Source organism: Xanthomonas sp. 3058, assembly GCF_014199765.1.
In the GTDB taxonomy this organism is placed as follows: Bacteria; Pseudomonadota; Gammaproteobacteria; order Xanthomonadales; family Xanthomonadaceae; genus Xanthomonas; species Xanthomonas campestris_B.
Window position 1 is genome coordinate 172646 of sequence record NZ_JACHOF010000001.1, and the last position, 51576, is coordinate 224221.

At 63.8% G+C, this 51576-nt stretch carries 77 protein-coding genes (1 of these 77 running past the window's edge); 27 read left to right on the plus strand and 50 right to left on the minus strand.

What is annotated here, in order from left to right; genetic code table 11:
* Together GGR61_RS00800 and GGR61_RS00805 are read right to left on the minus strand one after the other, a co-directional pair.
* Positions 1-197, minus strand: partial view of an SOS response-associated peptidase family protein gene (locus GGR61_RS00800; protein WP_184620133.1) — the start only. It extends 730 nt beyond the left edge of the window; the window shows 197 of its 927 coding nt (coding positions 1-197); it begins with the start codon at positions 195-197; the stop codon falls past the left edge of the window.
* A 9-nt stretch (positions 198-206) separates the two neighbouring features.
* A complete protein-coding gene (locus GGR61_RS00805) occupies positions 207-431 on the minus strand; it encodes a hypothetical protein (protein ID WP_053051402.1) in 225 nt (74 codons plus the stop codon).
* Positions 432-492: 61 nt separating this feature from the next.
* Here GGR61_RS00805 and GGR61_RS00810 point away from each other — a divergent pair, with 61 nt between their 5' ends.
* Together GGR61_RS00810 and GGR61_RS00815 are read left to right on the plus strand one after the other, a co-directional pair.
* Positions 493-699 (plus strand): hypothetical protein, encoded by a 207-nt coding sequence (locus tag GGR61_RS00810; protein ID WP_184620134.1) that lies wholly within the window; start codon positions 493-495, stop codon positions 697-699.
* A 265-nt stretch (positions 700-964) separates the two neighbouring features.
* Positions 965-1465 (plus strand): hypothetical protein, encoded by a 501-nt coding sequence (locus tag GGR61_RS00815; RefSeq protein WP_184620135.1) that lies wholly within the window; start codon positions 965-967, stop codon positions 1463-1465.
* Here the strand turns inward: GGR61_RS00815 and GGR61_RS00820 are convergent.
* From GGR61_RS00820 to GGR61_RS00930, 23 genes are all read right to left on the minus strand, one after another.
* Positions 1452-2135, minus strand: a complete 684-nt coding sequence (locus GGR61_RS00820) for a hypothetical protein (protein ID WP_184620136.1) — start codon at positions 2133-2135, stop codon at positions 1452-1454. The genes GGR61_RS00815 and GGR61_RS00820 overlap by 14 nt on opposite strands.
* The gene (locus tag GGR61_RS00825) at positions 2135-2416 is read right to left on the minus strand and encodes a hypothetical protein (protein WP_184620138.1); all 282 of its coding nucleotides are present in this window, start codon (positions 2414-2416) and stop codon (positions 2135-2137) included. The genes GGR61_RS00820 and GGR61_RS00825 overlap by 1 nt, the downstream gene beginning before the upstream one ends.
* Positions 2416-5925: a phage tail protein gene (locus GGR61_RS00830; RefSeq protein WP_184620139.1), complete on the minus strand. Its 3510-nt coding sequence runs from the start codon at positions 5923-5925 to the stop codon at positions 2416-2418. The genes GGR61_RS00825 and GGR61_RS00830 overlap by 1 nt, the downstream gene beginning before the upstream one ends.
* On the minus strand, positions 5922-6524 hold the full coding sequence (locus tag GGR61_RS00835; RefSeq protein ID WP_184620140.1) for a tail assembly protein: 603 nt from the start codon (positions 6522-6524) through the stop codon (positions 5922-5924). The genes GGR61_RS00830 and GGR61_RS00835 overlap by 4 nt, the downstream gene beginning before the upstream one ends.
* Entirely contained in the window at positions 6521-7264 is a 744-nt protein-coding gene (locus tag GGR61_RS00840; RefSeq protein ID WP_184620141.1) for a C40 family peptidase, read from the minus strand. The genes GGR61_RS00835 and GGR61_RS00840 overlap by 4 nt, the downstream gene beginning before the upstream one ends.
* Positions 7265-7347: 83 nt before the next feature.
* Positions 7348-7605, minus strand: coding sequence for a hypothetical protein (locus GGR61_RS00845; RefSeq protein WP_184620142.1), 258 nt, complete (start codon positions 7603-7605; stop codon positions 7348-7350).
* Positions 7606-7639: 34 nt separating this feature from the next.
* Positions 7640-8338 carry a phage minor tail protein L gene (locus GGR61_RS00850; RefSeq protein ID WP_184620143.1) on the minus strand — a complete coding sequence of 233 codons (699 nt, stop codon included), beginning with the start codon at positions 8336-8338 and terminating at the stop codon, positions 7640-7642.
* Complete coding sequence (locus tag GGR61_RS00855; RefSeq protein ID WP_184620144.1) at positions 8335-8835, minus strand: DUF4376 domain-containing protein; 501 nt, start codon at positions 8833-8835, stop codon at positions 8335-8337. The genes GGR61_RS00850 and GGR61_RS00855 overlap by 4 nt, the downstream gene beginning before the upstream one ends.
* Entirely contained in the window at positions 8832-9659 is an 828-nt protein-coding gene (locus GGR61_RS00860; RefSeq protein WP_184620145.1) for a hypothetical protein, read from the minus strand. The genes GGR61_RS00855 and GGR61_RS00860 overlap by 4 nt, the downstream gene beginning before the upstream one ends.
* A 9-nt stretch (positions 9660-9668) precedes the next feature.
* A complete protein-coding gene (locus GGR61_RS00865; RefSeq protein ID WP_184620146.1) occupies positions 9669-10001 on the minus strand; it encodes a phage tail protein in 333 nt (110 codons plus the stop codon).
* Positions 10001-13444 (minus strand): phage tail tape measure protein, encoded by a 3444-nt coding sequence (locus GGR61_RS00870; RefSeq protein ID WP_184620147.1) that lies wholly within the window; start codon positions 13442-13444, stop codon positions 10001-10003. Before GGR61_RS00870 ends, GGR61_RS00865 begins: the two co-directional genes overlap by 1 nt.
* 3 nt (positions 13445-13447) lie before the next feature.
* Positions 13448-13762: a hypothetical protein gene (locus GGR61_RS00875; protein WP_184620148.1), complete on the minus strand. Its 315-nt coding sequence runs from the start codon at positions 13760-13762 to the stop codon at positions 13448-13450.
* Between the two features lie 28 nt (positions 13763-13790).
* Positions 13791-14183: a hypothetical protein gene (locus GGR61_RS00880; RefSeq protein ID WP_184620149.1), complete on the minus strand. Its 393-nt coding sequence runs from the start codon at positions 14181-14183 to the stop codon at positions 13791-13793.
* A 97-nt stretch (positions 14184-14280) separates the two neighbouring features.
* A complete protein-coding gene (locus GGR61_RS00885; RefSeq protein WP_184620150.1) occupies positions 14281-14748 on the minus strand; it encodes a hypothetical protein in 468 nt (155 codons plus the stop codon).
* A gap of 74 nt (positions 14749-14822) precedes the next feature.
* Entirely contained in the window at positions 14823-15221 is a 399-nt protein-coding gene (locus tag GGR61_RS00890; RefSeq protein ID WP_184620151.1) for a phage tail terminator-like protein, read from the minus strand.
* Positions 15218-15682 (minus strand): hypothetical protein, encoded by a 465-nt coding sequence (locus GGR61_RS00895; protein ID WP_326520602.1) that lies wholly within the window; start codon positions 15680-15682, stop codon positions 15218-15220. The genes GGR61_RS00890 and GGR61_RS00895 overlap by 4 nt, the downstream gene beginning before the upstream one ends.
* Entirely contained in the window at positions 15663-16760 is a 1098-nt protein-coding gene (locus tag GGR61_RS00900; RefSeq protein ID WP_184620152.1) for a phage minor head protein, read from the minus strand. Before GGR61_RS00900 ends, GGR61_RS00895 begins: the two co-directional genes overlap by 20 nt.
* Positions 16760-17116 carry a hypothetical protein gene (locus GGR61_RS00905; protein ID WP_184620153.1) on the minus strand — a complete coding sequence of 119 codons (357 nt, stop codon included), beginning with the start codon at positions 17114-17116 and terminating at the stop codon, positions 16760-16762. Before GGR61_RS00905 ends, GGR61_RS00900 begins: the two co-directional genes overlap by 1 nt.
* Positions 17113-17625, minus strand: a complete 513-nt coding sequence (locus tag GGR61_RS00910; RefSeq protein ID WP_184620154.1) for a DnaT-like ssDNA-binding protein — start codon at positions 17623-17625, stop codon at positions 17113-17115. The genes GGR61_RS00905 and GGR61_RS00910 overlap by 4 nt, the downstream gene beginning before the upstream one ends.
* Before the next feature lie 2 nt (positions 17626-17627).
* The gene (locus GGR61_RS00915; RefSeq protein WP_184620155.1) at positions 17628-18158 is read right to left on the minus strand and encodes a hypothetical protein; all 531 of its coding nucleotides are present in this window, start codon (positions 18156-18158) and stop codon (positions 17628-17630) included.
* A gap of 48 nt (positions 18159-18206) precedes the next feature.
* The gene (locus GGR61_RS00920; protein WP_260286780.1) at positions 18207-19136 is read right to left on the minus strand and encodes a major capsid family protein; all 930 of its coding nucleotides are present in this window, start codon (positions 19134-19136) and stop codon (positions 18207-18209) included.
* Positions 19137-19149: 13 nt separating this feature from the next.
* Positions 19150-19590, minus strand: coding sequence for a DUF2190 family protein (locus GGR61_RS00925; protein WP_184620156.1), 441 nt, complete (start codon positions 19588-19590; stop codon positions 19150-19152).
* A gap of 3 nt (positions 19591-19593) precedes the next feature.
* Positions 19594-20688: a DUF2213 domain-containing protein gene (locus GGR61_RS00930; protein WP_184620157.1), complete on the minus strand. Its 1095-nt coding sequence runs from the start codon at positions 20686-20688 to the stop codon at positions 19594-19596.
* Positions 20689-20764: 76 nt separating this feature from the next.
* Here GGR61_RS00930 and GGR61_RS00935 point away from each other — a divergent pair, with 76 nt between their 5' ends.
* Entirely contained in the window at positions 20765-21115 is a 351-nt protein-coding gene (locus GGR61_RS00935) for a hypothetical protein (RefSeq protein WP_184620158.1), read from the plus strand.
* A 3-nt stretch (positions 21116-21118) separates the two neighbouring features.
* Here GGR61_RS00935 and GGR61_RS00940 read toward each other — a convergent pair whose 3' ends face one another.
* The 16 genes from GGR61_RS00940 to GGR61_RS01015 form a co-directional block, all read right to left on the minus strand.
* Positions 21119-22495 carry a phage portal protein gene (locus GGR61_RS00940; protein ID WP_184620159.1) on the minus strand — a complete coding sequence of 459 codons (1377 nt, stop codon included), beginning with the start codon at positions 22493-22495 and terminating at the stop codon, positions 21119-21121.
* Positions 22495-24063 carry a phage terminase large subunit gene (terL, locus tag GGR61_RS00945; RefSeq protein WP_260286782.1) on the minus strand — a complete coding sequence of 523 codons (1569 nt, stop codon included), beginning with the start codon at positions 24061-24063 and terminating at the stop codon, positions 22495-22497. The genes GGR61_RS00940 and terL overlap by 1 nt, the downstream gene beginning before the upstream one ends.
* Entirely contained in the window at positions 23978-24472 is a 495-nt protein-coding gene (locus tag GGR61_RS00950; RefSeq protein WP_184620160.1) for a terminase small subunit, read from the minus strand. Before GGR61_RS00950 ends, terL begins: the two co-directional genes overlap by 86 nt.
* 228 nt (positions 24473-24700) lie before the next feature.
* Positions 24701-25018, minus strand: a complete 318-nt coding sequence (locus GGR61_RS00955) for a hypothetical protein (protein ID WP_184620161.1) — start codon at positions 25016-25018, stop codon at positions 24701-24703.
* Entirely contained in the window at positions 24994-25428 is a 435-nt protein-coding gene (locus tag GGR61_RS00960) for a hypothetical protein (RefSeq protein WP_184620162.1), read from the minus strand. The genes GGR61_RS00955 and GGR61_RS00960 overlap by 25 nt, the downstream gene beginning before the upstream one ends.
* A complete protein-coding gene (locus tag GGR61_RS00965; protein WP_184620163.1) occupies positions 25415-25735 on the minus strand; it encodes a hypothetical protein in 321 nt (106 codons plus the stop codon). The genes GGR61_RS00960 and GGR61_RS00965 overlap by 14 nt, the downstream gene beginning before the upstream one ends.
* The gene (locus GGR61_RS00970; protein ID WP_234746909.1) at positions 25732-26070 is read right to left on the minus strand and encodes a hypothetical protein; all 339 of its coding nucleotides are present in this window, start codon (positions 26068-26070) and stop codon (positions 25732-25734) included. Before GGR61_RS00970 ends, GGR61_RS00965 begins: the two co-directional genes overlap by 4 nt.
* 2 nt (positions 26071-26072) lie before the next feature.
* Positions 26073-26588 (minus strand): glycoside hydrolase family 104 protein, encoded by a 516-nt coding sequence (locus GGR61_RS00975; RefSeq protein WP_184620164.1) that lies wholly within the window; start codon positions 26586-26588, stop codon positions 26073-26075.
* A gap of 1000 nt (positions 26589-27588) precedes the next feature.
* Positions 27589-28134 carry a hypothetical protein gene (locus GGR61_RS00980; RefSeq protein WP_184620165.1) on the minus strand — a complete coding sequence of 182 codons (546 nt, stop codon included), beginning with the start codon at positions 28132-28134 and terminating at the stop codon, positions 27589-27591.
* Positions 28124-28372: a hypothetical protein gene (locus tag GGR61_RS00985; RefSeq protein WP_046735406.1), complete on the minus strand. Its 249-nt coding sequence runs from the start codon at positions 28370-28372 to the stop codon at positions 28124-28126. The genes GGR61_RS00980 and GGR61_RS00985 overlap by 11 nt, the downstream gene beginning before the upstream one ends.
* Positions 28369-28890 (minus strand): crossover junction endodeoxyribonuclease, encoded by a 522-nt coding sequence (locus GGR61_RS00990; RefSeq protein WP_184620166.1) that lies wholly within the window; start codon positions 28888-28890, stop codon positions 28369-28371. Before GGR61_RS00990 ends, GGR61_RS00985 begins: the two co-directional genes overlap by 4 nt.
* Complete coding sequence (locus GGR61_RS00995; RefSeq protein WP_184620167.1) at positions 28887-29108, minus strand: hypothetical protein; 222 nt, start codon at positions 29106-29108, stop codon at positions 28887-28889. The genes GGR61_RS00990 and GGR61_RS00995 overlap by 4 nt, the downstream gene beginning before the upstream one ends.
* Entirely contained in the window at positions 29105-29350 is a 246-nt protein-coding gene (locus GGR61_RS01000; protein ID WP_184620168.1) for a hypothetical protein, read from the minus strand. The genes GGR61_RS00995 and GGR61_RS01000 overlap by 4 nt, the downstream gene beginning before the upstream one ends.
* On the minus strand, positions 29347-29799 hold the full coding sequence (locus GGR61_RS01005; RefSeq protein WP_184620169.1) for a hypothetical protein: 453 nt from the start codon (positions 29797-29799) through the stop codon (positions 29347-29349). The genes GGR61_RS01000 and GGR61_RS01005 overlap by 4 nt, the downstream gene beginning before the upstream one ends.
* A complete protein-coding gene (locus GGR61_RS01010) occupies positions 29796-29969 on the minus strand; it encodes a hypothetical protein (protein WP_164739496.1) in 174 nt (57 codons plus the stop codon). Before GGR61_RS01010 ends, GGR61_RS01005 begins: the two co-directional genes overlap by 4 nt.
* On the minus strand, positions 29966-30406 hold the full coding sequence (locus GGR61_RS01015) for a hypothetical protein (RefSeq protein WP_184620170.1): 441 nt from the start codon (positions 30404-30406) through the stop codon (positions 29966-29968). The genes GGR61_RS01010 and GGR61_RS01015 overlap by 4 nt, the downstream gene beginning before the upstream one ends.
* Before the next feature lie 29 nt (positions 30407-30435).
* Here GGR61_RS01015 and GGR61_RS01020 point away from each other — a divergent pair, with 29 nt between their 5' ends.
* Positions 30436-30960: a hypothetical protein gene (locus tag GGR61_RS01020; protein WP_184620171.1), complete on the plus strand. Its 525-nt coding sequence runs from the start codon at positions 30436-30438 to the stop codon at positions 30958-30960.
* 2 nt (positions 30961-30962) lie between these two features.
* Here GGR61_RS01020 and GGR61_RS01025 read toward each other — a convergent pair whose 3' ends face one another.
* From GGR61_RS01025 to GGR61_RS01045, 5 genes are read right to left on the minus strand one after another with little or no spacing between them, the layout of a single operon-like run.
* Positions 30963-31601 carry a hypothetical protein gene (locus GGR61_RS01025; RefSeq protein WP_184620172.1) on the minus strand — a complete coding sequence of 213 codons (639 nt, stop codon included), beginning with the start codon at positions 31599-31601 and terminating at the stop codon, positions 30963-30965.
* On the minus strand, positions 31598-33139 hold the full coding sequence (gene dnaB, locus GGR61_RS01030; protein ID WP_184620173.1) for a replicative DNA helicase: 1542 nt from the start codon (positions 33137-33139) through the stop codon (positions 31598-31600). Before dnaB ends, GGR61_RS01025 begins: the two co-directional genes overlap by 4 nt.
* Positions 33140-33141: 2 nt before the next feature.
* Positions 33142-33903: a helix-turn-helix domain-containing protein gene (locus GGR61_RS01035; protein WP_184620174.1), complete on the minus strand. Its 762-nt coding sequence runs from the start codon at positions 33901-33903 to the stop codon at positions 33142-33144.
* Positions 33900-34091, minus strand: coding sequence for a hypothetical protein (locus GGR61_RS01040; RefSeq protein ID WP_184620175.1), 192 nt, complete (start codon positions 34089-34091; stop codon positions 33900-33902). The genes GGR61_RS01035 and GGR61_RS01040 overlap by 4 nt, the downstream gene beginning before the upstream one ends.
* Positions 34088-34567 (minus strand): phage regulatory CII family protein, encoded by a 480-nt coding sequence (locus tag GGR61_RS01045; RefSeq protein WP_184620176.1) that lies wholly within the window; start codon positions 34565-34567, stop codon positions 34088-34090. The genes GGR61_RS01040 and GGR61_RS01045 overlap by 4 nt, the downstream gene beginning before the upstream one ends.
* Positions 34568-34837: 270 nt before the next feature.
* On the opposite strand from GGR61_RS01045, the gene GGR61_RS01050 reads away from it, so the two are divergent.
* Positions 34838-35320 (plus strand): hypothetical protein, encoded by a 483-nt coding sequence (locus tag GGR61_RS01050; RefSeq protein ID WP_184620177.1) that lies wholly within the window; start codon positions 34838-34840, stop codon positions 35318-35320.
* Between the two features lie 131 nt (positions 35321-35451).
* Here the strand turns inward: GGR61_RS01050 and GGR61_RS01055 are convergent, their stop codons facing one another.
* A complete protein-coding gene (locus GGR61_RS01055) occupies positions 35452-35691 on the minus strand; it encodes a hypothetical protein (protein WP_029828551.1) in 240 nt (79 codons plus the stop codon).
* 76 nt (positions 35692-35767) lie between these two features.
* Here GGR61_RS01055 and GGR61_RS01060 point away from each other — a divergent pair, with 76 nt between their 5' ends.
* The 15 genes from GGR61_RS01060 to GGR61_RS01125 all read left to right on the plus strand — a co-directional run bounded on the left by GGR61_RS01060 (position 35768) and on the right by GGR61_RS01125 (position 43954).
* A complete protein-coding gene (locus GGR61_RS01060; RefSeq protein ID WP_184620178.1) occupies positions 35768-36460 on the plus strand; it encodes a helix-turn-helix transcriptional regulator in 693 nt (230 codons plus the stop codon).
* Positions 36461-36555: 95 nt separating this feature from the next.
* A complete protein-coding gene (locus GGR61_RS01065; RefSeq protein WP_260286785.1) occupies positions 36556-37008 on the plus strand; it encodes a hypothetical protein in 453 nt (150 codons plus the stop codon).
* 147 nt (positions 37009-37155) lie between these two features.
* Positions 37156-37815 (plus strand): hypothetical protein, encoded by a 660-nt coding sequence (locus GGR61_RS01070; RefSeq protein WP_047130265.1) that lies wholly within the window; start codon positions 37156-37158, stop codon positions 37813-37815.
* A gap of 3 nt (positions 37816-37818) precedes the next feature.
* Positions 37819-38184, plus strand: a complete 366-nt coding sequence (locus GGR61_RS01075) for a hypothetical protein (RefSeq protein WP_184620179.1) — start codon at positions 37819-37821, stop codon at positions 38182-38184.
* Positions 38181-38402 carry a hypothetical protein gene (locus GGR61_RS01080; protein WP_184620180.1) on the plus strand — a complete coding sequence of 74 codons (222 nt, stop codon included), beginning with the start codon at positions 38181-38183 and terminating at the stop codon, positions 38400-38402. Before GGR61_RS01075 ends, GGR61_RS01080 begins: the two co-directional genes overlap by 4 nt.
* Positions 38399-38614 carry a hypothetical protein gene (locus tag GGR61_RS01085; RefSeq protein ID WP_184620181.1) on the plus strand — a complete coding sequence of 72 codons (216 nt, stop codon included), beginning with the start codon at positions 38399-38401 and terminating at the stop codon, positions 38612-38614. The genes GGR61_RS01080 and GGR61_RS01085 overlap by 4 nt, the downstream gene beginning before the upstream one ends.
* 1 nt (position 38615) lies before the next feature.
* On the plus strand, positions 38616-38738 hold the full coding sequence (locus GGR61_RS21000) for a hypothetical protein (RefSeq protein WP_260286787.1): 123 nt from the start codon (positions 38616-38618) through the stop codon (positions 38736-38738).
* Positions 38735-38989, plus strand: coding sequence for a hypothetical protein (locus GGR61_RS01090; RefSeq protein WP_184620182.1), 255 nt, complete (start codon positions 38735-38737; stop codon positions 38987-38989). Before GGR61_RS21000 ends, GGR61_RS01090 begins: the two co-directional genes overlap by 4 nt.
* A 38-nt stretch (positions 38990-39027) precedes the next feature.
* Complete coding sequence (locus GGR61_RS01095; protein WP_184620183.1) at positions 39028-39636, plus strand: hypothetical protein; 609 nt, start codon at positions 39028-39030, stop codon at positions 39634-39636.
* A complete protein-coding gene (locus GGR61_RS01100; RefSeq protein ID WP_184620184.1) occupies positions 39633-39911 on the plus strand; it encodes a KTSC domain-containing protein in 279 nt (92 codons plus the stop codon). Before GGR61_RS01095 ends, GGR61_RS01100 begins: the two co-directional genes overlap by 4 nt.
* A 508-nt stretch (positions 39912-40419) precedes the next feature.
* On the plus strand, positions 40420-41382 hold the full coding sequence (locus GGR61_RS01105; protein ID WP_184620185.1) for a hypothetical protein: 963 nt from the start codon (positions 40420-40422) through the stop codon (positions 41380-41382).
* Positions 41379-43169 (plus strand): hypothetical protein, encoded by a 1791-nt coding sequence (locus tag GGR61_RS01110; protein ID WP_184620186.1) that lies wholly within the window; start codon positions 41379-41381, stop codon positions 43167-43169. Before GGR61_RS01105 ends, GGR61_RS01110 begins: the two co-directional genes overlap by 4 nt.
* 223 nt (positions 43170-43392) lie before the next feature.
* Positions 43393-43548 carry a hypothetical protein gene (locus GGR61_RS01115; protein ID WP_184620187.1) on the plus strand — a complete coding sequence of 52 codons (156 nt, stop codon included), beginning with the start codon at positions 43393-43395 and terminating at the stop codon, positions 43546-43548.
* On the plus strand, positions 43545-43802 hold the full coding sequence (locus GGR61_RS01120) for a hypothetical protein (RefSeq protein ID WP_184620188.1): 258 nt from the start codon (positions 43545-43547) through the stop codon (positions 43800-43802). Before GGR61_RS01115 ends, GGR61_RS01120 begins: the two co-directional genes overlap by 4 nt.
* Positions 43799-43954, plus strand: coding sequence for a hypothetical protein (locus GGR61_RS01125; RefSeq protein ID WP_158506622.1), 156 nt, complete (start codon positions 43799-43801; stop codon positions 43952-43954). Before GGR61_RS01120 ends, GGR61_RS01125 begins: the two co-directional genes overlap by 4 nt.
* A gap of 34 nt (positions 43955-43988) precedes the next feature.
* On the opposite strand, the gene GGR61_RS01130 is transcribed toward GGR61_RS01125, so the two are convergent.
* Complete coding sequence (locus GGR61_RS01130) at positions 43989-44615, minus strand: hypothetical protein (protein ID WP_184620189.1); 627 nt, start codon at positions 44613-44615, stop codon at positions 43989-43991.
* A 32-nt stretch (positions 44616-44647) separates the two neighbouring features.
* Here GGR61_RS01130 and GGR61_RS01135 point away from each other — a divergent pair, with 32 nt between their 5' ends.
* From GGR61_RS01135 to GGR61_RS01160, 6 genes are read left to right on the plus strand one after another with little or no spacing between them, the layout of a single operon-like run.
* Positions 44648-45739: a site-specific DNA-methyltransferase gene (locus GGR61_RS01135; protein ID WP_184620190.1), complete on the plus strand. Its 1092-nt coding sequence runs from the start codon at positions 44648-44650 to the stop codon at positions 45737-45739.
* Positions 45736-46680 carry a phosphoadenosine phosphosulfate reductase family protein gene (locus tag GGR61_RS01140; protein ID WP_184620191.1) on the plus strand — a complete coding sequence of 315 codons (945 nt, stop codon included), beginning with the start codon at positions 45736-45738 and terminating at the stop codon, positions 46678-46680. Before GGR61_RS01135 ends, GGR61_RS01140 begins: the two co-directional genes overlap by 4 nt.
* Positions 46677-46895 carry a hypothetical protein gene (locus GGR61_RS01145; RefSeq protein ID WP_184620192.1) on the plus strand — a complete coding sequence of 73 codons (219 nt, stop codon included), beginning with the start codon at positions 46677-46679 and terminating at the stop codon, positions 46893-46895. Before GGR61_RS01140 ends, GGR61_RS01145 begins: the two co-directional genes overlap by 4 nt.
* Positions 46888-47928, plus strand: coding sequence for a hypothetical protein (locus GGR61_RS01150; protein WP_184620193.1), 1041 nt, complete (start codon positions 46888-46890; stop codon positions 47926-47928). The genes GGR61_RS01145 and GGR61_RS01150 overlap by 8 nt, the downstream gene beginning before the upstream one ends.
* Positions 47921-48499 (plus strand): J domain-containing protein, encoded by a 579-nt coding sequence (locus GGR61_RS01155; protein ID WP_184620194.1) that lies wholly within the window; start codon positions 47921-47923, stop codon positions 48497-48499. Before GGR61_RS01150 ends, GGR61_RS01155 begins: the two co-directional genes overlap by 8 nt.
* Positions 48496-48705, plus strand: a complete 210-nt coding sequence (locus GGR61_RS01160) for an AlpA family transcriptional regulator (RefSeq protein WP_104605280.1) — start codon at positions 48496-48498, stop codon at positions 48703-48705. The genes GGR61_RS01155 and GGR61_RS01160 overlap by 4 nt, the downstream gene beginning before the upstream one ends.
* A 357-nt stretch (positions 48706-49062) precedes the next feature.
* Here the strand turns inward: GGR61_RS01160 and GGR61_RS01165 are convergent, their stop codons facing one another.
* Together GGR61_RS01165 and GGR61_RS01170 are read right to left on the minus strand one after the other, a co-directional pair.
* The gene (locus tag GGR61_RS01165; protein ID WP_184620195.1) at positions 49063-49236 is read right to left on the minus strand and encodes a hypothetical protein; all 174 of its coding nucleotides are present in this window, start codon (positions 49234-49236) and stop codon (positions 49063-49065) included.
* A gap of 120 nt (positions 49237-49356) precedes the next feature.
* Complete coding sequence (locus GGR61_RS01170; RefSeq protein ID WP_184406066.1) at positions 49357-49605, minus strand: hypothetical protein; 249 nt, start codon at positions 49603-49605, stop codon at positions 49357-49359.
* Between the two features lie 155 nt (positions 49606-49760).
* Between GGR61_RS01170 and GGR61_RS01175 the strand changes: the two genes are divergently transcribed.
* Positions 49761-51461: a GGDEF domain-containing protein gene (locus GGR61_RS01175; RefSeq protein ID WP_326520613.1), complete on the plus strand. Its 1701-nt coding sequence runs from the start codon at positions 49761-49763 to the stop codon at positions 51459-51461.
* The last annotated feature ends 115 nt before the right edge of the window (positions 51462-51576 follow it).

Consider the following 51576-nt stretch of genomic DNA (forward strand, 5'->3'; position numbering starts at 1 on the left):
GCGCGCAGGTTCTCCTGCAGGTCGGGTGGACCAATCTCCAGAAGCTCGCGCACCATCGCGCGTGGCGCCTTGATCCGACGGGCCTGCAGGCCCTCGCCCCACCAGAAAGTCTTCACATAGGTGTCGATGTCCATCACGGCGCCGAACGCCCGCTGGAACTCTTTGAACTCGGCTCGGATCTGCGCGGAGTAACACATGGCCGCCTCTCAACAGTCGCGGTCGGGATCTTGGAGGCCGTGCCAGACCAAGATCTCATCAAGCCGCCGGGAGACGAATTGGGCATCGTCGCCCGTGATGGCGCCGTCCTCAATGACGTCCGCCATGCCAGCGAAGGCCTGCCAGAAGTGGCAACGGTCGGGGCTGCTCTTCAGTAGAGCCGGCACTGCGGCATCGAGGTTGTCGAGATGGGTTCTGAGTGCAGCTCTGTCCATGCCCGCAGTATCGGCAGCACCGTCTCAGGGCGTGAGACAAGTGTTCCTAGAATCTGCCGTTATGGACCCCGCCCCGCCAGCCAACCTTTTCGAACAACTGCGGCAGCGGCTGGCGTGCTCGTCTGAGCCTCTGGAAGTGCTCAACCAGTTCGAAGCGGAGCTGCTATACGCGTTCCCTGCCGAAGCGACCGTCATTATTGAACTGGTCGCGTCCTGGGGTCATCGTCTGGGCGTGCTCACACGCGATGACATTGAGGGTTTCATCTAGGGTGCCGGCTGGGCGCTGCTCAGGCGCCTCGCGGGTTGAGCGGCCATCTTGGCACCGCGACCGGCAGATGTAGATTGGCAGCGATATGGGATTCCGAATATCGGCCTGTTCCGCACTGCGGTGTCGGATTTCTCCGAGAGCGTCGAGTGTGCGGGCATAGCTCAAATGAACGTTTTTTTGGATGTGCGGGCCATGCATCTTGGCCTTGCGCCGAGATGACCTCGGGCCGCCGGCAGTGACCGGCGCAGCAAATTCGGAGAACGTAATGCGCGCACTGTTAATCACAGCAGCGCTGAGCCTTCTTTCCTCGCATCAGCGCGCAATTTCTTGCGACACAACTTTCCCCGCTCAGTCTTCCGGCACAGTAGAGATTGAATACCAGACACCCGCCGCCGGCCAAAGCCTCGACGCGTTCATTGTCCGCATTGCACCAAAATATGCGCGGTGGTCTTTAGTTAACTCCCGCGAGGTTTGTGGAGCCATAGGCCAAGCGGGAGATCGCTATTCTATTGCAATAAACCGTGCTGGCGGCAACGGACATTGCACAATCATTACCACTTGCCTTGCACCTGGCTTCGAGTACACCGGCTATACATTCCATACCCATCCAACCGTGGACGACTTTCGTTTCAGCGATCAGGATTTACTAAACGCTGGATACCTAGTAACCAGCAGCGGAGTCAAATTCCATGATGGCCGAGGGCAGCAACGCGTCGTCATCCGTTTCAGCGGCCGAGTGCGCAGTCAAATCATCAATAGCCGGTAACATCGATAACAAAACCGGTGCAACGCGGGGTTTGTGTAGGTGTGATCTGCGTGGTGCTGGTGCCCGTCTGGAAAGTGCCGATCGTGGCAAACCCAGTGGTGGTGATCGCGGCGCCACGCCCAAAGTAGACGAAGTTGCTGCCGCTGACCCCTTGCGAGTAGTAGGCCCCGGTGCAGATGATGGCATACGCACGTCCAGCCGGTATGGCAATTGCGTCACTTGTCTGGTCACGGATTGCGCTGATCCGCCCAACCACCTTCAACATTTTTCCCAACGCATCGAACTTGACGCGCCCCTGCAGATCCCAAAAGATCAGGCCGTAGTCGCTGATTTCGCTTGGCGCAATGTTGTCAAACAAGTAAACAGTAATTGACGCATTCAGCGGGCCTACCAAGTTGATCGTGTACTGACCGGGTGTGCCGTGGCCGGTGTTGGGTGGAAAGATCGTCAACACCGCGCCTACCGCACCAGGACCGCCAATGGCAACCACGGGGGTGTTCTGGCACTGCAGGCCGATGGCGAACTCACCGCAGCTTTGCGCAGACGTGAACAGGTTCTTTTGCGTCAGCTGCACGTTGTACTTTGCCCGCATGAAATAGTTGCGATAATTCTCGTCAATCTGCAGGGCGCCCGATCCGTCCTGCACCTGGATTCTGGTGCCAACTGTCATCACCACACCCCATAGATGATCGGCGATCCATTCTGGCCACCAGTGCTCCAAGCCAACGTTGTGCCGTTGATGTCCACGCCAGGGAACGCGGCGACGCCCAGCGAAATGATGGACGACGGGAACGTGAAGAACCAGGGCACCCCGCCCAACCCCGACAGATCGATGTTTCCTGACGCTTCTGCGGGCAGTTGCATTTGCCCGACAGTGCGCTGCAGCCTCGTGGTCAAACCCAATTCAAGGAACCCGTTAGCGGGGTTCCAGATCAAAATTCCGTTAGGCATTACCACGAACCCATTCTGACGACTTCCTGACCGTTAGGTGCGAACACCTGCAGCAGGTTGTCTGTGATAGTGAGCCAGCCGCCGTTATTGGGGCCGGTTATCGTCATTGTTCCGTTCTTATCCAGCTTCCAGCGTGGCTGCCCGTTGGCACCCACGTCATTCGACTGGATGGTGTCGCCGATCATTGCGTTTGTGATCCAAGCGTTGCCGATCAGTGCCTGATTGATGAACACCTGCCCGCCCTGAATCACGAACGGCGACGTCACAGCGTTGTTTGCGACGTTGATCACCGCGAACCGATCGGCCTGCATCAGGATCTGGCTCTGGTAGCTGCCGTCCTGCTGCTGCTCGACGCCCACGCCCATACCGGCCATGTAGATCTGCCCAGCACTGGTGATCTGCGCACGCACCGTGTACGTCGCCGACACTTTGCCATTGAGGTCGACCAGAGCTTGAGATGTCTGCTGCACGCTGGCACTTGCGGACTGTGCAGCCGACTGGGCGCCTTGCACACTTGCCTCGACGGTATCGACTCGCTGTGCCTGCGCGCGGTCCGCCTCCACAATCACAGACTGCCAGGTACGCGTTCCGGCAAACACATTGCGATCGCCTGCATGCCAATCACGGTCACCCGCATGCCGGCTACTGATCTGCGCCACCAATCCGTCAGTGCGGTCGCCAATCGCTGCAAGACCCGTCTCCGGATTGTTGATCTGCAGCTTCAGCGCATTGACCTCACCCACCACTGCACCGGCTTCCGCGATGGCCGTGCCGACGTTCTGCCAGTTGGTGCCCGGCGGCTCCTCGTTCCCCGGTTCTGCTGCCGTCCAACTCCAGATGATGCCGGCATACACTACCGTCTGGCCGGTGCTGTAAGTCGCGCCTTCGTCCCAGATCAACGGTACAAGGCTGCTGATCGATTCGATCGGGGTGCGCAGTTCTTGCGACAGCTCGCTCAGGCTGATTTTGCCGGCCAGATACTCAAGGATTGCCGTGGCGTCCGTGCTGCTCTCACCCATGACGCCATTGGCCAGCGGATACCACGGCCCGATGTTTCCGCTGCGGTCCACCAGACGGCCCCAGAAGAAGAAGCGCGCGCCGGCGGCCAGGCCGAGCATGGAGTGCCGCGCCTGCGGATAGGCGAAGTCGCCCAGCTTGATCGCGCCCTCCAGATTGTTGGCCGGGCTGTACCAAATTTCGGTGCGCTCGGTGTCGGTAGCCCCTTGCGGGAACGACCACGACAGATCGATGCCGAAAATGATGCCGGCGGCCGTCAGGCTGGCCAGCGATGGCGGCGGCTCAATCTTTCCGGTGATCTGCGTCAGCGGGGATAGCGCCGGCATCGACACCGCATTGAGCGCGTTGACCGCGCGCACGCGCGCCAGGTACTGCCCGGCGTAGATGCCGCGCACCTCGAGGTTGGTAGTGGTGGCGCGGCCGGCCTTGACCCATGACATATCGTCGCGTCGCCACTCGACGTCGTAGGCGATTGCCTTGTCGGCCGGATCCCATGCGATGGTGAGCACGTGCTGCGCAATCCCCTGCTCCACAAAACTGTGCGACGACAGCCGCACATTGGTCGGCGGCGGCTGTACGCTGGGCGGGATGATGCTGATCGGCGGCAGCTCGATGCGCGCGCCGTCGTCGATCGCAGCGAACTTTCCCGGCACGTGCTTCAGCGCAGCCACCTGGTAGGTGATGGCGTTCTCGGCGCCGTCGCCCTCGGTGATGCCCAGCACGCGGAAGGTCTGCAGCGCGAGTTCTGAGGTCGACACCGCCCAAACCGAGCTGGCCACCGGCACCGTGTCCCACGGAACGGATACCGAGACGGTGCTGCCGGCGATGCCGCTGATCGTGCGGCCCTGGCTGCGTCCGTTGCTGCCGAGCACGCGGATGGTGTCGCCGATGCTCAAGCCTTCGGGCATCGCGTCCAGCACCACAGACCGCTCCGCTGCCGATCGGATGCGACCGCCGTTGCGCCGTCCAGCGCGCTTCGGGTCTGCCACCTCGATGATGTCACCTGGCTGCGGCACCACGCCTTCAAGACCGACGCCGAACGTGACGGTCTCCGTCTCTAAGTTCTCGGTGTAGAGGATATGCAGGCCGATGCGCTGAGCCTGCGCACGCGAGGTGCAGCCCATGGCTGCCACTTCGGTCTGCTGGATGCCGTAGCGCGCGATGCCGGGGCGATACTCGACCGTCTCGACCTTGGCGCGGCCGAAGTCCTCCGGGTCGTTCCACGACACCAGCGCGACCGTGTGGCGCACTTTTCGGGCAGAGCCGGAATAGACGAACCGGCCATCGATAACGTTGGCCTGGTTGAATGTGTAGACCGGGTCCTGCGGCATGTCCGCAGAGGCCAGCACCTGCCCGGCAGCGTAGTACGTGATGCCACGGAACACTGCCGCCATGTCCTGCAGCATCTTGTAGGCGTCTTGCCTGATCTGCAGATAGACGTTGCAGGTGAAACGCGGCTCCTGCCCACCCTGCCCGTCGCTGACCATCTGGTCGCAGTACTGCGCGATCTGGTACAGCCGCCAGCGATCGACCCATGCGGCGGGAATTCGGTGGCCAAGGCCGAACCGGTCGTTCGTCACCAGGTCGTAGAACACCCATGCCGGGTTGTTGGTCCACGCAGGCTTCATGGTGCCGTCCCAGATCCCGGCGTATGTCCGGGCCTGAGGGTCGTAGTTGCTCGGCACGGACACGATGCGGCCCAGGACGCGATAGGCGCGCGTGGGGATAGCCTGGAACTGGCTAGCGTCGACTTCCAGAGCAGCGAGCGCGCAGTTGGGATAGCGCAGCTTGGCGTCGATAATCTCGGTCATCGACTGCACCAGCGTAGTGTCTGCGATCGTCGCGCTGTTGGCGTTGGGCGTCAGGCGGCGAACGCGAATTTGCCACTGGCTACCCTCGGGCAGGTCGACGCGGTGGCTGCGCTCGTAGAGTGTGGTGGTTTTGCCAGTGAAGGCGTTGGAAATCACTGTGTTGAAAGCGCCTCCGTCCGTGGCCACGTCGATAGCGTAGCTGACGCTGTGGCCCTCAATGTCACCGTTCTTGGTGTTGGTCTTCTGCAGCGCCTGCACCGCGATGCGTACACGGATCGCGGACAAGTCCGGATTGGTGAAGCTGCGCACGACCGGCTGGTCGCTGCGCAGCTCCACATTCACCGAGTTCTCGTTCTCCACGCTCGGGAAACCGGCCAGGTGCTCCTGATCCTGCGTGCCGGCACGCGTCTCGAACCGGACGTTCTGGAAATTGAAGGTGCCGTCAGCACCCTGCAACGGCGTGCCATCCAGGTATACCGAGCGCAAGCCATCCTTCAGCCCAGAAATTTCTCCCTCACTGATCAGGTCGATGATCTTTGCGAATGCGATCGATTGCAGGCTATCGGGTGTCTCAACTGGCGTCCGGGCGGAGCTACCGCCCTTCTTCGCTCCGTGTAGCTGCAGTGGCGCGCTCGAACAATGCAAAACCGTTGCCACGTTCTGTTGGTAATCACCGCTCATTGTTGATCCTCGGCAAAGATGCCGCCGCTAATGACGGCCGAGCCAGTCCAGGTGTCTCCGTATGCCACTGGCGCCGGATTGCCCTGCGCCTGCGTATTTACCGGCCCGTTGAACGCATAGCTCGGGCGGTTGTCTGGGCTGTCTTGTGTGCCCAAGCCCTTCTGAGTCGGCGACAGCATCTGCACGACGCCGCCGATCACCATTGCAATACCTGCATTGGTCAAAGGGACGCCGATGGCGCCAAAGCCGTAGGCGCTAAGAACTACCCCGGCGACTATCAGCACAGCACCGACGATCGTCTGCAGAACGCCACCGCGCTTTGAGCCCTGCAGCACCGGCGCAATGCGGATTGCGTCATCACCGGGCGGGTCGTGCAGCTGATCCTTGGCAAGGTTGCGCTGGCCGTTGAACACTGCGAACGTCAGGCCGCAGTCCTTGGCGCCCATGAGGAATTCCTGAAAGCCAGGCAGCTGCACCGACAGCGCGCGGATGGCCTCGGCCGGCGATGCCACCGCTAGCCGGAACTCCTTGCCGAACTTGGCGCGCAGCACGCCGTACAGACGCACTACACGCACCTTGGGCACTGCGTGCATGCTCATGCCGCACCGCCGGTGGCGAGTTTGTGGCGCACGACCCGCACGGTTCGGTCAGCCCAATAGCCGCCGTAGGGCACGCGCGTGGACAGCCGGTCTGCCAGGTGATGCAGCATCTGCCCCTCGCCTAGATAGACGCCAGCATGGTTCGGCACCGGCGCACGAATCTGCATCACGATCATGTCCCCGCGCTGCGGGTCGTCCTGGATTTCGGAGAATCCCTCTGACTGCAGCCGCTCCAGCGAATAGAGATCGCCGCCGTTGTGCCACCAGTCGTCGGCACGGTCGTAATGCGACAGCTCGATGCCAAGCTCGCGCGCATAGAAATCGCGCACCAACGTGTAGCAGTCGAGTACGCCATGAGCGAAGTGGCGGCCCACCAGTGGCGCAACGTAGCCGCTGGGCTGGATGCTCTGCACCTCACCGCATTCGGGCAGGCCGTCGACCTGACCAACGCTGACGATGTGCCACTGCAGGCCGCTGGCCTCGCACATGACCCTGTCCGCATCCGACGGCAGCGCCGACGCGTTGGGATGGCTGTGCACCAGCGCCAGTACGGCGCCGGCATCTTCCGCCACGGCATAGTCGGCAGCGGGCAGGATGAAATGCTCGCTCGGCGTGGTCGCCGCGTTCTGGCACGGCACGTAGCGCTCGCCGGTGTCGGCAAGCACCACCAGCCCACAGCACTCGCGCGGGTATTCGGCCATAGCGTGGGCCTGGATGGCCTGCAGGGTTGCGTGTTCCATGTGGTCGCCCATAGAAAAGGCCCGCTTGCGGCGGGCCTGGAATTGGATCTGAGGATGTCTCGCAGCTTAGCTGCGGCTTGCGCCTAGTTCAGGCGCGCCACCGACACGATAGCGTCAGGAGCATGCTCCACGACGAGTTCGCCAGGGGGTAGATTTTGGACCTCAAACACGTAGTTGCCCTCTATGCCCGGCTGCCCGATCTTCCCTCGCAGCCACCGCACATCATGAAGGACCCCATCGGCAGACTTAACCCGAACCATCGCCTCGGCGGCCACCAAGTCAGGCCCGAAACGCCCGCACTGAATCGCCTTGTAAAGGTGCTTCACCATGAAAATGGTCACGTTCTCTTTTCCTGAATATCTGCCACTCATGCTACTACGTGCGCAGCAGGCCGGCTGCGGGGAAGCCGCCGTAAGGCAGCGGGTTGTTCGCGCCATAGCGCAACTTGCAGCTGCGCACCTTGCCGCCGCAGACATCGAGCGCCGGATCGCTGACCGGATTATCGTTGATGTCCGCCACCGGTGGGCCGTTGTAGCCGCAGTAGGGGCCGCGGTAGCCGCCGCGGATGATCCACCCGCAGGTGTTCGCAATGATCTGCCGGCCGGGCAACTGCTCGCCGTTGAGATCGGCGGCAGTGGCCAGCTCGAACTCGACCTGGTTCTTGTCCTCCGACACCTTGCGCTCAATGAACCAGATTTCGTCGGGGAAGTGCTCATCCGGATCGGCAGTTGGATTGCCGCCGGCGAAGTTCACCGGGTCGAGGTACTTGGTCAGCGTCTGCCGGCGAATGACACGCGTGCCCACCAGATCATCGAACAGAAGACACAGCGCCGTGATGGTGCCGTCGATGTTGCCCACACGCAGACGCGGGTTCGGCGGCTGATCACTGGTGCGCTCAAAGCCGGTGGCCTCGACCGGCCAGGGATCGTAGACCTGCTGCTGCCAAACGATCGGGCTGGTCTGCAGGTGCGGATGGAACAGCAGCGAGTCTGCACCCAACGCCGTTGCATCCAGCTCGAACAGCGTCACGCGCGCGCCAGGCTCCAGTGTCTGGATATCGGCGAGGATGCTCATGCCGGCCAGCCGCTGCTCACGTCGTAGGCTTGCAGCTCCTCGATGGAATCGAGCGCATCAATTGCCTCGTGATGCGCGCGCTCAGCAGTGAAGCACGCCTGCACGTGCGAGCTGATCGCTGCCGCGATGCCGCGGATCTCCCCCAGCGTCAGCGTCACCCACCCACTGTTGGCCTTGAAGTCCACCGTCTCCACCGTGCCCAGATCAGCAGCGGCAAGCACTGTGCTGATGCGGTTCTGATCTTCGGTGGACGTTCCCACCTGAACACCACCGATCGCGATGCCTCCCGTCTCAAACTCCCAGCGGCGCTGAGTTGTCAATGCACGCAAGGCAGCACGCATCGTCTCCACCGTTTCCGGTGCGGCGTTGGGAACTGGAATACCACCCGTCGCCCGCCAATTCTCGTACTCATCCCACCAGCGATGTCCCCGGGGGATCGTTGCCCCATCGCCGATGCGAATTACACGATCCGGATCAGCCATCAGTTGGTAGCTCATGACGTGATCTCCGCGTCGAAAAAATATACACCGCCATACGCGTACGCCTGGTTCGCAGTCACGAATATTTCAACGCCGGAGTTGAATGGATTGGCCCCGACACCCGAGCAGCCATACACATAATTCATATTTAAGAAGTTCACAGCAGGCGCGCCCCGCATTGCAGCGGGAACATAGAAGCCCACACCGGTCTGCTGTGGAACGGCACCGCGCATAAAGAAAGTCCCGCCCACTGCGTACCGGTGGCAAGCAGCAAGATTCTCTGCAACTGACCTGTATTGGAACCCTGCCATATCAGCTCCGCGCACGATTGCAGGGTTACGGTAGGTGGCGTTTGCGGCGCTGAACTTCACCAACAGATTGCCGGTATTGCTGCTGGCGGGAGCGAGAAGGTTGACGTATCGGCGCCCTGCGCCTGGTGTGATCGCAGAGACGACACCGCCAACATCTACCGTCAAGTTGCCGCCACTCAGGTCATCGACTGCGATGCACAGGGTCTTTCCGAACGCATCGCGCGGTGCCTCAATTGCTTGGCACCAGGTGCCGCTGGTGTGCGTAATGACGCTGGTTGACTGGTTGACGCTGACATTGCATCCACCAGGAGCAGCGAACATACGGTCGAAACCGAAGGCGCCGGCACCCAGCGCGCCACCGCCGAAACCTCGCTGATTGACTCGGAAATCGCTATTGATCAGCAGGTTCTGCCCGACGGACTGATACAGCTCCGAGAACATCGCATTGCCTTTGGAAAACGCCACATACGCATCGTCGCCGATGCTTCCATCGGGATTGGGCGTGCTTTGATCGATTAGTTGACGTGCCATATCTCGCCTTTAGGGCTGGAATTTCTGTTCGAAGGTTGCGCTGATGGAAAGCATTGCGCCGCCCTCCCCTCGGTCGCTGTATCCGTCGCACTGGTAGTACCCCTGGCCGCCGATCCTTGGCGTCCAGAGGAACGAACGACCGATGTGTGCGTCGATAAACGCGGCGATTTCTTTCATTCGCGATTCGGTACCGGTGAATGTCACCTGGTACGCACGCGAGATGGCATTGATGCCGTCCGCGCTGGCCTGGCTGTACCCGTCGCCGAATGCCGCCCGCCTGACCACACCGGCTGCGGTGCCGCTGCTCTGCGACGTGGGCTTCCATGGAAAGACATCTGCCATCAGCGCGCTCCCGTCAGCAGGCCGCCCGGCCGCATCTGTTGCACCAGCACCCGCTTCACCTCTGGCTCAATCAACTTCGCGAGTGCGCGGCCCATTGCGTTGTCATCGCCGGCGGTAGCCGACGTGCTGCTACTACCGTCGCTCTGGATCACGGTGTTGATGCTCACGTTTACGGTTGGAGTGGCAGAGCCGCCGCCGTTGCCTGATTGCAGCTGGTGCATCGGCACCACCGTGCCGTCGTTGCCGGGAATCAGGTAGCTGCGCCCACGCCGATCGTTGAAGATCTCCGGGCGATCGAACTCGCCCACCTCGTACATCGACGAGTTGGAGACGTTGCCACCGCCGGCGCGACCGCCGCCGTAGCTCGCCCAGCTACTGCCGGTGAAGCTGTCGACGTTGTTGCCGAAGTTGAGGTTGCTGCCCGCCCCGGCGCTGGTGCCAGACCATGCACCACCGGCCGCCGCACCAGCGAACGATCCAACGATGGAACCGATGGCGCCGACGATGGCCTGCCTCGCAGCAATGCGTGCCAGATCCGCCAGGATCGACTTGGTCAGATCAGAGAACGACAGCTTCCCCGTCTGCACGAAGCGGACGAATGCATCTTCCGCCGCGCTGAGGCCGTTGGATAGGGTCGATGCAGCCATCTCCGAGGCATTGGCTGCAGAGAACGCGTAGTCGGCCCAGACGTGTCGTGCACCGGTTCTCCAGTCACCCAGCATCGCCATCCGCTGTTGCTGGTAGTTGCGTTCAATCCCCAACGAATTGTTGAGGCTTGTCGCAAGCCTCAAGGTGTCGTCGTCGTACTGCGTCTTTCGCACCTGCAGCGCTTCATCGGTGAGCGTTTTCCTGTCGCTGTTGTACGCCTTGTCGAGCTTCTCCTGCTCGCGCAGGTACTCCCTTTGGATGTCCAACTGGCGTTGCAGCACTTGCGTCGCATCGGTACCTCGGCCCAATCCCATCAGATCGATGTCAGCCTGTTGCTGCCGCTGATCTTCCAACTGCGCCAGGCGCTCGGTTAGCGCAATGCTCGCCTGCATGCCTCGTTGGCGCTGGACCTCAGCCTGAGCTTGCGCATCAGTCGTTGCCAGCTGCGGGATCATCGCCTGCAGCAGCTGCTTGCTCGCCGCCGTCATCGTGTTGGTCTTGTCGGCAAGTAACTGCCGCGCCTGGATTACCATCCGATCGCTTGCCGACACCTTGTCGCCGCTCTCGGCCAGCTGCTGGTTGGCGGTGATCTGCCGCTGCACGCTGGCGATGAAGCTCTGCGCCGCGTTGTCGTCCGTGTTCGCCTTGCCGACGCCTTCCCGCTGGTTGAACTGCTTGTCGATCTGCGCGTTGGATTGCGCGATGAGGCGTTGCATGGAGCCGTCGGACAACCGCGAATCAGGGTTCCCCTTCGCGTCGCGCGCGCCTTCCAGCTTGTTGTAAAGCTCGATGATCTTGTTGCGCGCGGCGAGCTTTGCGGACTCCCGGTCGAGGCCGGCCAGTCGAGCAGTTAAAGCTTCTGATGCGGCCTTGGCGGCCGCGTCCTGCTCTTCGTACGCCTTCGCCATTTCTGCGATGGCTTGCTTGGAATCTGGCGAGACCTCGAAGACCGGCATAGGTAATCCACTGCTTCCACCAGCCGAACGCAGGAAGTCTTTGGCGAGTGCATTGGTCAGCGTCGCGGCTGAGGAGATCCAGTCCTTGGGGATCAGTGACGCAAGGTTGCCGGTGTTTCCAGCTACCGATCTCATCGCGTCGCCAGGGCTGAAATTGGAGGCCTGCTTCTGCTTCTTGATGACGTCATCAAGCAAGCTGGCGTATGTCTGCACCTCTCCCCATGCACCCGAAACCTCATCCTTGACGTCGCGCCACCACTTCACCAATCCCGGCATTGCGGCATCGGCCTGGTTCGCTACGTTGATCGATCGTTCGTAGTACAGCTGCAGGGCCTCCGCCACTGCCTGTTGCTCCTGCCCCTCGTCACGCAGCGTGATGATCCGCTTCAGCTGCGCGGCGTTGAGGAAGCCCTCTTGATTGTTGAGCGCCACCAGTGCATTCACAGGATCACGCGCGATGCGCTGGAACGCCTCAACCGTCTTGCTGCTGGCCTGCCCAGTGGACGCCTCCATGCGCGCGGCCGCCTCGGCGACCATCAGGAACTGCTTGCCGGCGAACTGGCCGGAAGCTGCCACCGAATTGAGCGCATCCACCGCGCCGCCGCGCGTCACACCTGTCAGCTTGTCCAGATCCGACACCAGGCCGCGGAACTGGCTGCCGCTGATGTCCGCATTGCGCCCGGTGAGGATCAGGTTCTTCTGGAAGTCGAACAGCTCGTCCTGGCTCTGCTTCAGGGCCACCGCTAACGCGAGCGCAGCGGCGGCCGACACGGTCAACGGATTGACCATGCCCAGCACGTAGGACGACACGGCCTTTGCTGCCGGGCCGATGCCGCCGAGCTGGTCCTTCAGCTGGCCACCCTGCTGGATCGCCACCATCCAGATCGGCTGGCCGGCCACCACGCTGGTGACGATGTCCGTCATCTGCGCCGGGATCATGCGCATCGCCGCGGCCGTCTGGCGCGCGGTCATGCCGTATTGCTCGGTGGTGTTCTTGGACTTCAGCAGTGCCTGCCGGCTCGCCTCGATCTGCGCCTGGTATTGCTGCATCACCTGCGGCTTGATCAGCCCCAGGTCGCCGGCACGCTCCAGCCGCTCCTCCATCTCGGCCAGTCGATTCAAGCCGGCAACGGTGGGATCGATCTGCGCCAGTAAGCGCTTCAGGTTGATCTCCTGCGCCTGCGCCGCTGCCGCTGCCTCGCGCGCCTGGTTTGCTGTGCGTGCCTCGGCCTCCTGCAACGCACGCGCACGCGCGACCATGCGCTCCTGCTCCGTGCCTGCGCGCGACAGCGCCGCCGCCTGGTGGTCGATGCCGGCAGCAGAATCACGTGCCGCCTCGGCCAGTGCGCGGTCCGACACGTTGGCGCTGCGCTGCGCTTCTGCATAGGCCATGGCCTGCTGCGCGACGCTGCGGTAACGCGCCTCCTGCTCGGCCAGCTGACGCTCCAGCTTCTCCGATGCGCTGGCGGTGGCCGTGGCACCGGCTGCAGCTTCCTTGCCTGCAGCGCTGTAGGCCTGCAAGCCGGCAGCGGTACCGGTCAGCCTGCTCTCCATCGCCACCAGCGCGCTGACGATCTCCGCCTGTGCGCGGTTCATGCCCTGCAGCTCGGCAATGACCGTGCCAGTACCGGCGCCAATACGATCCAGTGCGCCCCCCAAACGGTCGCCCAGCACCACGGCAGAACGGTCGATCGAGCGCGACATCGACTGGAAGTAGCGCTCGAGCCGATCTGCCGACCCACTGGCCTTGTCGGCTGCGGCTGCGTTCTGATCGAGCGCCTTCGTGCTTTCCACCAGGCCACTCGAATCGACCCGAAAGCCAAGTTCGGCGATATCCATTAATCAGCTCCAGGTGTTGCTCGGTTCGGGCGGCCGCTCGCGCGCCGCTGCTTGTTCTTCGCGCACGGCGCGCAGGTAGGCGTCGTCCATCGCCATGAGCATTGCCACCTCATGCGGCACGAGATCGCGGCAGGTCAGCTCCTGCCACGCGCTCAGCTCGGCGTAGGACAGCGCCTCGGGACCGCTGCGACGGCGGCCGGAGAGCAGCCAGAACCATTCCCAGACGTGCGCGGCTTCTTCCGGCATGTCCACGTCCGGCGTCGGCTCCTCGAAGCGCGTATTGCGCGCGCGTCGTGTCTCGCCCTTGGCGTCCGGCATGTCGTACCGGACGGCCAGATAGGTGGCGTCAGCTATCCGCGTCTTCAGCGCTGCGAAAAAACTCCGCGCGGTTGCCCAGCTCCACCTCCAGCTGGTCGCCGATCCACGGCAGCTCCTTCAGCACCTTGCGCACGGATTCGTCGGTGAGCGGCGGCTTGGCACCGTGGAAGGTCAGGTCGCCCAGCCATTCCCAGGCGCCCACAGAGGCGACCAGCATGTCGGTGCGGCCCTGCTCCATCTTGGCGGCGGTGACCTTGCCCTTGCCCTGCAGGCGGTCGTCCAGGGCCTTGCGGCTGGCCGCGCGCACCTTCGGGTGGCTGTCGGGCAGCAGCGTGATGCGCAGGCCCACAGGAACCTCGGTGGCGGGGTGCTTGATGTCGATGGCACGCTCGGCGGCCACGATGGTAGTCAATTCGGTCATAGGTGATCCTTTGCGATCGATCCGGGAGGTGAAGCAGGGAAAGCCGGCCGGATCAGATCCGGCTTGTCAGGCGGCCGCCCTATCCCCTGCTGTTCGATTACGGGGTAACGGGCGCCGGAACCTCGATCGGTTCCTGGTTCAGGGCCAGCGAGTAGACGTGCAGGACGAAGTCCTCATTGCGGCCGCCGGGCGTGCGCGGACCGGCGACCAGGCCGCGCATGTACTCAGTTTCGCCGCTGGGGCGCTCGACCTTGAATGCGTAGGCGCTGGCGACATTCGGCCGGCCTGCAGCGCGCATGGCGATCTGTCCCGGATCCGCCAGATTGCGGGCCATCTCCACTTCGGGATCGCCGGCGTTCGAGATGCCCTTCCCCTTCAAGGCGACAGTGGTGTCCCAGGTGTCGTAGGTGACGATGTTGGTATTCAGGCCGCGCTCGCCGACGCTGCCGACCTTGGCGACCGGTACGTAGGTCAACGCCTTGAACTGGTCCTCCGTCAGGTCGTTGTCCTGCGGCGTGACGCAGATGTAGAGCTTGGAACCGCTGTTGGTTTGTGCCTCAGCCATTGCTGATATCTCCTCGCTTTGGGCATAAAAAAACCCGCCACGGGGCGGGGTTGGGGAACTGCTATGGATGGCTGCTACAGGAAGCCGCGCCACATGATGGTCACCGGATGCATGTGCCGCTCCGGGTCTTGAATGATGGTTGAGGTCCACGGCTTGCGGTACACGCGCACGCCGGCGAAGGTCGTGCCCTTGCCGAATGCCGCGATGATCTGGTCGGTGAGCTGCGTGCCGACCATGATGCCGGCGCCTGGCCGATAGCACGCCGCCAGCTGGCCGAAGCCCTGCATTAGCGACGGCCCGTCGTCCTCCATGCCGTAATTCTGCGTCTGGTTGGGGAACCACTGCAGCTCGAGCCAGGATCCGCTGGTCGGCGGGGTGAAGCCAATGCCAGGATAGGAGCACGGCAGGCCGATACTCGCGGCGAAGGCGCCAACCAGGCCGGCGAAGGCGTCATAGATCGCGGTGTCGCTCATGGGATGCGTGCCTTCACCTTCGCGGTGACCTCGTTGACGATGAAGTCCCAGTTCTGCGCCGCAGCTCGCATGAAGCCCTTGCCGGCCTGCTCGTACTGCCGGCCCAAGCTGTCCTTGCCGCTGAAGCCGTGTTCCATGCGCATTGCATAGGCCGCTGTCCATCCGGCCCACACCGTCTGCCCTAACTCCAGCTTCGAGAACACAAGCGCAGGATCGCCATTCACCGGAGCGGAGTAAGTCGCGCCCTTCTCCGGCGTGGACTTCCCGCTTGGCATGCCGTCTATCGATGCCGCTCGCGAGTTCACCAGGAAGCCGACATCGCGCGGCATTTTCCCGCCTTCGCCCTCCTGCTTACTGGCGTCATCCATCACCTGCTGCGCCGACTCTCGGAAGATGACCTCTTGTCGCATTTTGGCCTTCTCAGTGAAGGCCCTTACCTGGTCACCGAACTTGTTTGCCACGTAACGCCTCCGCAATCATGTCGATCCGGTATTCCTTGGTACAGCGGCAGCCGATGATCTCGTCCGGGCCGGCGCCGAGACTCGTGTCGCCAGGGTGATTGAGCAGCGCACCGCTCGGAGTCTGGAACGGCTCACCGAATGTACGTTTCTGCCCATTGATGGCTTGGTGGCTATGCCGCGTGCGTCTATCTGCTGTCGCTGACCACGTGCCGGTCACGTTATCCGCCGACAACGCGCCCGACTCGATCTGCTGCCGATACGCCTCTTCTCGCCCAGCGCTCATGCTGCCAATCGACTCGGTGCGCGCGATCATCTCGCCACGCAGCTGCAGCAGCCTGTCTGCATAGCGCCCAGCGATCTTGTCAATGTCCGCCTGCGATACCGGCTTGCCGGCGGCGATGGCCCGCTTGACGATCCCGTCCAGGCGCTTGTCGCGACGTTTACGCCCGAAGTACTTCGCCATTTCCTTGGGTTCACCGCTGGACAGCTCGCCGCGCATGCTCTGCACGAACTGGCCTTGCTGCGCTGTCAGCCCCAGCACGCCACCGGTGCGCCGACCTGTGTCACCGACCCGCCCCACGATGTCCAGCGCGCTCTGGCGCGGATTGCGGCCGGCGACCATGCCGCTCTCCAGCACGTTGCGGATCAGCGTGCGCTGGTCGTTGACGATGCCGGTGATGAGGTTGCTGGACTTCTCGCGCAGCCAGGCCTCAGCGGTAGGGTTGCGCAGGTCGAAGCTCGGGCGAAGCGCGGGCGAACGCACGTCCTGCCGTGGCTTGTAGTTGCCGGTGATGATCGGATCCAGGCTGAGCCGCATCTTCGGCATCTCCGACACGCCCTGCTGCCCACCTGCCGCGTAGGCGCTGCGGAGCGCTTCGCCCAAGTCCGCAAAGCGCGGCTCGTCCAGCCCCATGACGGTGAGCACGTCGTCGATCCGCCCGGCCTGCAGCAGATCCGCGATGAGCTGCACGCCGGCCTGACTGGTGACCTCGGATATCGCCTTGAGAAAGGCTCGCGCGATGGCCGGCTCCAGCTTCGCCGCCAGCTGCTCAAGTTGGCGGGAAGTCGTTGCGGCCATCAGCGTCTCGCGTGGAATTCGTAGTGAAGGATCTGCCCGCCCGGTGAAAGCGGCTGCAGGTCAATGAAGCGATACAGCACGCCGCCGAGCAGGATCCGGTCGTCCTTCGTCGGCTCAATGGCGACATCGGTGGAGATCAGCCCCAGCTTGTCCCCCTGCAGCACCAGCGTGGCGTCGCGGTTGGTAAGGCTGTACTCGGTTTCCACCACCTTGCAGTCGTGCCGCGTTGGCAGCCCCTGCTGCGGGTTGTGCGGCGGCCCGGTGACGGCGCCATCGCGCTCCAGCTGTGTGATGTAGCCGAACTCGTCGATCATCTCGACCGCGACGCCTTGCATTTCGTCGTAGAACGCGCTCATACGACAAACACCGCAGGCAACGTGGCTGGCCGGCGAATCAACGGCGTGAGGATCTCGTCAATCACCGAAATGACCGGGCGATTCGGCACCCCGCCATCGGCCGACTTGTCGCTGTACGCAACTTCGATCGGACCGACCTTCTTGCGGATCGCCAGCGCGCTCGCCACGAAGTCCGGCGACAGGCTGCCGGGCCTGGCCAGCTCTCGCAGCGCTGCTTCGTACGCCGCGTGCTCAACCTCGATCGGCACCACATCGGGAGCGATCGGGTTGCCGTCGTAGTCAACTGCGCCGGTGCGGGGCCATTCGTTCGGCTGGCCCCGGCCGTCCGCACGCACGCCGGGGAACATCGACTGCCACCGGCCCGAAAGCAGCAGCACCCGGTACCGGCCGTCGATGTAGTCGGTACCGCGCACCAGGGACGCCGTGCGGGCTTCCTCGCTGCCTGCTGCCCATGCCGTGTTGCCACGGATCAGGTGATAGTCGTCTGCTCCTTCCAGCGTGCCGTACATGGTCAGCTCCCGGTCTTCGACTTCTCGGCGTCGTCCAGCGCGGCCTGCAGCTTGTCCAAGCCCCAGCGCTTGTCGTGCTTGATGCCGCCGGCTTCCAGCTTGGCGATCAGATCGACCTTCTTCTGGTCGTCGGCGACCTTCGCATCAATCACAGCCTGGGCGGCTGCAGCGGCTTCGGCCTTCAGCGCGTCCAGCGATCCACTGATGCGTGCCTCGCGGTCCACCTCGTCCAGCGAGTTCCAGTCTTCCAGCGACAGCGCCGAGGCCTTGAACGCGTGCTGCACCACGTCGTCGCGCGTGACCCTGTCACCGCCTTCGATCAGCAGGATGCTTTCGGGCAGGTTGAACGTGCCGAGCAGGAACGGCGCGGTGTCGTCCTCCGACTCGCTGAGGATGTTCGCGGCGAGCCACGCCTGCACGACAGCGTTCTTCTTGAGGGTCGCCCAGTTCGGCACGGTAGCCGGCGAGCCGGGAATGATCTCGGTGCCGTCCGGCAACGCCAGCGGCGTCTTGTGGTTGTTGCTGATCTTCATTGCATGCTCCGGTGTGGCCCCGCCGATGACGCACGGGGCCGTGTTGGATTAGATCCCGTCTACGTATACGACCTGCTTGGGAAGACGAACGTCCAAGCCGCCCATGCGCATCACGCCCGGCACGTCCCAGCGCAGCGGGCCGCTCTGGTACACCGGCAGGAAGCGGTGCGGCATCGGCATGTGCAGCTTCAGCACGTTCGCGTCGTAGCGGTACGCGATCATGCGGGGCACGCCGCCGACACCTGCAGTGTCCAGGCCGCGCTGGCCGCGTACGGTCAGTGGCTGCCCGGTCTGCACGGTGTAGACGTTGTTCGCCAAGAACCATTGCAGGATGGTCATGTCGCTGTTGTCGCTCATTTTGCGAGTGGCGATGAGCAGGTAGCGCGACCAAGGAAGCAGCAGTCGATCTGCGATCGCTGCGGTGTTCGTGCCATTGAACACATTCAACAGCGACTGGTTCATGTCGCCGACAATCTCGTCGGGAGTGGCGTTGGGCCAGTCGCCAGTGGGTGCCGCTACCGGAGTGACACCTGCCGCGTTGAACAGACCGCTGAACCCTTTGCTGGCATCGCCGAGCAGCGCGACGCGATCGACCATCTCTTCCGATGCACGACGCGCGACGGCGGCGTCCTCGTTGGGCAGGTTGATGCCGAGCAGCTGCGCGCGGCCGATTTCTTCCCAGCCGTAGCCGTAGCCGATACCAGCGGTGTGCACGCCGGTCTGGAACTGCGAGCGGTTGGTGCCGGCCTTCGGGATATCGTCGGCGTTGCCGTTGATCCAGTCGGCCTTGCCGTACTGGTCCTGCGAGTAGTAGGTGACCGACGTTGCGAACTCGCTACCGGACGTATCGACCGGGATCAGGTCGCGGTACTGGATGTCCGGATAGACGGTCCGGTAGACGCCGGGCTCGATGATGGTGGTCTGCGAGACCACGAAGCCCATGACTACCTGGGCATCGAAGAGTGGATGTGCACGCATGTGGCTGGGCTCCTTAGCCGAGACGGACGACGGCCAGCTGGGCTGCCGCGGTGGTGCTGGTGTCCCAGCGGGCGCCGGTGATGGCGGTGTTGTTGGTGGCGACGTTGGTGAACGCGCCGGCCGCGGTGAGGTACACCGGATCGCCAGCGGCGACGGCGACCGAAGCGGTCACCCAGATGTCGCCCTTGGTGATGACGCGCGCCGATGCGCGCTGCGGGAACAGATCCAGGCCCGTGGCCGAGCGATCCAGCAGCGTGATGCCGACGAACTTCAGGTTGGCGCCGCCGAACGTGACGATGCCCTTGTCCGTCGCGCCCTGTGCCACGGCCAGGCCGAACGCGAGGCCCGCGACGTCCTCGACAGTGCGAGAGATGACGGTGGACGGCATCATCGTGGCCTGCATGCCGCGCGTGGCTGCAGGCTGGATGTCCGGGTAGTTGGTTTGCAGTGCCATGACTTAGGCCCCCTGGTTCTTGGTGCGGTAATCGAGGCCGGCGACGGACGCGGCGTAGCCGTTGTCCTGGACGACGGTGCGGTGTGCGGCGCCGTCGCTGAGTGCGCGTGCGACCGGATCGAACGGCTTCACGGCATCGGCGAGGATGTCGAAGCGCGCCTCGATGTAGGCGTCGCCCTTGCCGGCGATCGCGGCGTCGCCGAGCTTGCCGATGACGGCAGCCTTGCGAATGTCCGCATCGCTCTTGCCGCGATAGTCGGCGTCGTGGATCGCCTTGGCCGTGGCCAGCAGGTCGCCACGCGCCTGCACTCGCTCGTCCAGGGCAGCGTCGGTCAGCACTTTGCCCTTCAGGTCGTCGATGGCCGCGTCGCGCTTGGCGATCTCCGCGTCCTTCAGCGCGAGGGCTGCGGTGTGGTCGGTCGCCTGGCGCGCGGCGGTGGCGTTGGAGTCGGAAAGCTGGCGCTGTAGCTTGTCGATGGCCTGGGCGCCGGCGTCGGTGGTCTCGACGGACAGCCCATCGACCAGGACGGTCCGGGTCTTGATGTCAGGCATTGAAGTGTTCCTCTGATGGTTGTCGTCGCCGATACGAAGGTGTTCACCACCGCGCGCCCGGTCGACTAGCGCGAGATGGTTGTTGCGGATGTTTCGTTGCACGGCGTCGTACGGCTCGCCTTCGGGCGTCACGCCATCCTCGAAGACGATCTCGGCGGTGTAGCCCTGCGACAACTCGACCTTGCCGGCCTCCCAGTCGGCGATAGCCGCCTTGTCCATGAGCACAAGCGGCACGCGCACGAACTTGTCGTCGTGCCGCACCTCGTCGCCGGTCTGGCCGACCGCGTATTCCTTCCAGTTGCTGGCATCGACCATCACCGGTGGGTGGTCATTGGTCATGGGCCGGTGCGCGAAGCTGCGCAGCGTGGCGTCGGAGAAGACCTCCTCGGGCGGCCGGTACAGCCGCACGAAAGGCATTTCCGGCTTGCCGACCTCCGATCCCAGGTACTGCTGGATGCCGGTGCGGGCCACCTTTGCATCGGCCACGAGGTAGCCGTCCGCGGTGCGGCGTGGCGCCGACACCGAGACTCGATCGGTTAGAAACATTGGGTACTCCTGATGTATGTAGAGGCCCTGCAGGCCGCGCTACACTTGCCCCGAAGGAAATTTTCCGGGGGAATCTATGCGCCTAATCGCTTTCGTTGCCGCTGCGCTCTGCGCGCCTGTCGTAGGCGCCACCGACCTTCTCTGCGATGGACAGGTTTACATTCCGCCGCGTGATCCAATCTCCCAATCCAGCCTGGCCACCGTCGATTCGAAGTCCGGAACAGTTCGGATCAAGACGCTCAATGGATGGGCTGTCGGCCCTCTCGGTAATGACCCACAGACCTACATGGGGATCTTGGTGACCCCTTCAGGCAAGACTTACTGGTACAACCTTGATCGCTACACGGGCGATGCAATCTGGATGATCCATCCGACATCTGTCGTCGAATTCAAGGGAAAGTGCCAACTTACAAAGCCGATGTTCTAAGGCTCACTGCCCGATCGACATCTGATCCTGCACAGGCACGGCAGCCAGCGCGGCCGCTGCACGCTCATCCTCGTCCTGATCCTCCTGCCAGTCCGGGTTCGCCTTGGTGAAGTCGTCCATTGCCGATTCCAGGCCAGGCGCTACGCCCGCCTCGGTCAGCATGTTCACCGCCACCTCGGCTAGCACCTCGTCGGGAATGAGCTTGGTGTCGGCGAGGGTCTTGATCGTGTCGGCCGTGGTCTTGCCGTTGGTGGCGCGCTCGGTGTCGCTGGTCTGCCACAAGCTCCGCCAGCTGTAGAACACGTCCTTCGGTCGGCTGCCGAGCGCCGAGTAGATCAGGCACTCATCCAGCACCGACATGGCCGGCGTGTAGATGAGCTCCTGGCCTGACTTGATGCGGTCGTAGTAGTTCCGGATGTCGTTGTCACCGGTGCTGTTCAAACCACCGGGTGACTGGCCCAGCAGACGCGTGAGCGGGATATCCGCCGCGCCCGACACCTGCTGCAGGAACGCGAGCATCACATCGACCAGTCCATTGAAGGACGCCGACTTCTGCGTGTACGTCTCCTCCCCATCCAGCACCAGCATGCCGTTGATGCCCTTGGCCATCGCCGCGAGCTGCAGGCGCTGGAGCAGCTGCGCCTCATACACAGGGTCGTCCGCCAGCTGCGACATGAGGTTCGGGATGTTCAGCACATCGACCTTCGCCTCGAATACCAGGCTGGCGATGTTGGCGCTCGTGCCGTCCGCCTGTTTTACCGCGTCGCTGATCGCCATCAGGACCGAGTCGCCCCAGCCGTCACCGTGATCGATATCCGGATCCGGCCGATGGGCACCGTGCAGGATGACCAGCCGCGAGGGATGAATCTCGACCTGGCCGGCTCGTGCCGAGGTGAGCGTGTAGAACGCCGGCCGGCCGAAGCTGGGCGACTCGGCGTCACGATCCAGCTCGCCTGCGGTCAGGATGCGCTTGGTCAACACGTTGAGGTGCTTGACGCCCTCCTTCCTCACTCGCGTCGGGTCCAGCGGCTTGCTGACATCCGAGTCGCCGGTACCGATGTAGATCGCAGCGCCACCGAACAACCGCGCCTTGATGTGCGCCTCCAGCAGCTTCACCTGCAGGCCAAGGCGCTTCTCCTCCGCCTCGAGGGCGCTGATCTGAGTCTGATCGGCGTTCCACGTCCGCCAGTTGCGGCAGCCGTCGAGCGCAGGGATGTCGATGATCTTTCGAGCGAGCCACGTGCCACGGTAGGCGTTGCTGGCATCAATGTCGCTCAGCGGAGCGAGCGCGTAGTGGCTGTGCAGCGCCTTATCGCGTCCTGTGCCCAAGTTGGCCACGAGATTGACCAGCCCGTCTTTGAGTTGTGCGAGCTTGCCCATCAGAGTGCGTTTCCAAGGTTGTAGGTGCTGCCTGTGACCAGCTCAGCGAATGCGCCAGAGAGCGCGTCCACCTGGTCATCGTGTTTGGCGTTGGGGAACTCGGCGATCTCGTCGAGGAAAGCGGCCACCCACGGGCCATTCACCAACTTGATGTTCCCGGCCTCGGCCTGCGCCTCCACCGGTGTTGCGCGGACCTCCTTCGATCCGGACTCGATCGCGGCCTTGATATCCCAGCCGGCCAGCAGCTTGATCTGGTGCGCCGCATTGGACTTGCCGGCGGCGCCAGGATCCTGCGGGATGCGTACCTTGATCGTCCTGCCGTCCTGCCGCGCGGTGTTCGTCAGCATCCGCTCCACGCCGGCGGGCGACACCTGGTCGCGCACCACGTCGAGCACGTAGTAGATGCCGCCCGTCTCGCCCAGCAGCAGGCCGACCGTGTAGTCGGGATCGCTGCTGGTCTTCTCCTTCGGATCCGTCGCGGCGAAGTCCCACCGCCGAACCTTGCGTGCCGTCGAGATGGCCGGTGCCGCTTCCACGACCTCGAACCAATCCCGCTTGAACGAGCCACCATCGCGTGGCGTTGGCCGCTGCTGGTACTGGCCGGCATACGCATAGGTGCCCTTCGCACGCTTGAGCCGTTCGATCTCGGCGCGGGGGAAGCGCTCCGGGAACAGCAGCTCGCCCTCCTGGGTGCGCGGATCCTCGAAGAACAGCTTGCCGTCGACGTAGGTGCGGCAAGCGCCGCCGGTCTTCTTCCCGTCCTTGTCGGTCCGCTCTTCCTCGAACTCCATCGGGAGATTGAGGTGGACGAAGCCCAGATCCAGCTCCATCGCCACCGCTGCAATGTCCCGCTGGTGCAGGCGCTGCATGATGATGACCATGGCCGACGACGTGATGTCGTTGAGGCGGTCGGTGATGCCCTCGCGGAAGATGCGGACGGCGGTCTTGCGCTCGGCGTCGCTCTCGGCGGTTTCTGTCGAGTGCGGATCGTCGACCTTGACCCGGTCGCCGCGTCCGCCCGTCATCGAGCTGAAGGGTCTGGCCTCACTGAAGCCGTTGCCGGTGTTCTCGAACTTGCCCTTGGCGTTCTGGTCGCCTCGCAGCTTCAGCGGCCAGGCGGCCTGATATTGAGCACTATCGATGAGGCGGCGCAGCTTGATGTTGTCGCGCAGGACATTCGGCTGGCTGTAGGAGGTGGCCAGCGTCTGCAGATCAGGGCGACCGCGTGGCCCCCATTCCCAGGCCGTCCAGAACACCAGCACCAGCGACTTCATCATGCCCGGCGGCACGGTGATCAGCAGGAACTGGATGCGACCCTCTGTGACCGCCTCCAGGTGCAGGCACATCGCCCGCAGTGCCCAGCCGATCTTGAGCGGCCGGGTCGGTTCAAGCACGTGCCAGTGCTCGCGAATGAATCCCTCCAGCGACTGCGACCGCGCCCGGATGCCTTCGACATCCTCAGCGATGCGCAGGCGCTCCCGCTCAGCTTCCCGCCTCAACCTCTCCGCTCGGATCTCCGCCAGCGACGGCAAGCGGACCGAGGATCGATTCAAGGCGATCGAGCTCATCGTCTGACAGTTTGCTCAGGTCATAGGTGCCGATGGCACCGGAATGGCGGTGGCGCTCGACGGCCAGGCCGTACAGCTTTGCCTTGCCCATGGTGGCGGCGACCATCGCGGACGCCTGCTTCTCTCCCTGGGCAATGCCCCGGGCTTCCTCCAGCTCTGCAGCCAGGGAATGCACGGTCACGGCTGCCTGCTGGGCGACCTTGGCCTGCGCCTTCTGGATGGCAGCGGCGATGTCGGGTTTGGTCAGGTTCTCCGACCCGACACTCCTGGCGGTCTTCTCGCTGTACCCGGCGCGGATGGCCGCTTGGGTTGCGTTCTGGTCCTTCAGGTACTCGACCACGAAGCGCTGCTGCTTCTGGGTCAGCCCGGGCGCTGCGCGCGCCTTGGGCTTGGGTTTCTTCTTGGGCATGGTTTGGCTCCCCGGGTGGGGCCGAAAGTTGGTGGCGGAAAACCCGGAGTGGAAACCCCGGAAGTGTGCGGCCAGTCCGGCAGCTCGCACGATGCGCTCTCCATCAAAGAAAGCCACACCACATGTCTATCCAAGAATTTGCCGCTGCTGCGAGCATCACTTACTACACGATTTGCCTGTCCGAGCTTCTTTTCAACTACTCAGCAAGCAGCGTATTTCCCTGGATCCTCAGCCGCCTGCGCCGCCGGTAGCAGGCTTGGCATTAGGCGAGGCTGCCTCGCTGGTGGGCAGTTCTCGGATCTCGCGCATACGCTTGTCGCAATCGTCCTGCACCGGGACGTTGGCGTTGTAGGCATTGACCACCTGCTGCACCGTGCGCTCCTGCACGCGCTTGGGCGGGCACGGCTTGGTGAGTTCGGCTGGCACCGGGACGGTCTTGACCACCGGGACGTACACCACGTGCGGCACGGTCGGCTTGGTGGCCACCTTGCCGGTGCACCCTGCCAGGGCAAGCGCCAGGATCAGAGCAGAGGGATTTCGGGGCATAGCAACATCTCCAGTTGTGCGCGGCAGGTTGGCTTGGCCCTAGCCGCATCCAGCGCCTTCGCTGCAGCGGCCACCTTGGCTGCCGCCTCCTTGCCAGATTCGGATGCGCGCGAGGCGGCGGCGTCCGCGGCTGCCTTCCATTCGCTTGCGCGCTGCTCGGCCAGCCGGGTTTCGTCGCTGATATCGCTCAGCGCTTGGCCGCATGCGTTTGCTGCCGCGAGGTTGTCGGTCGCTGACAGCTTTGCCTGGTCCCGCTCACGCTCGGCTTTTGCCACAGCCTTGTCGGCCTGGGCCTGCATATTGTTCTCGCCACGGCTGCAGCCGGCCACGAAGATGCCGCCGGCCAACGCCACCATCAGCGCCCAGCGCAGCAGCGCCACATACGGTCTGAGGGGATCAGGGATCTGCATCGGCTGGGGCTCCGGCAGGCCTCGATACCACTTGTCCGTCATCGCATGGCTCCAGCTTGGGTTGTCGGGCGCCGCGAGCGATCAGTGCGGCGGCCTTGATAGCCAGGCCGGCACCAGCAATCCAAGCGACCATGTTCGGCGGTAGCGCGCTACGCCACTCGTCAGGGAGTTCGCCATAGGAAAGCGCGACGGCGCCGACGGCGAGCGCTGCGGCGTCGAGCTTCACGGACCACCAGCGCTTGAAGTTCGCGATATCCGGCACCGGCTCCAGGCCCAGCGCCCGCACTGCCTTCTCTGCGGCCTTCACTTGAGCCCCCTGAGCTGCTTGAGCTCCTTGATGTCCTGGTCGTGCTGATCCAGCTTGATCTGAGCCTTGGCCATCTCCAGCTTCATCGCCGGCACGTCAGCCAGCTGAGCGGTGATGTTGGCCAGACGGTCGTTGGTGAGTGCCTGCTGCTCCTTGAGCTCGGAGACCGACTGCTGCGTGGCGGCCTTGTCCACTGCGCTCTTCGTAGCGATCACCGTGCTCCCGAACCAGCCAAGCACCACCGCAATCAGCGTCGCGGCGCCGCCGACGATCCAGCGCTCCACGGTGCCGAGGGTGAAGCTCAGGCGTCCGTCGTTGTTCTGCTGTGCGTCCATGGTCATACGCTCCCGACCTTGCCGCCGGCCTTCTTGTACGCGGCGATGAGCTTCTCGATGGCGTGCTCGGGCTGGCCGTAGCCGGCGCCCGGCAGGCTGGCCCACAGGTTGCGCACCTTCGCCACCGCTTCCACGAAGCGACCGGCCTGGATGTCGGCGATCGCGCGCCGCTCCTTGATCAGCTGCAGCGCCCACCGGTCCTGCGAGAGCGGGCCGAAGTCCGGCAGCCTCAGCAGGTCGCGGTAGTGCGCGTAATCCTTGAGCATGAACTGGTAGCGGCCAGACGCGTTGCTGGTCAGCCCCTTCGAATTGATCGCCTTCGACTTGCGGCCGCCGGCGAACGGGTGCCGGCTGTAGTCGGTGAAGATCTCCGGCTTACGATCGGCGCCGGTGACGATGACGTCGTACCCGTCGTTTCTCGTGGCCGGGCTTGTGGACGTGCCCTCGGAATGCGCCAGCATGTCCAGGAAAGCCACGACGTTGCGGCCACCGGCTTGTTCGGGCGTGATGACCGCCATTGCTGCCTCCAAACAAAAAGCCCCGCCGGCTGGCAGGGCTGGAGCCGCGCGTCGGCGGCGGAAATAGGTGCCGGTTACGGTTCCGGCGCTGCATGCGCAGCCGTCACCCGGGCGTCTCTCGACGAGCCGGAGGTGCCGCGACCCGGTACTCCCAGTCCAAAGCGGCGATAGGTGCCCGCCCCGCTGCCGGCTAGGCACGAGGGTTGATCCGGTCTGGGATGCGGGCATTGAAGAACGGCGAGCACCGCCGCGGTGGTCCTGTCCCTTCAGCAGGTCCGCTGCGCCGCGCTGGTCCCGCCCAGCTGGGCAGATCGCGGCAGTGCTCTCCGATAGGTACCGACCGCCGCCGGCGGATTGGTGGGCGGCGTCATGTCGCCGGCCCGTGCGCGATCCCGGCGCGCAGCGCCTCGCTTCTCGACGAGGACCTGGCACGCTGGCAGCGGTCGGTGTTGGGCCCCAGAAACGCGAAAACCCGGCGCTGGGCCGGGTTTCAGGGGGAACTTTTGACAGTGCAGGAATCATGCAGATGGGTGACGTCACATGTCAAGCCTTGCGAGTGGACGCCAGACGCGTATTCTCCAGCTCAGGCTTGGTTCGGCGGTGCCGGCCATGGCCAGGGCCCCTTAGCGGGGTGTCCGAGGGTGGCTTAGCGGCTGCTCAATGGGTGGAAGGAAGCCCAGCCTGCAAGAGACAGATAACGTTGATTCAATCGGCTCACGACCGCGTCGCTTGAAGGCCAAGGAGGACTTGAATCCCGAACTCATCAAGGCGAGTGCACGCGCGGAGATGACGTCGTAGCAACGCGACGATAAATAAAGCCGAGATCGCCAACGCGGTCCCGGGGTACCCCTGGATCGCTCGTGCCGGAAATCCCGTCATGATTAAGATCCAGTTCGAGGTCCAGGTGGACCTGAGCAAGCTGATCAGGCTAGTGCCTGCGATCTTGCTCCTCCTGGCCCAATAAGCTGCACCCCGGCGCGACAGGTCACCGCGCCGGGACTTATGCAGCACGGTAAGCGTGCGTGCCCCGCAAATTATCGACGGCTTTGGTCAGCTCATAACGATACTGCCGTACCGTCAGCGCGCCGCCATACTGCTCAGCTACTATCCGCGCCTTCACCGCCTGGCTTGCCGCCACAGTGAACTCGGTGCGCATCACCAGCACACGCAGCGGAAACTGCCTCGACATCGAAGCCAGCGCTCGGTCTATCCAGCGCAGGTCGTCGGGGATGCCGATGTCGACGGCGACCTCCGGATTGTCGTGCGGCCGGTCGGCGTCGTTGCGGGCGCGCACCGGATCGACGGCCCATGCTGGTATTTCGCCCAGCGCGGTCAGCCCAGCCCGCTCAGCCATGAAGCGCCGCCGCTGCCGACCATCGCGCTCCACCAGCTCGCAGAAAGCCTGCTCCACCGTCTTCGGCGCGTAGTCTTTGGCGTTCTCCAGCACGTGTCGGCTGCGGTCGGAGCGGCTGAGGGTGTAGCGGTTTGCGTGGGCGTATCCCCATCGGCGCAGCTCGTCGAGCAGCGGATCTTCATTACGCCGCATGGCGAAATTCCTCCAACGTTTCATCATCCAGCCGGAACTGCGGCAGCCTGCCGTCGTCCTGGCACATCCCCATCTGCCTGCTTTCGTTGCCTTGGCAGTGCACGATCCCCAGCGTGCGATCGCGGCAGCTGCAGAACGCACACAGCCCGCGCTTGCGCACTGCCGCCGCGTACCGCTTCCGCAGCAGCTTCTCGTAGTAGGCCTCGGGCCGGCTCAGGTTCGTCGGGTTGAGCGTCATGCAGCGAGGGCTCCCGGCTGGTTCTTCTGCTCGTGCCACAGGGCCAGCAGCAGCGCCTCGGCGCGGCCGTCGTCCTTCTTGCGCTGCAGCTGCGGCGCGGCGGACGGGAAGCGGCGGATGGCCAGCTGCCGCGATGCATCCTTGTCCTTCCCGATCAGCCCGAAATGGCGCTTCCAGCTCTGCGGCTCGGCCAGGCTGAAGGGGATGCCCATCACCTCGAGCACCGCCTTGGCCTTGGCGTAGCTCTCGCCGAAGTTCATCGACGACTGCGCACCCGGTTTCCGGTCCCCCTTCGGCGGCATCGCCCGAACGCGCTCCACGCATCCCGCGAATACCGCGCCCGGGTGCTGGCTGCGAATCTCGCGGATGAAGACCGCGATCGCACGCGCATCGACTTCCTGCTTCTTGCCGACCGTCATTGTCGGCATGTCAAGGATCGGGCCAGCCTCGCCGTCGATCAGTGCGGCCACGGCGCCGGACATGCCGGGGTCAATTCCGAAGACCACGCGCAGCGTCATCGTGAACCTGCCTTCAGCGCATAGGCCTGCTGCGCCCGCTCGCGTGTACTGGCGATCGCCTTCTGCTTGCCGACGGCGACGCGCCGCTCCACCTCGGCAATCGTGTCGGCGCCGTCGCGTATTGCGTCGATGCACCGCGCATAGGCCGGATAGGTGCGCGAGAACTCTGCGACGCTGGCGAACACCTTGCCCTCAAATCGGATCGGGGTGGCAGTCATGGCCGCTTCTCCAGTTCGGCCAGCAGCGCGTCGGCCTGCTTCACCGCGTCGTGCGCAATCCACTGGCTGACCTTCATGTCGTTCACGGCCGCATGCCGCGCCAAACGGTTGTAGCCGTCCTCGCTCTGGATGCTGCAGACGATCCCCTGCATTGCTGCCTTGGCGAATTCCTCGCGCTTGGTCAGACGCTCCACACGCTGATCGCCGTTCGAGATCAGCTTTGCTGATTGCTGAATGCTCATGCCGCGCTCCTGAGTTGCATCGACAAAGGAAGTAAAAAAGTGATCTCGTAATGACCGTTGGTCAGTGGTCCGACAAGGAAGCCGCCATCGGGATGCGGATCCCATTCGTACCCGCCCCCGCATGCGACGACCGTGTGGTTCGTGCCGCGAGGGCTCATCCCGCCAAGCAGATAGCGGATGCCTGAATTGCGAGACTGCATGTAGGCAAAAACGCCCTCCACTCCGTTATCCGGGCCGAAGGAGACATCCACGGAACAAAGACCGTGTGCTGCCAGGAATTCCGCGACAGCAGCCTCCCAGTCGTAGCCCTGCTGGGTGGCGGCGAGTTGTGCAAAATGCGGCACCTGCCACGGCTCCAAGTCCATCAAGCAGGCAATGGCCGTGCGATGGCAGTCTCCGTAGATCTCGTTATGCGGCTCGTGCCGGAATAGCTGATGCCGCTGGATCATGCCGCCTTCCTCCGCTCTGCATCGGCTTCGTCCCAGCCCTCGCGCCAGGCCTCGCGGAGCAGTGCGCCCTCTTCGCCCATGGCGTATTTCGGTGAGTCGTCGCGCTTCTTGCTGGCCTGTCGCGCGCGGTGGCCGGCGAGCCGGGCGTTCTCGTATTGCTGCTGGTTCATGCTGCCCTCGGGATGTTGAGTAGTTGGTCCTGGTAGGTCTGCCAGGCTTCAGTGCCGCGGCCGCCCAGGACATCGAATGTCCAGATGCGGAACTCGCGGGCGTGGTGCTTAAAACTGGGCCCGAAGACCTCGCGCATGCGGTCGCGGGTCATGCCGGGCATCTGGTCACCGTCGTGGTGCCAGGCCCCCAGCGCGACGACCGCGTGCTGGCCGATCTGCTTCTGGCCGTGCAGGTCGCCGAGATTTCGGTGATGGATCTGCGTGTGGCCGCACTGGATGGCGCGCTGCAGGCCGGCGGCGATGCGCCAGCGGCAGACGACGCAACCGAGCGCGCGCGCGGCGTCCTGGTAGGCTTGCGCGGACCTGTTGGCTGCTTTGATTGCGCGGCGCATCAGGTTTGAGCCCTTGCGCTTGCCTGCCGGCGGGCTGCGAGCCACGATGCAGATCCAAGCTCAAAAGGATCGCTATGGCTGACCCGACCTATTGCCCTTTGTTCCTTGAAGCTCCGTGCCTCAAGCCAGAGGTCTGGGCAGCCTGGGCACAGGCCTTCCTTGCCACTGCATCCATTCTTGCAACAGGTTTTATCCCGACGTGGCAACAAGGACGTCGCGACGCGCAGACCACGCGCGCCTACATCCGGCTCGTCGAGCACGCCGAAGCGACGGCAACGAAATTTCTCGGGCAAGTAGACGAACTCAAATTGGAACCTTCGCGCGAGGTGATGGGCGGCGAATTGCCGGGCTTTCCGACCAGCGTCGAAGAGGCCTTCGGTTTTATTCGATTTGACCAGCTCACCAGCTACGATCTGCTGGAGCCTCTCTCTGAGGCACAACAGGCCGTAAAGCGGTTTAGAGAGCGTTGGTCTTCCTTGAAAACAGATGGTCAGCTTCGGATGATTCATCGAGATGCGTTTGAAGGCAGAATCAAAGAACTCGAGTTCCACAGGGGGATTTTGCGAAAGTGTGTGATTCAGATGCGGAGTGCGTCCTAACGTCATGCAGCCCTCCTCGCAGGTTTTTGCGCGCCCTGGCCGTTGGCCATCAGCCAGAACTCGGCCAGCACGTCGTTGATCAGCACGTGCGCATACGCCGCGCCGATGTGCCGGGTGATGCCTTCGAACAGCCGCCGGAACTCGTCCTCATCCATCGAATCGAACGCCAACGAACGCGCGACGGTGACAGGGATCGTTTCGATCCTCGGCAGTACTTCGCGCAGCAGCTTCGCCGCGCCAGGACCGAAGGCCGCATCTGACGCGGCCAGCACCGCGGCTACGACCGGCGTGGCGTCCATGTCGATCTGCTCGCAGCAGACGTTCGCCTCGCGCTGCAGCTGCTTGATCGCCTCGTGGCTGTCCAGGTTCTCCCAGCCCTCGACGTTCTCGACCATCAGCTGACCGATCTTATGCAGCAGCCGGTGGCGCCAGGCGTCGCGCGGTGCCTTGATTTCCAGCCGCACCTCCTGGCCGCGCCGGTAGCCGCGCTGCTTCATCAACTCACGGTCGACAGGATGCTCGGCGAGCATGGCCAGCCGCTCCTCGCCGGTGTCCATCACCACCACGCGCTCGATCAGCGCATAGATGGGGCGCGATGCGCGCTTGGCGCGGATCTTCTTTGCTGCAGCAGTCATGGTCATGCGTCGACGTCCTGCCGCGGCGTGCGCGGCTTGAGGTTACGGAAGCCGCGCGAGCGCGGCACCGGCTTGCCGTCGTCACTTTCAATCGGCGCCGGCTCCCAGTACTCGGGCAGGTTCTGGAACTTGAAGCGCTCCGGCATGTAGAGCACGCGCACCTCGCCAGGCGGGCCACTGCGCTGCAGCGGAACCAGCAGCTCGGCGGTGCCCTTCCAGCGGCTGTCGCGGTGGTACACCTCGTCGCGGTAGATGAAGATCACCGCATCGGCGTCCTGCTCGATCGATCCGGAGTCACGCAGATCCGCAGGCTGCGGGCGCTTGTCGGGGCGGTCCTCCAGCTTGCGATTGAGCTGCGACAGCAGCAGGACCGGCACGCCGAGCTCACCGGCGAGCAGCTTCAGGCCGCGGCTGATATCGCCGACCCCGTTGGCGCGGTTGTCGCCCTGGATCTCCATCAGCTGCAGATAGTCGATGACGATCAGGCCGAGCGGCTTGCGTGCGTGCTGCCGGCGTGCCTGCGAGCTGACGTGCTCGACGCGTGCCCGGCGCGGCCGGCTGACGAAGATGTCCGCCGCGCGCAGCTTGTGCATTGCGCTGGTGACGTTCGTCCAGTCCACGTCGTCCAGGTCGCCGGAGCGGATCCGGTTGCCATCGATGCCGCCCACCGACGCCAGCATGCGGTCGCCCAGCTCCTCCGCCTGCATTTCGAAGCTGAAGACCGCGACCGCTTTGCGCAGGTTGAGCGCGACGTGCTCGGCGATGTTCTGTGCCAGCGTGGTTTTGCCCATCTTCGGGCGCGCCGCCAGCACGTACAGGCCGCCCGGTTTCAGGCCACCCAGCAGGTTGTCCAGGCCGTCGATGCTGGTCGTGATGCCGTGGATGCCACCGCCATCGCGGGAGCGCTCGCCCAGACGTTCGAAGACGCGATCCATCACCGGCGCGACGGATTCGAGTTCGCATGGCTGGCTGTCCATCAGCGCGCCGATGCGCGATGTTGCGGCACCGATCAGCTCAACGCTGCTCTGGCCTTCCGGGTTGAAGCCTGAGTTGGCAATGCCGGTACCGACTTCGATCAGGCGACGCAACCGCGCCTTGTCCGCCACGATCTCAGCATAGGCGCGGATGTTGGCTGCCGATGGCGTGGTGCTGGCCAGCTCAATCAGGTACGCGCCGTCGGCAACCTGCTCCAGCAACCCCTGGGCTTTGAACCAATCGCCCATGGTCACCACGTCGAACGGCCGGCGCGGCTGTGAGATGGCCATCTCGCGGATGGCGCGAAACATCAGCATGTGGTCGCGACGGTAGAAGTCGCCCTCCTCAACCAGGTCGGCGATGTCGTCCCATGCGCGGTTGACCAGCATCAGGCCGCCAAGCACCGCCTGTTCGGCGTCCACGCTGTGCGGCGGCATGCGCAGCTGCGTGTCCTGCGGCTCGATGCGAGACCAGTCAGCCGCACGCCGTCCGTGCTGCTCGGACTCAGCCGCGTGGACGGGATCGCCGTGGCTGTACAACGCGGCCATGCGCTCAATGTCGTCGTGCATGCTCATGCAGCACCCCGCTCGGCCTGAGCCTCGGCATCGCGCACCCGGCGGTACTGCTCGCCAATGGTCGTCAGCGCGTAGCCGGTCTGCGGGTTGAGGTACCAGACTTTCTGCCAGTTGCCCCGCACGGCGTTGCGGAAGACGGCGCGCCAATCCACGTAGCGCTTCCGGTCGCCGGAGTAGCGATCAGCGAACGACAGCCACGCCAACTCGATGAACTCATCCGGGATGCCGGCCTTCTCGGCCCACTCGAACACAGGGTCGTCAGCGCGGATCGCATCTTCGTCACCGAGCGAGGTGCTCCAGCTGTCGAAGTTCTGCATGCGTGGCTTCGGCGAAGCACTGGCGGATGCTTCGCTGTTGTTGCTTTTAGGTTCTTTACGGTTAGACCGCAGCTGCTGCGGGGGTGACTGCGGCATTTGCGGTGGTTTGTGCAGATTTTGCGGTGGTTCGACTGCGGCATTTGCGGTGGTGCAGCTGCTGCGGGGGTGCAACTGCTGCGGTGGTTCGTAGGCATCTGGTGTGATGACGTAGCGCGTGTGGCGACCATTCGAACGGTCGGCGGCGACCAGGCCGACAGACTCCAACCAGCGGATGGCGCTGTGCACTGTTCGCTCGCTGAGACACGTGCGTTCGCAGATGGTTGGAATCGAGGGCCAGCAGTGGCCCTGGTCGTTTGCGTTGTCGGCGAGCGAGATGAGTACCGCCTTGGGCGACGGCGGCATGGTCATCGGCCAGCACTTGGACATGATCAGCGTGCTCATACCAGCCGCCCCGCCCGCTCCATGCGCTTCACCTGCCGATCGCTACGGCCTTCGCATTCGCGCTTCATGTCGAGCCAATAGGCGCGCGCAACGGCCTTCTTGCCGGCGCCCTGCGCCTGCCTTAGCAACTCTGCCAAGCGGCGGATGCGGCGCTCGCGGCGCCAGTCTTCGAGTAGCTGCAGGATCATGCTGCCTCCCTGACCGAAGCGGCCTCAGCGAACGCGTGCTGCGCTACCTGGGCAAACATCGCCTGCAGCTGGCCGCACACCGCCGCCACGGCCTTCGATTCGTTCGGGGTGAACACGTGGTCGTCGAGCGCGTCGGCGATCAGCTTGCAGAGCTTGCCCTTCAGCTCGCCGGCATCCAGCAGAGCCTCCATGAGGCTGCCAGCCATCGGCACGTCAGCGCGTTGGACGATGAAGTCGTGCTCGGCGGCCAGCGCGTGCAGGATCCGGAAGTCGCCAGTCAGCCCCATGATCTCGCTGGCTTCGGCCAGGGTCAGGTGGTGCGTGCGCGTGTTCGGGTTGACCTTGCTGCGGAGAACCGCTGCAGACATCGGCTTCTCTTCGCCGCGGTCGTTGATCGAGATGAGCCGTGTGGCCAGGGCCAGGCTGCCGCCGGGATAGTCCAAAACGGTCTTGTGTGCTGCATCGGAGATGTTCATCGGCGGGATACCTGAACGTGGTTCGTGAAGGGACCATCCGCCACGCTCTGCGCCATGGACGCACTGCAACGACGGATCAAATCAGCGAGAAGAAGGGCCCCAAACGTCACGACGATCGTGCGTGTGGGCGGCAACGTGTTTGGGCTGCGGTGGGTCGACGGCCGCATGCACGTGAAGCTGTTACGGAAGGGCTGAGACATGGCCAGGGAAGGCGTCGCCCCCCTTGCGGTAGGCTGCGGCTACGACACGCACAGCCCGCAGGAGGGCGACATGGAACTGTTGAATCGACAAGCACAGCGACAGCTGCTGGAGAAACTCGCCGAGGCCTACCCAATGGGATTGCCTGGCAGCGCGTTGGGGGCAAACGGGGACGACAACGCGTCCAGCGTCAACATCTGGTACCTGCACGAGCACAAGCTCGTCGAAGCTAAGCGCTACGACGGCATCGACGGAACCATGTTGCTCGGCGAGGTCAAAATCACCGCACGCGGCATGGACTTCCTGATGGATGACGGCGGACTTGGCGCTGTGCTGGGCGTGGTCACGATCAAGCTGCATGAGGAGACCCTTCGTCAGTTGATCGAGTCGAAGGTTCGCGATTCGGATCTGCCCCCGACACAAAAGTCGCGATTGCTTGATCAGCTTCGCAAGCTGCCTGCCGAGACCACAAAACACCTCGCCATGAAGCTGGTGGACGCGGGTCTGAAGCACGCGCCTGATGCACTTCAGCTACTTCAAAATGCTGTGGGCTAGCAGCCATGCGACGCATCACCAACCAGCTGCTTTCCGTGAGGCCGATGCAGAACTCATCGACGTTGATCGCCCGGTGCTGGTCTTCCACGAAGAGGCCGCGCGGTGCTGCAACCAGCGCGTGGATTTTCACGTCAGGCAGCATCGGCCACCTCCCCTGCGGGGTTGGCCGGCGGCCAGATATCGGGCCGCAGTTCGGTCAGAGAGACGGCTCCCTGGCTCTGAACGTGCAGCTGGCGCACCAGGCCGCCATCGAAGCGCTGGCCTTTGCTCATCGCCTTGCGGAGATAGCCAATGGAAGTGCCAGCGCGAGCGGCATAGTCGGCCTGCTCGGCTGGGGTCAAGGTCGTGAGGTAGCTGCGCAGAGTGTCCATGCGCGGAATATTACTCTTTGGTAATTTGTAGTCAACACCTTTTGGTCAATTACCGATAGGTAAGGGAAAATCGGTCATGACCTCTACAGACCCCACCATCGTTGCGCTGCGTCGCGCTCGTCTGCGCGCTTGGATCGATGACCGCCATGCTGGCGTGCAGGCATCCTTTGTGGCCGCTGTCGGCATTAATCAAGGGGAGCTGTCCGGCCTGTTGAATGGCAAGAAGTCATTCGGGGAGAAAAAAGCCAGATCGCTGGAGCAGGCTGCAGGCATGCCGAGCGGCTATCTGGACAATGACTCAACAGCAACCGCTGCGACCTCGACTGTCTTATCTGCTGAGACCCCTCAGGGATACCTTCGCCTTCAGCTTTTCGAGGGAGCAGCAGGGATGGGGCAAGGCGTGGTGAACCAAGATTTTCCCGAGGTTATGAAGGTCATGGAGGTGGCCGAATGGGAGGTCCGCCGAAAGCTCGGCTTTCTCCCAAAACCGGGGCGAATCCAAATCATCACTGGGCGTGGCCCCTCAATGCGCCCCAAGATTGAAGATGGCGACATCGTATGGATCGACACGTCCATCGACTACTTCGACGGCGACGACTATTACTTGATCAGCTACGACGGTGAGACACAGATCAAGATGCTGCAAAAAAGAAGCGATGGCCTCTATGTAGTCAGCGCGAACCCAGAATTCAAAGAGTGGCGCTGCGATCCCACGGATCTCGCAGTTCGCGGCAAGGCTCTCGTCCACGCTGGATTCCGTAGGTTCTAACTGGCCTGCCCGGGGATCGCGGTCTTGGTCTTGCTACCATTGACCGGTGCTCAACGGATGGCCTTCCGCAGTCGTCCACATAAGATGGGAAATGCATGAAGATTGGTCTGATGGCGATCAGCGCACTTGCAGTTGCTTTGCTGTCCGGTTGCCTCCAACCGACGAAGCAACCACGGGCAGATCAGATAGTAGATGTGTCTGCTGATCGGTTATTTGACTTTGGCGCCCAGGCAGACCCTACGGGTTCGATTTCTGTTGTCCGCGACATTGGCATGGTGGGATCCGGCTGTCTCTTGGGGCTTTACATAGATGGCAAGCCTGCTGCGCACCTCAACTCTGGCGAGCGCGCAACCATAGCTTTGAGCGTAGGGCGGCACGTTATTACTTCTCGATCGGTTGGCGGCAGGGGTCTTTGCGGTGTCAATAGCGAAGAGCGCCAGGTCGCGCGCAGCCACAGCCTTGAGATCGTGGTCGATCCAGGGCAATCCCGCTCCTACCGCATCCACACAGTGCTCGAAGGTGAGTCCAGTATCGAGCCGGCTCTGTAAGAGTCGGCTTGAACCTATCGCGACAGCCAATTCTGCTCGGTCAAAATAATTACCATCTGGTATTGACATGTAATTACCGTTTGGTAATCTACGTCCATCGCAACGAACTACCCGGATCCCGCCGGGGACGTGCGACGGAGAACGTAGATGTACGACCAGCCCCTACTTGTCGGAACCTCAGTGGCGATCACCATCGCCGCGCTGGCGCGACTCGGAACGCGCCTGATCAGGAAGCGCGTTTCGGCGCTCGATGCGGAAGCCTTCATGCGCTGCCCCGTTGGGGACGATTACGCACTGCAGCTCATCCTTGCGGTCAAGCAGCTCCCGGAAGCGCAGGCTGTAGACGCGCTCATCCGCCGTGGTGACTTGGACAGTGTGGGCGCCAGCATCCAGTGGTTCGTTCAGCGCCTCGGGGTGGATGCGGAAAGAAAGTGCGGTGCCTTTTTCGACAACGGCGCCAACGAACTGCTGCCCGTGTTCGACCCTCAGGCGATGGGCTTGGCCCTTCCCATCCCGGCCAGCTATCAGGCTTATGTCTGCGATGGTCACCGCTACACCGCCACGGTTTACGACCTTGATGAGAAGGCGGGTCGGCTTGTCATGGACTGGCTCGAACTGCATGCCGATTCGGAGACTGCGGGCACCTCGCACGTAGTTGATAGCCAAGTTCGAGACAGCGACCGCGCAGCCGATAACGGCAGCCGCGAACGTGACCCATTGTGCCCAGACAGGCATAGCGCTTCCTCCATTGGCGCGAATTCGCTTACAGATCATAGCGGCCAGTCCGCCCAGCGTGGGGAGGCCTGAGCCATGGCCAATCACCACCCGTACCACCCGCAATGCGGCTGCGCGACCTGCAGCCGGCATGAGCTGTCCGACGAGCGCGCCGACGTTCTGGCGCTGGCCCTGCACCGCGATGGCAGCGTTCTGAGCGAGGCGCTGGGCGAGCTGACGACCGAGCAGCTGGCCCTGATCGCCGGCCACCTGGCCCAAGGCAACGACGAAGGTGCCGCAGAGATCCTGCGCAACGCTGTCACCGACTACCTGTCGCAGCTGATCAACGGCCGCATGGACGACGTGGACTGCTCGCGCATCGAGGCGGTGCAGCACTACCTGACGGTGTACGAAGCCAAGCCGGCGCCGGTCGCCGAGATGCCGTGGCGGGTGGCGGCATGAAGACCATCCCACAGTGCGGCCCGAACGGCATCTGGGATCACCTCGGCTACTCGATCAACCGGTGTGCGCGCGGCGGCCGAACCATCACGCGCCCGGACGGATCGGTGGTCGACACCATCACGCGAGCACATGAGCTCGAGGACGGCTATGCGCGCGAGCTGCGTGCCGGGAAAGCCGAGCTGGCTTCTCATGGCTTCGAGTTGGAGGCAGAGGCATGAGCGCCGTTATCCCCTTCCCCACCGCTGCTCGCGGCGCCGATCTGGTCCGCGCCATCGCAACGGAGCGCGGCTACGGCCCGGTGGTTGCTGGCCAGCTGGCCCGGACCTTTCGCCCCGACAACGTGCGGCCTCTGCGCGTGCAGGCATCGCAGCATGTGCGCGATCCGGACGAGTCGGCAACGACCTACTTCGACGGTCCTGAGGCAGCCTGACATGCACGAGCAGACCGACCCCGAATATCAGAGCTTCATGCTGCGCGAAGACGCGATCTTCGCTGCGTTCTTCATGGCGATCGGCGCAGGCGCAGCGCTGCTTTTCCAGGCGGTATTCCTGTGAACGGCCGCCGCTACACCAGCTTTGCGTGGCTGTGCGTGTTGATTGTTGTGCTGGTGGCGTTCGGCTGCCTGGCCTATAGCCGCAACGCCGATCTGGTCGCCCAAGCGCTCAACACGATTGCATTTTTCCTGGCGCTGCATCTGCCCGAGAGCTGGCGCAACGCCCGAGCACGTGCGCACCGCGACCAGCCGCAGCCAGCCACCGACATCACGCCTGATTTTCCGGAACAGCCGCGCCGCGGCATCCGCTGATCCCCGCCGGTACGCCGGCACCACCGACGAGGTATCCAATGTTTCAGCTCGAAAGGCACGAGGCGTCCATCGCCAACGTCAACCAACGCATCCAGCGGCACGGCGAAGAACGCAAGCTGGCTGTCGACATCAAGTACGTCCTGAGCGTCAGCAACGAAGCGCTCGATTCGTTCGACTCGACGCTGCGCCACGACCTGTTCCGCAAGCCGGCGAAGGGCGAGCAGCAGGATCTGCCGCAGATCGGCGGCGACGGCCTGACCGCCGTGAAGCATCCGGCACTGGAGCCGCTGAAGCTGAGCCACGAATTCACCGGCTACGAGATGCACCTGGCCGGCCTGCTGGAAGCCGGCGATCCCATCATCCTGGTCGACGTGAAGCTCAAACGCTTCGTGATCGAACCGAAGGAAGGCGGCAGCTTGGCGATGTCGTTCACTGCATCGGCCGAAGTCGAGCCGCAGGAACTGGCCGAGCTGTCGGAAGCGCTGATTCGCGAAGACGTGCTGCTGACGCTCCTCGCTCCCAAGCGCGGCACTGCAGCTGCCGAAGATCTGACCGAAGGCGGCGACACGCTCGATGCGCAGGACAGCGCGGCAGCAGCTGCCGAAGCCGCGAGCCTGATCGACGCCGGCAAGAAGGTGGCGGCATGAACGCGCCCCTCTGCATCCCGCTGATTGACGTGGAAAGCCGCCAGATCGCGGCGATCGGCCACGACGCCGCCTGCCAGACACTGGCCGTACGCTTCAAGAACTGGAAGGGCGAGATCACCTCGCTCTATCACTACGACAACGTCACGGCCGACGACTACGCCGCGCTGCAGGCGGCCGAGTCGAAGGGTGGCCACTTCAACAAGGTGATCAAGGCCGACCCGGTGCGCTGGCCTTACCGCAAGGTCGAAGACCGCCCGCTCTCCGACGCGGCCTGATCCCAAACCCTGATCCGTGGCAGGTGTCCACGGACGCGATCGCACCGTGCATTGACTCTCGAAGGTCAGACGTTAAAGGCAGGAAGGGAACCGCACGCACCGCCGACACGTGCGCAAGAAGGAGCGGAAGGCTCAGCGCCTATGCAGCCGGGAAAGACCGGCCCCAGCGAAAGCTCATGGGTGAACGAGTGGTGCGGATGCAACACCGCTGACCGCCGGGAAAGACCGGCCCCTATCCATAGCGGAGCGGCTTGCGATCAACGAGCGTCCATGTCTTGCGTATCGAAGACCAGGCCGCTCCGCTATGGAGGGAATGCGCAGGCTGATGCGCAAAGCGTGTGGGGCAACTCCGAACACGTGCGGAACGTCATGGCCCTGATGCCGGGATCAGCTCCGGCCCCTCCACCAAACCCCAACGCGTAGGGCGCGAGCGAGCCCAGCGTGGCCCCGGCTTGACGGGGCACCTCATTCCCACCTCGCCGGAACCGCCGGCTGGAGCAATCACGCAATGAACGCACAAGTACAAGAAGGCCAGCTCGTCCCCGAGGAAGGCATGGCCGCCATGATCAGCCGCTCGGAGATCGAGCAGCAGATCTCCACCGCACGCCGATTCCCGCGTTCGCTCAAGCGCTTCCGCGACGAAGCCATCCAGATGGTCACGCTGAGCCAGAGCATCGCCGAGCAGTGCGTCTACGCCCTGCCCCGCGACGGCAAGACGATCGAGGGTCCATCCGCACGCTTTGCCGAGATCGTCGCCTCTGCATGGGGCAACAACCGTGCAGGCGCACGCGTCATCGACGACAAGGGCGAGTTCATCACCGCGCAGGGCGTCTTCCATGACCTGGAGCGCAACGTGGCGATCACCTACGAGGTGCAGCGCCGGATCGTGGACCGACAGGGGCGCCGCTTCAAGGCCGACATGATCGGCGTCACCGCGAATGCCGCTTGCTCGATCGCATTGCGAAACGCCGTATTGAAGGGCGTGCCGAAAGCCTTCTGGGAAGACATGTACGTCGAGGCCCGCAAGGTGATCATGGGCGACATCAAGACCCTCGCGAACCGCCGCGCCGATGCGCTGGCGCACTTCCAGCGGTTCGGGGTCACGGCCGAGCAGGTCTGCGCCAAGCTGGAGGTACCAGGCATCGAGGATATCGGCCTGGAACATCTGGTTCTGCTGCGCGGCATCGTGACCGCGATCAAGGAAGGCGACACGACTCCGGAAGACGCCTTCGCAGGCAGTACCACTGCAAGCACGCAAAAGCCCACCGGCTACACCCCCGAAGCGTTCACGGCGTCCATGAAGACGTGGAGCGCTGCGATCGAGGCCGGCAAAAAGTCTGCTGACGAAATCATTGCAATGGCCGAAACGAAGGGCGCTTTGACTGCGGAACAACGCGCAGCAATCCACGCGTGCGAGAAGCCGGCCGGTACCGACACCCACACCGCCGAAGTAACCGGAGATCAAGCATGAAGATGGTCAACCTGATCCAGGGCACTGCGGAATGGCATGCCCACCGCGCAACCCACCTCAACGCGAGCGAAGCACCGGTGATGCTCGGCGAGTTCCCGTCCGTTACCCGCAGCGAGCTCCTCAAGGTCCGCGCGACTGGAGTTGAATCGGAAATTAGCTGGTTCCTGCAGCAGATCTTTGACGACGGCCATCGCTTCGAGGCGCTCGCGCGACCGCTGGCAGAGTCGATTGTGGGCGAAGACCTGTACCCGTGTGTCGGCGTGGAGGGAAAGCTATCTGCGTCGTTCGACGGCCTCACGCTGCTGGGCGACGTGCTGTTCGAGCACAAGATGCTGAACGCCACGCTGCGCGCCTGCATGACGGAAGGCTGCACCGGCACCGAACTGCCGGTCTATCACCAGATCCAAATGGAACAGCAGCTGGCGGTATCCGGAGGCGAACGTGTGCTGTTCATGGCGTCGGAATGGGATGCCGACGGCAACCTGGTCGAAGAACGCCACTGCTGGTACGTGCCCAACCTCGAAGTGCGCCAGCGCATCCTGGCCGGTTGGGAGCAGTTCGAGCGTGACGTCTGCTCGTACGAAGACAAGCCGGCCATTGCGCCTGCCGTCGGCCGTGCCCCGCAGCATCTTCCGGCCCTGCATATCGCGGTCACCGGCATGGTGACGGCATCCAATCTCGCCGACTTCAAGGCGTCGGCAATGGCAGTGCTGAGCGGCATCAACCGCGAGCTGCAGACCGACGACGACTTTGCCAATGCCGAGCAAACCGTGAAGTGGTGCAAGGGCGTCGAGGATCGGCTGGAGGCGACGAAGCAGCAGATCCTCGGCCAGACCGCAGACATCGACGCGGTGTTCCGGACGATGGATGACGTCGCGGCCGAAGCGCGCCGCGTGCGCCTGGAGCTCGACAAGCTGGTCAAGGTGGAGAAGGACAACCGCCGCACCCAGATCGTCGCCAACGGCGTGCAGTCGGTGCGGGATCACTACGCGTCCATCAATGCCGGTCTCGATGCGCATGCACTGGCGGTTCCGCCTTCGCTGCAGGCCGACATCGGCGCGGTGATCAAGGGCAAGAAGTCGATCAGCAGCATGCAGGATGCCGTCGGCACCGCTGCCGCCAACGCCAAGATCGCCGCCAGCCAGCAGGCCGAGCGCGTGCGCGCGAACGTGCGCGTGCTGGAAATGGAAATGGGCACGTTCGCCGGTCTGTTCCATGACCGCGTGCAGCTGTGCGCCACGAAGTCGCCGGAGGATCTGCGCAACCTGATCACCGCGCGCATCACCGAGCAGCAGCGCGTGGACGAGCAGCGACTGGAAGCGCAGCGCGAGAATATCCGTCAGGAGGAAGCGGCCAAGCTGGCGCGCGAGCAGCAGGAGCGTGAGGCAGCGCAGCGTCGCGCCGATGCACAGGCCGAGGCAGCACGTATCGCGGCTGCGCCTGCACCAGCGCCTGCGCCCGCTGACTCTGCAACTCCCGCCCGGGTGCTCACGCCTGCTCCGGTGGCGGCGGCTCCTGCTGCCCTCTCCCCCGCCCTCGCTCAAGCGGTCAAGTCATTGGCAGCGCCGGCACCGGCCCAGGTCGTGCGCATCAAGCTCGGCGACATCAACGCGAAGATCGCACCGCTGACGATCACCGCCGATGGCCTGGCGCAGCTGGGCTTCCTGCCGGTAACCATCGAGCGCGCCTCGAAGCTGTACGACGCGGCGGAACTGCCGGCCATGTTCACCGCCATGCAGCAGGTCTTCGCCCGCGCGGCCACATCCAGCTACCAGCAGGCCGCCTGATGTTGCGCACCTGCACGAGCTGCACTCGACGCCTGGATGAAGCCGAGTTCCCGATGCAGAACGGTCGAGTGCTCAACGTCTGTGTGCTCTGCCGGAACGACATCAAGCGGGCGCAGACCAGGCTCGCACCGGTCCGCCGTGATCCCGAGCAGATCCGGCTCAACAACCTGTGTTGCACCTGGTTCGGCCCGGTGCAACGCACTCACCTCTTGAGGAATGCCGCGTGAGCCAGCTCCCGAAGAAACAGCAGGCAATTGTTGATGCGTTCGATGATTTGGACGACGGCGAGATCAGCACCGAGCGACTGCTCTCTATGACGGCTGACGCCTGCTACTGCGATGTATGCGACGTCATTGACGCGCTGAAGGCGAACGCATGAACCGGCACCTCTCACGACGCGCGCCGAAGCGTAATGGCGGCTTTTCCTGGGGCCGCTTCCCGACCAGCGACGGCGCCTTCGTCACCTGGCGCATGTTCCGCCGCGATCACAGCAGCTCGCTACACATGCATGCGTTGACCTTCACCGGCGAAGACGACGCGGCGTATGTCGCGAAGCAGCTGCGCCGCGCGCGCCGGCAGTTGCGCGACCGCGTGGACGAGATCGACTTGGCCGCTACGGGAGTTACCGCATGACCATGCATCCGAACGACCGCCTCGCCGCGCTGGAATGGGCGCTGGCACGCGCACGCGATGCCGGCAAGACCGACGAGCTTGTGCGGCTGACGCACGTGCCCGCCCTGCAGGAACTGCGCGACGAAGCGCAGCGCGAGGCTCGTGGTGGCTAATAGCTCTTTTGGCAAAGCCCAGTTTGATTGGCCGTTAGAGAAGATTCTGGGCTTGCTCGCCTGCTTTCAGGACTGCATCCAGATCAAGCAGAACGCTCTCCGCTTGCTGGCGGAGGAGAAGAAACTTCTCCATGCGTACTTCATCTGTGGCCGCGTCCCGAATCTTCCATCGCGTCCCGCGAACAAGCTGGAGCATGCTTACTGCCCGTGCGAGCCGTGCTCCGATTACCTCATCCACCACGTGCAAGCGACCAAACAGACCTTCCGTCTGCGGCAGCAGCAACTCTCCCAGCACGTCAATCAATCCTTGTATCTGGGACTGGTCCATCGAGCGAAGCCGTTGCTCGTAGAAGTCGGCATTCTTGAGCCATTGCGTAATGCAAGTGTGGTTGTAGAGGACCTCAGCATAGAGGTAACCAAGAATGAATTTAGCCTCCCTAGCCCGAGCAGCTTGCTCAATCTCGTAGGTCGTGTGTGCCAACCGATTGGCCTGCTTACCCAGCCAGAAAACTGCATAAGCCGAGACAGCCGTTACTACCACGCTGGCCACAGTAGCGAACAACGCTGCCAGAGCAATAACAGCAGTCCATGCGTCCCAATCGACTTCGCAGCCTGCGCTCAGCGGCCAGCAGCGAGCAAATACCCATTTAAGAGTTTCCATTTCATCACCCTGAGTCAGGAGGCGATTTTGCCATGACCGCCTGTCAGCGAATCTACGTCGGCGACTGCTTCAGCATCCTGCCCACCCTGGCCAACGCCTCGGTGCAGACCTGCATCACCAGCCCGCCATACTACGGTCTGCGCGACTATGGCATGGCCGGCCAGATCGGCCTGGAAGAAACGCCGGCGGCGTACGTCGCGCGCCTGGTCGCGGTATTCGAAGAAGTGCGCCGCGTCCTGCGCGACGACGGCACGCTGTGGCTCAACCTGGGTGACAGCTACGCCGGCAGCTGGGGCGCGGAAGGCCGGACGACCTCGCACGGCAACTCGGCGTACAACGCCAGCCAGATGCAGCGTAAGAGCATCATCAGCCACCCCAAGCGCTCGCGCCGCGTGCCAGCCTCGGATGAGCTGCTGAAGCCGAAAGACCTGATCGGGATTCCCTGGCGCGTTGCATTTGCGCTGCAGGAGGCCGGCTGGTATCTGCGGCAGGACATCATCTGGTCGAAGCCGAACCCGATGCCGGAGAGCGTCAGCGACCGGTGCACGAAAGCGCATGAGTACCTGTTCCTGCTGAGCAAGTCTCCGCGCTACTACTTCGACCAGGGCGCCATTCGCGAGCAGGCAGCCGCCAGTAGTTTGGCACGCTGGTCGCAGAACCTGGACGCGCAGGACGGCAGCGACCGCGTCCCCGGCAAGATCAACGGCACCATGAAGGCCGTGGGCGGCCGCTCGCGGCGAGATACCATCGCCCGCGCCGGTTCCGTGGCTGCGCACGTGTTGCCCGGGCAGCAGGCCGCTCAGCACCGCACAGATCGCGCGCCCGAATCGTTTGACACAGAGACGCGGAACAAGCGCAGCGTGTGGACGGTGGCCACCAAGCCATTTCGGGAAGCGCACTTTGCCACCTTCCCCGAGCAGCTGATCGAGCCGTGCGTGCTCGCCGGCGCGCCGGCCGGTGGCGTCGTGCTGGATCCCTTCATGGGCGCCGGCACCACCGCAATGGTCGCTGAGCGGCTGGGCCGCCGTTGGCTGGGCGTCGAACTCAATCCGGACTACGCCGACATCGCACGGGAACGCCTGCGCGGCATCAGCGCAGGCCTGCCGCTGGGAGACGTCGCATGACCATCCAGCACCTGGTCAATGTGTCGGGCGGCAAAGACAGCACCGCAACCTACCTGCTGGCGCTGGAGTCCGGCCGGCCGTTCCGCGCGGTCTTCGCCGACACAGGCAACGAGCACGAGGCCACGCTGGAGTATGTGGCGCGCTTGGCGGAACGAACCGGCGGGCCGGCTGTGGAAACAGTGCGGGCCGACTTCACCCGCCAGCTTGCGCGGCACCGCGCCTACATCCTGGAGAAGTGGCCAGCGCAAGGCATCTCGGACGCGATCGTGGAGCAGGCCGCCGCGCTGCATGAGCCGACCGGCAATCCGTTCCTCGACCTGTGTATTTCCAAGGGCCGGTTTCCAAGCCGGATGGCGCAGTTCTGCACGGAAGAGCTGAAGACCATCCCGATCACCACGCAAGTTGTCGGAGACATGCTACGTGCAGGCCCGGTGCTGCAGTGGCTCGGCATCCGGGCGGACGAAAGCCGCAATCGAGCGAAGCAGCCACGCTTCAATCGACACGAGTGCGGTTCCATGGTCTGGCGTCCTATCTTCCGGTGGACGGTGGCCGATGTCTGGGCCCAGCACCGGCGCCACGGCATCCCACCTAACCCCCTCTACGCCCAGGGCATGGGACGCGTTGGCTGTATGCCGTGCATCAACTGCCGGAAGAGCGAGCTGCGCGAAATCGCTTCGCGGTTCCCGGAGCAGATTGACCGCATCGAGCAATGGGAATCGATCGTGGCCTCGGCGAACAAGCGGCGATCCGCAACTTTCTTCCCCGCGGTGACTGACCCGACCGACCACGACCGACCGGGTGAGTACTCGCGGATTCGCACGCTGGTGGAATGGGCACAGACCGATCGCGGCGGCCGGCAGTTCGCCATGTTTTTCGCTGAGCAGGCCGGCGGAGGTTGTACCTCAGACCTTGGCCTCTGCGAAATGTCGGAGGCCGCATGAAGCCCCAGCTCTTCCCGCGCGAGCCGCGCCGGATGAAACAGCCGGCCAAGGATCTGCTCCGGCAGCAGCTGGCCATGGCCGCCGACCACATCGAGCGGGTCACCGCCGAGAACCAGGCTCTGCGCGCCATCTGCGCAGAAGCCATCAACACATGCCAGGGCCAGGCCGAGCAGCTTCGCGCCGCGCTGGCGAACCAGGAGAATCACGATGCATGAAGACCTGATCGGGCGGCTTACGTTCGCCCTCGAAAAACAGAAGGCCGGCGCCTTTTCGTATCTATTCTCGGAGGCCATCGCCGCCCTATCCGCGCAGCCCGATGCATGGAGCGGCGGGGAGTATTACGCCGATCAGCATGGCGATGACGCGTGGGCGACTTATCGCACGGGCCGATCTGGTTGGTTCTACAACTTCGGTTCGGGCGACGATGCAGAGGTGCGGGCAAAGAGCGTGGCGCGCGCACTGAATGCTGAGGTTGCCGCCCTCGCCGCCTGCCAGCCGGTGGGACAACATCAAGTTGAGGAGCTGCGTGATGCCCTGGGTAAGGTTCGCTTGCGTTGCATGTTCATCGGGTGGCCGGCCGAATCGATGTGGGAAGCAACCCCCGGGAACTGGATCCCTGATTGGCGATACGAACTGCAGCTGATGGAACACGTACTGCACGGTAGCGAGATCCGCACACCGGAGAAGCCAACCGACACAGTGCCGCGCAACCAGCTCCCACGGTTGGTGGCGAATGAGCCTGTGGCGAAGGTACGGCAGGACGGCGGCAACGGACCGGTGGTTTGGTACTACCCGCACACGTTCTACGGAACCAAGATCCCGGACGGTGCCGACCTGTTTCTTGGCCCGCCCGCAGCAGCTGCTGTGCCGGTGGATGTGGTTTCTGAACTTATCGCTGCGTGGGACGAGCGCGCGAAAGCGGAACACGCAGCATCGCAAGATAAAAATTGGGCTGAGTGGTTGCGGGAACGTCACTACGGAGCCTCGGGCGCTTTTTCTACCTGCAAGATTGAATTGCAAGAAGTCCTCGCCACCCACACGCAACCGGTAGCGGCGAAGGAGCATGCGCACTGGCCGCAGATCAAGCTGTGGTTCTTCCGTGACCTGATTGCAGAGCAGCGAGCAAAGCTTTTCACGCTTTGCGGGCTCGGCTGGGAGGGTGAGGCCATGGCAAACCATTCGGCCGAAACGATGGTGCTGCGCGCGATCATCGACCAGCAGGCCACGCCGGAGGTGCGCAATGGCTGAGCGCCCCGACCAGCGCTATCCGCTGACTTGGCCGGCCGGCTGGCCGCGCACGCCGGGACACCTCCGCGCGCACAGTCCGTTCAAGGCGCAGACCACCGACCGCGCATTCCGCGACCTGGTGGACGAGCTTGGCCGGCTCGGTGCGCGCAACATCATCGTCAGCAGCAACCTCAAGCTGCGCCAGGACGGCATGCCGTACAGCCAGCAGCCGCGCAACGACGACGAGGGCATCGCCGTCTACTTCACCCGCAAGGGTGTCGAGATGGTCCTGGCCTGCGACAAGTTCGCCAAGCGCGAGGCCAATCTGCGGGCCATCACCCTGACGATCGGCGCGATTCGCGGCATTGAGCGCTGGGGCAGCTCCGACATGATGGAGCGGGCATTCACCGGCTTCGCGGCCCTGCCCGCGCCGGTGGCGCTGTCCTGGCGTGATGTCCTGGACCCGGCCGACCCCGAGGGCAGCTACCGGCGCCTGCGGTCGCAGCATCATCCCGACAATCGCGGCAACGCCGATACCTTCCAGCAGGTGCAGTCAGCCTGGCAGGCATACCAACAGGAGACCAAACGATGAGCAACACCCCGACCACCACCCAGCGGCTGCTCCGGCTGCGCGATGTGCTTGAGCGCGTCGGCATGTCGAAGTCCACCCTCTACAGCCGCATCCGGGACAAGACCTTCCCGCAGCCCCTCCATCTGGGCACATCCTCGGTCTGGGTCGAATCCGAGGTCGCCGACTGGATCAACCAGCAAATCGCCCAGCGGGACAAGGCCGCTTGAGCTGGGGGTATCTGCGGGGGCATCTGGCCGTAATTGGATAGGCCAACTCCTTTCCCGTCAATGCTTTACGGCGGATCGGCGGTAGAGCCCACCTCCACCAAACACCGGTCCTAAGACGACCGACTAAGGCCGGGACTCCTCGATGCAGAGGGCTCCCGGCCTTTTTCATGGGCGATGCAACATGGCTGACCACATCCGGGCAACAGTCGGCCATGTCTGGCAGATCGCTGCTGGGTATTTCTCGATGACCTTGCATCACACGCTGGACGTGACGTAGGCCAGGCGCTGTCCACAAAACCGGGCGACCGGCGTGGCGTGGGCAGCGCATGACCCGCAGCCATCTACTTACCTATGACGTCAGAGAGTGACGCGAGCCGTCTGTTCGACAAATTCGGGCGGCGCGCCGGCGATCGTATTGGCTTGATCGTCCAAAGGCACGGACGCATTGCCACGCAACTGGTCGAATAGCGCGCGCAATTCGGTGGCTTCCTGCTGCAGCAGGACCATGGCACTTTTGTTGGGCTCTTCCATTTCGCCTCCTTCGAAGACGCTCCCCCAGCGTCCTGAAGCACTCGAAGCAAACCACATGCCAACTCGCCGCAAGCGGATATGCCAGCGCGCTCGGTGTGTCCAGCACGCCGAGACATGCGCTCAGACGTGTTCGAGGTGCCGCTGCGCCTCGGCATGCATGGCTTCCAGCGTCACCATGCCGGCGATGCGCGCGGCAGCCATGGCGCTGCGGTGATCGGGGAACAGGGACGAAAGGACGGCGCCTGCCAGTTCGCCAGTCCTGCTGGCGCCGATCTGCGCGATACGCCAGTCGGCGACCCACCCACGGGTGGAGGTGTTGCCCTGGGTGGCGCGGCAGGTCAATTGATAAGGACCTAGAAAAATGACCAATCTGTGCTCGGCTCGATGATGTGCCTGGAGGATACCGCCAGGCCGGCCCGGGAGCGACATGCGCTCCCCACTCTGTGCTGACCGATAAGCGGGGTGAAGCATAGGCACGCCGCTTGCATCAAGCTCTACCAGACAATCGGTGTTTGGGGGACACGATAGTGACCAACAGGGCGAAACGACGTGCTGCCGGGGCATTGCTGCTGGGTGGGGCGATCTTTGTATTGATCGGTATTGGCGGTTATTTCACCACGCAGCGCTCGTTGTCCGACGCCGGCTGGGTCACGCATACGCAGGAAGTGATCGCCGGCATCGACGAGATCCAGGCGGGCGTGCTGTCGGCAGAGTCGTCGGTACGCGGCTATGTGCTGACCGACAACGAGGCGTTTCTGGCCGTGTACGCCGATGCGATCGAACGCCTGCCCGAGCGTCTGGAGCGGCTGGAAGCACTGGTGCAGGACAACGCCGCACAGCGACGCAATGTGGTCGGCCTGAGAGGGTTGGTGGATAAGCGACTGGTGCAGATCAGCGATTTGCTGCACAGATACCGCGCACAGGGTGCGGAGGGCGCGCGCGAGTCGATCGCCCAAGGGGTGTTCCAGACCTCCACGATGCTGCGAGGTCAGGTGAAGACCATGACCGAGCTGGAACGCCATCAGCTGGTCACGCGGACCGAGGCCAACAAGACCAGCGCGCAGTGGGTGTTGCGGGTCACGGTGATCGGCATCGTCAGCGGCATGCTGGTGATGCTGCTGGCGTATCGCTTGTTGTCGCGCGAGCTGGAACGACGCGTACGCGCCGAGGATGTGGCCAGCCAGACCAGCGAACGCCTGGTCGAATCGTTTGCCGCACTGGAACGCACCTCTGCCGGGCTGGAGGCGCTGGCGCGCTATTCGGGGCTGTTGCAGAACTGTCGTGATGCCGAGGAAGCACTGGAGATCACCGCACGCACCATCGCGCCGCTGATCCCCGGCGCGACCGGTGCGGTGTATCTGCTGCGCGCCTCGCGCGATCGCGCCGAGCAGGTAGTGGCCTGGGGCGCGATGGCCGACGACAACAGCGCCAGTATCGCCCCGGAGAACTGCTGGGCGCTGCGTCGCGACCGCACCCATTTGGTGGCAGACGCCAGCCAGGGCATCGTCTGCCAACACATTGGCGCCAGTCTTCCGCCGCACACCAGCACGGTGTGCATCCCGTTGTCGGCGCAAGGCACGCAGCTGGGCATGTTGGCGTTGCGCAGCGACGATGCGCGCGATCTGGCCTCGTTGACGGTGGCCGAGGCGGCGGCAGAGCAGTTGTCGCTGGCGCTGCACAACCTGCGTCTGCGCGAGACGCTGCGCCAGCAGTCGATCCGCGACCCGCTCACCGGCCTGTACAACCGGCGTTATCTCGAAGAAGCACTCAATCACGAACTGTCGCGCTGCACGCGTCGGATGCAGCCATTGTCGGTGCTGATGCTGGACGTGGACCACTTCAAGCAATTCAACGATCTGCATGGACACAGCGGTGGCGACCGTGTGCTGGCGGCGATCGGCGAGTTCCTGCTGGCGCAGACGCGTGGCGAAGACATCTGCTGCCGTTACGGCGGCGAGGAACTGACGATCATCCTGCCGGAAGTGGATCTCTCCACTGCCTGCCTGATGGCCGAGAAACTGCGTGCGGGCATCGAGAACCTGCAGGTGATGGCCGATGGCGTGTCGCTGCCCAAGGTCACCACATCGTTCGGTGCGGCGAGTTTTCCGGAACATGCGGGCAATGCAGCGCAGCTCCTGCGCCGTGCGGATGAAGCGCTGTATCGCGCCAAACAGGGTGGACGCAACCAGGTAGTCAGTGCCGGCGTGTCAGCCGGCGTCAGCTAAACAGGTGTATCGCAACGCTACCGGACACGCCCCAGTCATCGCGTGTGGCGCGCCGGCGCGGACATTGCCGCAGAGCGCGGGGGCGACATTTCTCGGCAGCGATGTACGGCATATT

Coding starts and splice junctions, on each gene's coding strand:
- GGR61_RS00925 (WP_184620156.1), bottom strand. CDS start 19,590: ATGGCACTGCAAACCAACTACCCGGACATCCAGCCTGCAGCCACGCGC.
- GGR61_RS01045 (WP_184620176.1), bottom strand. CDS start 34,567: ATGAACATCTCCGATGCAGCACACAAGACCGTTTTGGACTATCCCGGC.
- GGR61_RS01140 (WP_184620191.1), top strand. CDS start 45,736: ATGACCATCCAGCACCTGGTCAATGTGTCGGGCGGCAAAGACAGCACC.
- GGR61_RS00995 (WP_184620167.1), bottom strand. CDS start 29,108: ATGACTGCCACCCCGATCCGATTTGAGGGCAAGGTGTTCGCCAGCGTC.
- GGR61_RS00820 (WP_184620136.1), bottom strand. CDS start 2,135: ATGACAGTTGGCACCAGAATCCAGGTGCAGGACGGATCGGGCGCCCTG.
- GGR61_RS01075 (WP_184620179.1), top strand. CDS start 37,819: ATGGCCAATCACCACCCGTACCACCCGCAATGCGGCTGCGCGACCTGC.
- GGR61_RS00830 (WP_184620139.1), bottom strand. CDS start 5,925: ATGAGCGGTGATTACCAACAGAACGTGGCAACGGTTTTGCATTGTTCG.
- GGR61_RS01110 (WP_184620186.1), top strand. CDS start 41,379: ATGAAGATGGTCAACCTGATCCAGGGCACTGCGGAATGGCATGCCCAC.
- GGR61_RS01070 (WP_047130265.1), top strand. CDS start 37,156: ATGTACGACCAGCCCCTACTTGTCGGAACCTCAGTGGCGATCACCATC.
- GGR61_RS01160 (WP_104605280.1), top strand. CDS start 48,496: ATGAGCAACACCCCGACCACCACCCAGCGGCTGCTCCGGCTGCGCGAT.
- GGR61_RS00875 (WP_184620148.1), bottom strand. CDS start 13,762: ATGCCGGACGCCAAGGGCGAGACACGACGCGCGCGCAATACGCGCTTC.
- GGR61_RS00890 (WP_184620151.1), bottom strand. CDS start 15,221: ATGAGCGACACCGCGATCTATGACGCCTTCGCCGGCCTGGTTGGCGCC.
- GGR61_RS01145 (WP_184620192.1), top strand. CDS start 46,677: ATGAAGCCCCAGCTCTTCCCGCGCGAGCCGCGCCGGATGAAACAGCCG.
- GGR61_RS00950 (WP_184620160.1), bottom strand. CDS start 24,472: ATGCCCAAGAAGAAACCCAAGCCCAAGGCGCGCGCAGCGCCCGGGCTG.
- GGR61_RS01010 (WP_164739496.1), bottom strand. CDS start 29,969: ATGAACCAGCAGCAATACGAGAACGCCCGGCTCGCCGGCCACCGCGCG.
- GGR61_RS00940 (WP_184620159.1), bottom strand. CDS start 22,495: ATGGGCAAGCTCGCACAACTCAAAGACGGGCTGGTCAATCTCGTGGCC.
- GGR61_RS01055 (WP_029828551.1), bottom strand. CDS start 35,691: ATGGACACTCTGCGCAGCTACCTCACGACCTTGACCCCAGCCGAGCAG.
- GGR61_RS01165 (WP_184620195.1), bottom strand. CDS start 49,236: ATGGAAGAGCCCAACAAAAGTGCCATGGTCCTGCTGCAGCAGGAAGCC.
- GGR61_RS01085 (WP_184620181.1), top strand. CDS start 38,399: ATGAGCGCCGTTATCCCCTTCCCCACCGCTGCTCGCGGCGCCGATCTG.
- GGR61_RS01050 (WP_184620177.1), top strand. CDS start 34,838: ATGGAACTGTTGAATCGACAAGCACAGCGACAGCTGCTGGAGAAACTC.
- GGR61_RS01135 (WP_184620190.1), top strand. CDS start 44,648: ATGACCGCCTGTCAGCGAATCTACGTCGGCGACTGCTTCAGCATCCTG.
- GGR61_RS01105 (WP_184620185.1), top strand. CDS start 40,420: ATGAACGCACAAGTACAAGAAGGCCAGCTCGTCCCCGAGGAAGGCATG.
- GGR61_RS01120 (WP_184620188.1), top strand. CDS start 43,545: ATGAACCGGCACCTCTCACGACGCGCGCCGAAGCGTAATGGCGGCTTT.
- GGR61_RS01100 (WP_184620184.1), top strand. CDS start 39,633: ATGAACGCGCCCCTCTGCATCCCGCTGATTGACGTGGAAAGCCGCCAG.
- GGR61_RS00985 (WP_046735406.1), bottom strand. CDS start 28,372: ATGACGCTCAACCCGACGAACCTGAGCCGGCCCGAGGCCTACTACGAG.
- GGR61_RS00970 (WP_234746909.1), bottom strand. CDS start 26,070: ATGGACGCACAGCAGAACAACGACGGACGCCTGAGCTTCACCCTCGGC.
- GGR61_RS00935 (WP_184620158.1), top strand. CDS start 20,765: ATGCGCCTAATCGCTTTCGTTGCCGCTGCGCTCTGCGCGCCTGTCGTA.
- GGR61_RS01025 (WP_184620172.1), bottom strand. CDS start 31,601: ATGACCATGACTGCTGCAGCAAAGAAGATCCGCGCCAAGCGCGCATCG.
- GGR61_RS01005 (WP_184620169.1), bottom strand. CDS start 29,799: ATGATCCAGCGGCATCAGCTATTCCGGCACGAGCCGCATAACGAGATC.
- GGR61_RS00870 (WP_184620147.1), bottom strand. CDS start 13,444: ATGGATATCGCCGAACTTGGCTTTCGGGTCGATTCGAGTGGCCTGGTG.
- GGR61_RS00960 (WP_184620162.1), bottom strand. CDS start 25,428: ATGCAGATCCCTGATCCCCTCAGACCGTATGTGGCGCTGCTGCGCTGG.
- GGR61_RS01125 (WP_158506622.1), top strand. CDS start 43,799: ATGACCATGCATCCGAACGACCGCCTCGCCGCGCTGGAATGGGCGCTG.
- terL (WP_260286782.1), bottom strand. CDS start 24,063: ATGAGCTCGATCGCCTTGAATCGATCCTCGGTCCGCTTGCCGTCGCTG.
- GGR61_RS00835 (WP_184620140.1), bottom strand. CDS start 6,524: ATGAGCATGCACGCAGTGCCCAAGGTGCGTGTAGTGCGTCTGTACGGC.
- GGR61_RS00850 (WP_184620143.1), bottom strand. CDS start 8,338: ATGAGCATCCTCGCCGATATCCAGACACTGGAGCCTGGCGCGCGCGTG.
- GGR61_RS01080 (WP_184620180.1), top strand. CDS start 38,181: ATGAAGACCATCCCACAGTGCGGCCCGAACGGCATCTGGGATCACCTC.
- GGR61_RS00865 (WP_184620146.1), bottom strand. CDS start 10,001: ATGGCAGATGTCTTTCCATGGAAGCCCACGTCGCAGAGCAGCGGCACC.
- GGR61_RS01150 (WP_184620193.1), top strand. CDS start 46,888: ATGCATGAAGACCTGATCGGGCGGCTTACGTTCGCCCTCGAAAAACAG.
- GGR61_RS00975 (WP_184620164.1), bottom strand. CDS start 26,588: ATGGCGGTCATCACGCCCGAACAAGCCGGTGGCCGCAACGTCGTGGCT.
- GGR61_RS00955 (WP_184620161.1), bottom strand. CDS start 25,018: ATGCCCCGAAATCCCTCTGCTCTGATCCTGGCGCTTGCCCTGGCAGGG.
- GGR61_RS01020 (WP_184620171.1), top strand. CDS start 30,436: ATGGCTGACCCGACCTATTGCCCTTTGTTCCTTGAAGCTCCGTGCCTC.
- dnaB (WP_184620173.1), bottom strand. CDS start 33,139: ATGCACGACGACATTGAGCGCATGGCCGCGTTGTACAGCCACGGCGAT.
- GGR61_RS00905 (WP_184620153.1), bottom strand. CDS start 17,116: ATGAGCGCGTTCTACGACGAAATGCAAGGCGTCGCGGTCGAGATGATC.
- GGR61_RS00910 (WP_184620154.1), bottom strand. CDS start 17,625: ATGTACGGCACGCTGGAAGGAGCAGACGACTATCACCTGATCCGTGGC.
- GGR61_RS00900 (WP_184620152.1), bottom strand. CDS start 16,760: ATGGCCGCAACGACTTCCCGCCAACTTGAGCAGCTGGCGGCGAAGCTG.
- GGR61_RS00840 (WP_184620141.1), bottom strand. CDS start 7,264: ATGGAACACGCAACCCTGCAGGCCATCCAGGCCCACGCTATGGCCGAA.
- GGR61_RS01130 (WP_184620189.1), bottom strand. CDS start 44,615: ATGGAAACTCTTAAATGGGTATTTGCTCGCTGCTGGCCGCTGAGCGCA.
- GGR61_RS00825 (WP_184620138.1), bottom strand. CDS start 2,416: ATGCCTAACGGAATTTTGATCTGGAACCCCGCTAACGGGTTCCTTGAA.
- GGR61_RS01155 (WP_184620194.1), top strand. CDS start 47,921: ATGGCTGAGCGCCCCGACCAGCGCTATCCGCTGACTTGGCCGGCCGGC.
- GGR61_RS01040 (WP_184620175.1), bottom strand. CDS start 34,091: ATGATCCTGCAGCTACTCGAAGACTGGCGCCGCGAGCGCCGCATCCGC.
- GGR61_RS01065 (WP_260286785.1), top strand. CDS start 36,556: ATGAAGATTGGTCTGATGGCGATCAGCGCACTTGCAGTTGCTTTGCTG.
- GGR61_RS00880 (WP_184620149.1), bottom strand. CDS start 14,183: ATGACCGAATTGACTACCATCGTGGCCGCCGAGCGTGCCATCGACATC.
- GGR61_RS00855 (WP_184620144.1), bottom strand. CDS start 8,835: ATGAGCTACCAACTGATGGCTGATCCGGATCGTGTAATTCGCATCGGC.
- GGR61_RS21000 (WP_260286787.1), top strand. CDS start 38,616: ATGCACGAGCAGACCGACCCCGAATATCAGAGCTTCATGCTGCGCGAA.
- GGR61_RS01060 (WP_184620178.1), top strand. CDS start 35,768: ATGACCTCTACAGACCCCACCATCGTTGCGCTGCGTCGCGCTCGTCTG.
- GGR61_RS00805 (WP_053051402.1), bottom strand. CDS start 431: ATGGACAGAGCTGCACTCAGAACCCATCTCGACAACCTCGATGCCGCA.
- GGR61_RS00885 (WP_184620150.1), bottom strand. CDS start 14,748: ATGGCTGAGGCACAAACCAACAGCGGTTCCAAGCTCTACATCTGCGTC.
- GGR61_RS00815 (WP_184620135.1), top strand. CDS start 965: ATGCGCGCACTGTTAATCACAGCAGCGCTGAGCCTTCTTTCCTCGCAT.
- GGR61_RS00915 (WP_184620155.1), bottom strand. CDS start 18,158: ATGAAGATCAGCAACAACCACAAGACGCCGCTGGCGTTGCCGGACGGC.
- GGR61_RS00860 (WP_184620145.1), bottom strand. CDS start 9,659: ATGGCACGTCAACTAATCGATCAAAGCACGCCCAATCCCGATGGAAGC.
- GGR61_RS01035 (WP_184620174.1), bottom strand. CDS start 33,903: ATGAGCACGCTGATCATGTCCAAGTGCTGGCCGATGACCATGCCGCCG.
- GGR61_RS00920 (WP_260286780.1), bottom strand. CDS start 19,136: ATGCGTGCACATCCACTCTTCGATGCCCAGGTAGTCATGGGCTTCGTG.
- GGR61_RS00990 (WP_184620166.1), bottom strand. CDS start 28,890: ATGACGCTGCGCGTGGTCTTCGGAATTGACCCCGGCATGTCCGGCGCC.
- GGR61_RS01095 (WP_184620183.1), top strand. CDS start 39,028: ATGTTTCAGCTCGAAAGGCACGAGGCGTCCATCGCCAACGTCAACCAA.
- GGR61_RS01000 (WP_184620168.1), bottom strand. CDS start 29,350: ATGAGCATTCAGCAATCAGCAAAGCTGATCTCGAACGGCGATCAGCGT.
- GGR61_RS00980 (WP_184620165.1), bottom strand. CDS start 28,134: ATGCGGCGTAATGAAGATCCGCTGCTCGACGAGCTGCGCCGATGGGGA.
- GGR61_RS00930 (WP_184620157.1), bottom strand. CDS start 20,688: ATGTTTCTAACCGATCGAGTCTCGGTGTCGGCGCCACGCCGCACCGCG.
- GGR61_RS00810 (WP_184620134.1), top strand. CDS start 493: ATGGACCCCGCCCCGCCAGCCAACCTTTTCGAACAACTGCGGCAGCGG.